The following is a 45,289-nucleotide window of genomic DNA, read 5'->3' on the forward strand; positions in this document are numbered from 1 at the left end:
GCCCACACCCTGCCCCTCAAGAAGTAGACCCCCTCTCCCCCAACGAGTTACTAGCGCGTATGACCCATCTACTGGGTCATACGCGCTAGTAACTCCGAGGGGTGCGGGTCAGGGAGTGAAGGGGAGGCCGGTGTAGTTCTCGGCGAGGCTGGTGGCGGCGGCGTCCGAGCTGGTCACGTAGCGCAGCTGGGAGAGCTGGAGCTGGTCGTCGAACGGGTCCGCGCCCGGGCTCCGGTGCAGCATCGACGTCATCCACCACGAGAAGTGGGTGGCCCGCCAGACCCGGCGGGTGGCGGTGTCGGAGTAGGCGTCGAGCAGGTCGGTGCGCTGCTCCTTGGCGAACGCCGTGATCGCTTCGGCGAGGACCTTGACGTCGGCCACGGCGAGGTTGAGGCCCTTGGCGCCGGTCGGGGGCACGATGTGCGCGGCGTCCCCGGCGAGGAAGAGCCGGCCGTGGCGCATCGGGCCGCTGACGAAGCTGCGCATCGGGGTGATGCTCTTCTCCGTGACGGGCCCGGTCTTCAGGCTCCAGCCGGGCAGCGCCATCCGGGTCGCGAGGGCGTCCCAGACCCGGTCGTCGGACCAGTCCTCGACCTTCTCGCTCGGGTCGACCTGCACGTAGAGCCGGCTCACCGTCGGCGATCGCATGCTGTGCAGGGCGAAGCCGTCGGGGTGCCAGGCGTAGATCAGCTCGTCGGTCGACGGCTCGACGTCCGCGAGGATCCCGAGCCAGGCGAACGGGTAGACCCGCTCGAAGGTCGCGCGCAGCGCCTCCGGGATCGCCTGCCGGCTCACGCCGTGGAAGCCGTCGCAGCCCGCGACGACGTCGCACTCGAGGACGCGGGCGACACCGTCCGCGTCGGTGAACGTCACCTTGGGCCGGTCGGTCTCGACGTCGACCACCGCGGTGTCGCTGATGTCGAAGAAGAGCGGCCCGTCCGCGAGCCGGGCGTTGACGAGGTCCTTGACGACCTCGGTCTGGCCGTAGACCCAGACCGAGCGGTCGCACAGCGCGGGGAAGTCGATGCGGTGCCGCTCGCCGGGCCACTGCAGGTAGATGCCGTCGTGGCGCAGGCCCTGGCGGTGCAGCCGGTCGCCGACACCGGCCTCGGTGAGCAGGTCGACGGTCTGCTGCTCGAGCACGCCGGCGCGGATGCGCGCCTCGACGTACTCGCGCGAGCGGTTCTCGACGACCACGCTGTCGATGCCGGCGTTCGCGAGGAGCCGGGCCAGCAGGAGCCCGGCGGGGCCGGCGCCGATGATGCCGACCTGGGTGCGGATGACGTCGCTCATGGAGCAAGGCAAGCCTGCCCTGGCCGGAAGGGCCAGACCTGGCTTCCGCTGAGCGGAAGGCTTCTCGCTCAGTGGAAGTCCGCCAGCGCGAGGTGGAGTCCGTAGCCCGGGTCGCCCACGTGGTACTGCCACTCGTCCGGCTCGATCCCGTCGAGGAACCGCTGCCAGGCGAGCGCGGCATGCAGCATCGCCAGCGGCCGCGCGACCTCCACCGCACCGAGCACGTCGACGTCCGGTCCCCACACCGCGGCGGCGGCGTCGAGGACGGCCCGCCGGCCCGCCGGGTCGAGGTCCCCGTCCGCCATGACGAGGTCGACGGCCGGCCGCGCCACGAAGCTGTCCCCCCAGTCGAGGACGCACCACCGGCCCGGGACTCCGCGGACGTTCCCGGGGTGGAAGTCCCCGTGCACCAGCGTCTCCGGGACACCGCACGCCGCCTCCCGGGCGAGCAGGGCGGGCAGCGCGTCGACGAGCCGGCGGGCCTTGTCGATCTCCGCCCCGGTCAGGGTGCCCGTACCTCCCTCGCCGGCCTGCACGAGGTCGATGAGCCGGGTCAGCCCCGCGACCAGGGGACCCGGCCCGCGACGGTCCGGCACGCCGGCCGCGACGAGGTCGTCGACGCGCGCAGCGCAACCGACCTGGATCCGGGCGAGGAGCGCCGCGAACCCGGCGACCCGCTCGGCCGGCGCGTCGTAGCAGTCCTCCCCCGGGACGTCGTCCAGCAGCACCCGTCCGCTGCCGTCCGGCCCGGCGGCCCGGGCGAGCAGGACGGGGACGGCGTCCGCGCCCTGCAGCTGCTCGAGGACCAGGCCCTCGTGGGCGAGGAACCGCGGCGTGACCTTGAGCCAGGCGTCCGCGGCCCGGCCGTCACCGTCGGCCGCCGGCAGCCGCCACAGCGAGGAGAGGTTCCAGGTGCGCACCTGCACGGGCGGCCCGGCCGCCGTCCGCCCGGCCGCGGCGAGGGCCGTGAGTGCCCAGGCGACGTCCCCCGCCGGGCCGCCGGGCCGGGCCCACGGCATCCGCAGCGGGTGGTCGGCGAGCGGGTCGGGACCTGGCCACGGGCCGACGAGCGCCGCGGCGCGGCGGACGTCGGCAGGGTCGACCTCGGCGAGGTAGGTGAGCTCGGGGAGCCCGGGCCCCGGCCGGGCAGCGCCCGACGGCTGCACGACGTTGCGCAGGATCCTCAGCACGGTGACGTGCAGCCCGTACCGGGCCAGCGCCCCGGCGACGACGCCGTCCGCCTCCTGCCAGTGCGGGCGCGCGGCCTCGAACGGCGGCAGGGCCCCGAGCACACCCTCCTCGCCGGTGCAGAGCACGAGGGTGACCGACCGGCCTGACGTCATGGGCCCACCCTGCACCCCGGCACCGCAGGGCCGCGAACGAGTTCCGGCGGGCGTCGGTCAGGTCGGCGTCCACCCCGGCGGCAGCTCGCGGCCGATGCCGTTCGCCGCGACCTGCAGCACCGGCACGAGCCGGACGAGGTCGCGGCGCGGCGAGGCGACGACGATGCCCAGTGAGGCGACCACCCCGCCGCCGGGCAGCGCGATCGGCACCGCGACCGACCAGGCGCCCGGGGTCATCTCCTCGGCGGTCCGGGCGAAGCCGCGCCGCCGGACCTCGGCGACCTCGCGGTGCAGCCGGCCCGGCTCGGTGATCGTGTGCGGCGTGACCCGGACCGGGTCGGTGAGGGCGGCGCGGACGACGTCCCCCGGCGCCTGCGCGAGGAGCACCTTGCCGACGGCGGTCGCATGGAGCGGCAGCCGGGCGCCGGCCCGGCTGAGCACCTGGGCCGTCGTCCGGTCGACGAGGCGGTCGACGTACAGCGCGTGCAGCCCGTCGCGGACGGCGAGGTGCACGGTCTCGCGCGTCGTCCGGTGCACGTCCTGGAGGAACGGCGACGCGACGTCGCGCAGGTCACGCTCGACCCGGGCGAGGGTGCCGACGTCCCAGAGCCGACGGCCGATCCCGTACGCGCCGTCGTCCGACCGGGTCAGGCCGCCCCAGCGCTCGAGCTCGGCGACGAGCCGGTGCGCGGTCGCGAGCGGCTGGCCGCTGCGGCGGGCGATCTCGGAGAGGGTCAGCCGGTCGTGCGCGGCGTCGAACGCCCCGAGGACGGCGAGCACCCGGGACGCCACCGAGACGCCTGGCTCCCGCGCATTGCCCGCCATCCGGCCAACCTGCCACGAACTTCCACTGAGCGGAAGAGGCTGGTTGGAGGTCCCGACCGCGGTCCCTAGCGTGGACACCATGACGACCGACCACCCGGCGCAGGCCGCCCCCGGACCGGCGAGCGGGCTCGTGCTCCCGCAGTACGAACGTCCGGCAGGGGTGCACCCGCCGCTGGACTCCCCCGACTACCGGAGCACCGGGCTGCGGCACCCGAAGGAGCCGCTCGTGCTCCTGCCGCACCTGCTCACCGAGGTCACCGGGCCGGTCCTCGGCGACGGTCGGGTCACCAAGGACGACGCCGACCTCACCCAGTGGGACGGCGGCGAGGCCCTCGGGCAGCGGATCGTCGTGCGCGGCCGGGTCCTCGACAGCGACGGCCGGGCCGTGCCCGACACCCTCGTCGAGATCTGGCAGGCCAACGCGGGCGGCCGCTACCGGCACCTGCGCGACCAGTGGCCCGCTCCGCTCGACCCGCACTTCAACGGGGTCGGCCGGGTCGTCAGCGACTCGCTCGGCCGCTACGAGTTCACGACGATCAAGCCCGGCGCCTACCCGTGGAAGAACCACCACAACGCCTGGCGGCCGGCGCACATCCACTTCTCGCTCTTCGGCCGGGCGTTCACCCAGCGCCTCGTCACGCAGATGTACTTCGAGGACGACCCGCTCTTCTTCCAGGACCCGATCTTCAACTCCATCCCGGACGAGAAGGCCCGCCAGGGGCTGATCTCCCGGTTCGACTACGAGGCGACGCAGCCCGAGTGGGCCCTCGCGTTCAGCTGGGACATCGTGCTCCGCGGCAGCGGCGCCACCTACTTCGAGACGGAGGACGTCGATGCCGACGACGAGTGACGGGCGGCCCGGCCTCACGGCCTCGCAGACCGTGGGCCCCTATCTCGCCATCGGTCTGACGTGGGAGCACGGCGAGGAGGCCGTCGACCCCGGCACACCGGGCGCGGTCACGGTCTCCGGCACGCTCTACGACGGCGAGGGGGTGCCGATCCCGGACGGCATGGTCGAGATCTGGCAGGCCCACCCGGACGGCCGGTTCCACCACCCCGACGACCCCCGCGGCGTCGCCGAGGCCCCGCCCGGGTTCCGCGGGTTCGCCCGCGCCCAGACCGTGGACGGCGGCCGCTGGTCGGTGCTGACCCTCGTGCCGGGTGCGGTCCCCGGCCCGGACGGGACGACGCAGGCGCCGCACCTCGACCTCTCGGTCTTCGCCCGCGGCCTGCTCGACCGGGTCGTCACCCGGGTCTACTTCCCCGAGCACGCGGGCGTCGCCGGCCCGGGCGGCCACGCGGAGGACCGCGTGCTCGCCGCGGTGCCGGCGCACCGCAGGCATACCCTCGTGGCGCAGCAGGTCGACGGCGGCTACCGCTTCGACATCCGGCTCCAGGGGGAGAACGAGACTGTCTTCTTCGACATCTGACGGCGCACCGGACGGCGGGCAGGACGGCGGGCACGGCGGCACGTCGTCGTTCCGGCTCTTCGGCGCCGCGGCGACGACGCCCGTCGCCGACGCCCTGACGGACGACGCCGCCTGGGCGCGCGCCATGCTCGCCTTCGAGGGCGCGCTGGCCCGCGCCGCCGGGGACGTCGGGCTCGTCGACGCCGCCTCGGCGACCGTGGTCGCCGACGCGTGCGCGAAGGCCGCGCAGGACGTCGGCGCGCGCCTCGACCTCGAGGCGCTCGCCACCGGGACGGCGACCCAGGCCACGCCGGTCGTCGAGCTCGTGCGGCAGCTCAGGGCGCTCGTGCCCGCGGACGCGCGGCACGCCGTCCATGTCGCGGCGACGAGCCAGGACGTCGTCGACACCGCGGCGATGCTCGTCGCGAAGGACGCGACAGCCGCCGCCCTCGACACGGCGCACGATGTCCAGCAGCTCCTGCAAGGGCTGGCCCGCGCGCACCGCGGCACCGCGATGGTCGGCAGAACCCTTCTCCAGCACGGTGAACCGACGACGTTCGGTGCGCTCGCCGCCGTCCGGGCGGTCGGCGTCCGGGAGGCTGCGCAGCGGCTCGCCGAGGTCCGGGTGACCCGGCTCGCCGTCCAGCTCGGCGGCGCCGTCGGCACCCTCGCGCCGGCGGGCCGGCACGCGGATGCACTCGTCGCCGGGGTGGCCGAGCAGCTCGGGCTCGCCGTCCCCGTCGCGCCGTGGCACGCGACGCGCGGCCGGGTCGCCGACCTCGCCGGCGCACTGGGAGCCCTCACCGGCGAGCTCGCCGGCGTCGCCCAGGACGTCGTCCTGCTCGCCTCGACCGACATCGCCGAGGTCTCCGTCGCCGCCCCCGGTGGCTCGTCCGCCATGCCGCACAAGCAGAACCCGTCGCGCGCCGTCCTCGCGCTCGCGTGCGCGTACCGGGTGCCCGGGCTCGTCGCGACGCTGCTCGCCGGCATGCCCGGCGAGCTGCAGCGCGCGGCCGGCGGCTGGCAGGCCGAGGCGCCCGTCCTCGTCGACCTGCTCCGGCTGGTCGACGCGACGGCGGCGCATGTGCGGGCGTCGCTCGACGGGCTCGTCGTGCACCCGGACCGGATGCGCGCCGCGGTCGACGCGCTGCTCGCGCGCACCGGCGGCACGCTGGACACCTCGGCCGCCGAGGCGGCCGTCGACCGGGCCCTCGGCGGCCCCCACGAGGAGGACCACGCATGACGGCAGGGCTCGGTCACGACGTCCACGGCCCGGAGGGCGCCCCCGTGGTCGTCCTCGGCAGCTCGCTCGGCACCGACCGGCGGATGTGGGACCCGCAGCTCGAGGCGCTCGCGCAGCGGTACCGCGTCGTCCGGTACGACCACCGGGGGCACGGCGCCTCGGAGGTGCCGGCGGGCCCGTACGGCCTCGCCGACCTCGCGCAGGACGTCCTCGCGCTGCTCGACTCCCTCGGCGTCGAGCGGTTCACCGCCGGCGGCCTGTCGCTCGGCGGGATGGTCTCGATGTGGCTCGCGGCGCACGTGCCGGACCGCGTCGAGAAGCTCGCGCTCTTCTGCACCTCGGCCTACCTGCCGCCGCTGGAGGGCTGGCTCGACCGGGCGGCCACCGTGCGGGCGGACGGCACCGGCGCGATCGCGGACGCCGTCGTCGCCCGGTGGTTCACGCCCGGCTTCGCGGCTGCCCGACCGGAGGTCGTCGCCGCGCACCGCGCGATGGTCGTCGGGACGCCGGCCGAGGGCTACGCCGGCTGCTGCGAGGCGATCGCGGCGATGGACCTGCGCGACGCCCTGGCCAAGGTCACGGCGCCGGCGCTCGTCGTCGCGACGGCGGACGACCCGGCGACCCCGCAGGAGCACGCGCGCACGATCGCGGCGTACCTGCCGGACGACGTCCCGACCCGGGTCGAGGTCGTCCCCGGGGCGCACCTGGGCACCGTCGAGAGCGCGGACGTGTGCACGCGACTGCTCCTGGAGCACCTCGCGGGGTGAGCCGCGGGCCCGATCGCCATCACCGAGAGCGACCGAGAAGGCACTGTCCGCATCGTGAGATGGGGCCGCGTGTCCGTCGCGAACTCCCTACACTCAACGGAGTCGGGTGGTTACGCGGCGTCCTCGTCCGATGTGCTGGTCCGGAAGAACCACGGCGGGTCGGCGGCGACGAGGCGCGGACGTTCGTGGCAGCTGCCGCAGCGACCGATGCGCGTGTACAGCAGGACGGCCCACAGGCGGCAACACTTGGCCGTGCCGATCATCGAGTCCATTCGAGCGGGAACCTCATCGTTCCTCGGCCACCTCGCTCCCGTTCCTCGCCCCGTACCGTGACAACCTTGCCTGCACAGGCTGGCACGTCCCGCCTGCGCCGCGTGGCGAAAGACCAAAAGGTGTGTTGCGCGGGCGTGGCGTGAACGGTCACGTCGTCCCTTCGGTCCCGTTTCCCAGCGCGGCCCGGCGGCCCCGGAGGAATCGCTGCTCCGCCCCGTTCGTCGCCAGGGCGAGCGCCCGGTCGTACGCGGCTCGGGCGTCCCGGTCCCGACCGAGCCGGGCGAGCACGTCGGCCCGGGTGGCGTGGAACAGGTGCAGCCGTTCGAGCGGGAGACCGTCGAGCACCTCGAGCGCCGCCTGCGGACCCTCGACGTGGAGGACGGCGACCGCCCGGTTCAGCGCCACCACCGGGGTCGGGGCCATGCGCGCCAGCAGGTCGTAGAGGTCGAGCACCTGCTGCCAGTCCGTCTCGGCACCGGACGGCGCGTCGCTGTGGACGGCCGCGATCGCCGCCTGCACCTGGTACGGCCCGGGTGCACCACGGCGCAGGCAGGCCCGCACGAGCGCCTGCCCCTCGGCGACGAGCGAGCGGTCCCAGCGGGAGCGGTCCTGCTCCGGCAGCAGGACCGGCGTGCCGCCGTCCGCCACCCGGGCGCCCGCCCGGGCCTGGGTGAGCAGCATGAGCGCGAGCAGCCCGAGCACCTCGGGCTCGTCGGGCATCAGGTCGGCGAGGAGCCGGCCGAGCCGGAGCGCCTCGGCGCACAGGTCGGGGCGCAGCAGGTCGTCGCCGGTGGTCGCCGTGTACCCCTCGGTGAACGTCAGGTACACCGCGGCGAGCACCGGCGGCAGCCGTTCGGGCAGCTCGGCGTCCCCGGGGACCCGGTACGGGATCCGGGCTGCGGCGATCTTCTTCTTCGCCCGGACGATCCGCTGCGCGACGGTCGCCTCGGGCACGAGGAACGCCCGGGCGATCTCGGGCGTCGTCAGCCCGCAGAGCAGCCGGAGGGTCAGCGCGACCTGGGCCGGCTGGGCGAGCGCCGGGTGGCAGCACGTGAAGACGAGCCGGAGCCGGTCGTCGCGCACGGGACCGACCTCCTCCGGTTCGTCGGGGGCGTGCAGCAGCAGGGCCTGGCGGTGCCGGTCGCCGCGGGTGGCCTCGCGGCGCAACCGGTCGACGGCCCGGTTGCGTGCCGTCGTCGTGATCCAGCCACCCGGGTTCGGCGGGACGCCGCGCTCCGGCCAGGTCGCCGCCGCAACGGCGAACGCCTCCTGGACCGCCTCCTCGGCGAGGTCGATGTCGCCGAGGAGACGGACCAGGGTCGCGACGCAGCGACCGCGCTCGCCGCGGTAGACCCGCTCGAGGTCGGCGGCGGTCATCAGTCCTGGAATCAGTCCTGGAACGGGCGGACCTCGACCGGCGCCCCGCAGGCGAGCGTGCCCTTGCGGGCCCAGGCGAGCGCGGCGTCGAGGTCCGCCGCCTCGATGATCCAGAACCCGCCGATGACCTCCTTGGCCTCGGCGTACGGGCCGTCGGTCGTCACGACCTCGCCGTCGACGGCCCGCACGACGGTCGCCGTGCTCGACGGGTGCAGCCCACCGGCGAACACCCAGGACCCGGCCGCCTTGACCTCCTCGTTGAACGTGCCGACCTGGGCGTACATCCGCTCGGTCACCTCGGCCGGCGGCGTGACGGTCTCGTCGTGCAAGACGGACAGCAGGTACTGGGTCATCTCGGATCTCCTCGTCCGGGGCACCCCTGCGGTGCTCCCACCCTGGCTACGAACCGGCCGGGCCGGATTCGACACCCTCGCAGAAGATTTCTCTCCCGAGCCGTCAGCCCCGCCCGGCCCGCCTCGCCCGGAACGCCGCGACGTTCGTCCGGTTCGCGCACGTCGTGTCGCAGAACCGCCGGGACCGGTTCTTCGACAGGTCGACCATGACGTCGGTGCAGTCGTCCGCCGCGCACACCCGCAGCCGGTCGAGCTCCTTGCTGCGGATGACGTCGACCATCGCCATCGCGGCCTCGACGGCCATCCGCTCGGCGAGCGGGGCCTCGGGGGACGTCGCGTGCATGTGGTAGTCCCAGCCGTCGTGCCGGACCAGCTGGGGCAGCGCGTTGGCCTTGCTCAGCAGGTCGTTGACGAGCAGGACGGTGCCGTCCTCGTCGAGGGTCCAGAGCTGCTCGAGGCGGCCGCGCAGGGCCCGGACGGCGGCCAGCTCGGCGTCGTCCCGGACCCGGCTGCCGGTCCAGCGCCAGGTGCTGGCGTAGGCGTCGAGGTCGGCCAGGGAGGCAAGGCCCTCGACGCGGCCGCGACCGGTGTTGACGAGTGCGGCGAGGGCCGACAGCGACATCTCGGTGTCATGGGCAAAAAGCAACTTGACCCCTTTCAGACGCCATCCTAGGGTGGAGCCTGTCACAGCTGCACAACGCTTTTGACTCTTACGTCGTTCCTGCGACCGGGTCGATGATCGCCGGAGGGCACCCATGGCCGCCACCTCGTCCACCCCGGCCCCCGCGATCGGCACCCCCGGTGCGCGACCGGACGGCGCCACGCGCGCCGCCGGACGCCGGCCGACAGGGCTCGGCGTCCTGCTGTCGCTGGTCTCGTTCGCGACGTTCGGCACCTCGGGGGTCTTCGCCTCGACCCTCCTCGCCGCGGGCTGGTCGTCCGCGGGGGCGGTCACCGCCCGGGTCGGGGTCGCGGCGCTCGTGCTCACGGTGCCGGCCCTTGTCGCGCTCCGCGGCAAGGTGCACGTGCTGCGCCGGTCGTGGCGCCCGGTGGTCGCCTACGGCGTCGTCGCGGTGGCGGCCTGCCAGGTGGCGTACTTCAACGCGGTCTCGCACCTCGACGTCGCCGTCGCACTGCTGCTGGAGTACCTCGGCACGATCCTCGTCGTCGGCTGGATGTGGCTGCGGCACGGGCACCGCCCGTCGTGGCTCACGGCCTTGGGTGCGGCGCTGTCGGTGTCCGGCCTCGTGCTCGTGCTGGACGTCCTCGGCGCGGTCCGGGTGGACGTCGTCGGCGTGCTCTGGGGGCTCGGAGCCGCGGCCGGTCTGGCGGCGTTCTTCGTGCTGTCGGCGCACTCGGACGACGAGCTGCCGCCGATCGCCATGGCCTGGGGCGGGCTCGCAGTGGGGACCGTGTGCCTGCTGCTCGCCGGCGCGGCCGGCATCGTTGCGCTCGACGCGCCGCGGGTCGACGTCGAGTTCGCCGGTCGCACGACGAGCTGGGTCTGGCCGGTGCTGGGCCTGTCGCTCGTCGCGGCCGTCGTCGCCTACGTCGCCGGCATCACCGGCACGCGGATCCTCGGCGCCCGCTTCTCGTCCTTCCTGGGCCTCACCGAGGTGCTCTTCGCGGTGCTCTTCGCCTGGCTGCTCCTCGACCAGTCGCTCACCGCGCTGCAGCTCGTCGGCGGCGTCGTCATCCTCGCCGGGGTCGGCGTCGTCAAGTACGCCGAGAACGCCTGAGCCGCACGAACACCTGGGCCGCACGACCGTGCCGGCCTGCCGGATCAGCCGCCCTCGCGCAGCCGGCGCGGGCGGCCCTGCCGGTGCCCGGCGTCCGCGGACCGCGCACCGGCCATCTCGGCGGCGATGCCCTCCTGCTTCTCCCACGAGCCGTAGACCCCGCCGCGGGTCGTCAGCGTCGCGAGCGCGCGCCGGGTCGGGGCGTCGAGGCGACCGGGCGGCTCGTTGCGCCACGGGGTCCCCGGCAGCGGCATGAAGGTGTGCGCGTGGATCCGCGCACCGAGCGCCGTGAGCCGGTCCATGAGGGCGACGGTCTCCAGGGCCTGCGGCCCGCCCTCGCCGGGCATCCCGAAGATGACGTCGACGTTCGGCCGGAACCCCTCCTGCACGCACAGCCGGACGGCGTCCTCGACGACGGCGGCGCCGTGGCCGCGCCCCGACAGCGCGAGGACGTCGTCCGAGCCTGACTGCGCCCCGACGATGACGTCGCGGTTGTGGACGTGCTTCTTGAGCATCCGCAACGCCTCGACGCTCACGTGCTCGGGCCGCAGCTCGCTCGGGAACGATCCGAAGAAGACCCGCCCGCCGGGGCCGATCTCCTCGCGGCACGCGGCGAGCAGCTCCTCGACGGCACCGAGGTCCGGCTCTTCGCCGTCCGAGCCGTACGACAGCGAGGTCGGCGTGACGAACCGGACGTCGCGCAGCGCGCGCCCGCGCATGACCCGCACGCTCTCGCGCACCGACCCGACGCTGCGGTGCCGGAACCTCGCCGAGAACATGAACGGGGTCTGGCAGAACTTGCACGCGTACACACATCCGCGGGTGATCTCGATGGGGCTCGTGAGGTTGCGGGTGTGCGGGAACGCCGGGTAGTGGTCGAGCGGACGGCGTTGCGCGGCAGGGCCTTTGACGAGGCGGCCTGCCGGATCGTCGGCGCGGTCGAGGTGCGCGGTGCCGGCCAGACCTCGGTGCTCGGCGCCGGTCGCGACCGCCTCGACGAGGGTCACGAACGTGCGCTCGCCCTCGCCGACGGCGACGACGTCCCAGCCGGACCGCAACGTCACCAACGGTTCGGCCGTCGCGTGGACGCCGCCCGCGACGTGCACGACACCGCCGTCCGGGCCCTCCGGCACCGCCGCGCAGACCTGTGCGAGCTCGGCCGCGGCCGGCGGGAAGTCCGGCGAGTAGAACGACCACACCGTGAGCACCCGGCGCCCGGCCGCGACGCCCGCGCGGACGACGTCCGTGAGCTCCTCGACACTGCGCGCCAGGTGCAGCTCGTACGGCACCGACGGCGGTTCCACCTCGAGCGCTGCGAGCAGCGCGTGCACGCCGTACGTCTGCCCCTTGCGGTAGCGGACGACGAGATCGAGAACCTGCTCAGGCACCGGCACAGGTTACGTCGCCCGGACGGCGTGCCGGACTGCCCCACAGCCTCGAGCGGATCTCCGCGGTGATCACTGGACGATCTGCGGGATAGAGATGGGACGATTCGCGCGATGATCTTTGGACGATTTGCTCGCTAGAGATGGGACGATCTGCACGGTGGAGGATATGCTGAGTGGGTGAGAATAGCTCTGACCAGGCACGTTGCGCGGGATGCCCGCAGGGTCCTGGATGCTCTGTTGATGGATGAGCCTGCCGTCCTGTTGGAAGGCCCTCGCGGGTCCGGGAAGTCGACTCTGCTCCGCGAGATCGCCGATATCCACTCGGCGAAGGTGATCGATCTCGACGACGACGCCGCGCTCAGCGTCATCAGGGAGGACCCCTTCACGGCACTGCAGTCGGAAGGGCTCGTGGTGATCGACGAGTTCCAGCGGGCCCCGTCAGTACTCTCGGTCGTCAAGCGCGTCGTCGACCGCACCAGCGAGCCGGGACGATTCCTGCTGGCAGGATCCGTGGGCGCGCGATTGCTCCCGACCGGGTCAGAGACGCTGACGGGCAGGGTTCACCGCCTGCACCTACCCCCCCTGGCCGTTGGTGAGGTGCTCGGGGGGCCAGCGCGCCTGCTTCCACTGCTGCTGCGATCAGACCCCCCGACTGTGGTCAGCTCCCTGTCGCGTGCCGACTACTTCGATCTCATCGTGGCCGGCGGCTATCCCGCGGCACTGCGCCGGGCGACCGCCAACCTCCGCAGCCGTTGGTTCGCCAGCTACCTCTCCTCCGTTGCCGAACGCGATCTCCCGCAACTGTCCGACATTCGCCACCCTGGCGCCCTGGCCCGCCTGTACCGGCTCGTGGCACAGCAGACCTCCGGAGTCCTCAATCGCAGCGCCGTCGCGGAGCAACTGGCGATGGGGCGCACTGCCACATCGGCCTACCTCGACCTGCTGCATCACGTGCACCTGATCACCGAGCTTCCCGGCTGGACCATCGGGGTCTCGGTGAAGGAGGGCCGACGGCCGAAGGTTCATGTCTGCGATACCGGGCTTGCGGCAGCAGGTATCGGCATGGACGCCGGCCGCCTGGCCTCCGGAGGCATGGCCGGGTCGTTCATGGAGAGCTTCGTCCTCGCCGAAGTCTCCAAGCAACTGTCGCTCGTCGACGAACCACTGACCCTGGCTCACTTCCGGGACCGCTCCGGCGTCGAGGTGGACCTAGTGGTCGAACGTGCCGACGGCCGGGTCATCGGCGTCGAGGTGAAGTCCGCGACGTCCGTGAACGCGGCGGACGCCAAGGGTCTGAAGTTCCTGCGCGACCGCCTGGGTGACCGGTTCCAGGCCGGTCTCGTGCTGCACACGGGCCCCCTGACCGGTCGTCTCGGTGACCGGATCTGGGCCAGCCCGGTGTCGGCGTTGTGGGGCGGCGATCCTAGGGTTGGTGAGTGACTCCAACAGTGCTCGACGCCCTTGCGGCCAGGCCCTACCCCGGTCGAGCATGCCTCGCCGGCCGCGCCGGCGACGGAACGCCATTCTGGGCGTACGCGCTGACCGGGCGGACCACGGCTTCCCGAGCACGGATACTCGTGGAGTCGCCTCACGGTGACGTCGAGGTGCGAGATGTGCGTGACGACGGCGAGCCGGATGCGTTGCGGCACTATGTGGCGCTGGCCCGTCGCGGGGACTGGCTCCTCGTCGGCAACGGCGACCATGTCGTCCCCCTGTGCAACGACCTCGCCGCCGGAACAGACATCGGCGACGCCTTCGCCGTGCCGACCTTCGAGCCCGATCCGCCGATCTACACGCCACGCATCTGGCTGGGCGTCCGCACCGGTTCCGACGCGACCTACCTCGGGTGGGCGCGCCGCGCCGCAGACGGCCACGCACATCGAGGGTTGGTGTCCGCCGCGGAGTTCGACCCCGGATTCGGTGTCCTGCTCACCACCTACGAGGGATCGGCTGTCGACGTACGGACCTCCGCCGCACCGATGGACATTCGCGTGAAGGCGCATGACATCGGAGCGCTGGAGCGCGAGCTGTGGGATGCCCTCCCCGCTGACCTGCGCGTCGGGGGCCTCGTCGTCTCGCCGAAGAGGCTCCGCCTGCTGAGCGGCCCCGCGCAACCCACCGCGACCTGACCCGACCTGACCCGGGCGCAGCGCTCCGGGCACAGCGCTGCGGGGAGACCACGTCGGCAGGATGCCGCCGGATGGTCCCCGCAAGCGAAGTTGTCCCTCGCCTGCGGTGAGCGGACGACGTCAGGTCGGCTCGACGAGCGCCTGCGCGTAGCGGGCCAGGGACCGCTGGTAGCGCGGCAGGTGCGGTGCGAGCGCCATGAGCGCGACCCGGACCGCCTCGCGCTCCCGGCCGACGTCGACGAGGGCGAGCGCGAGGAACGCCGCGACGGCGTCGTCGAGGCCGTCGGAGCCGTTGTCCTTCTCCGCGAGCAGCAGTGCCAGGGCCTCGTCCGAACGGTGCAGGTTGCGCAGCGAGCTCGCGAGCTGGATGACGGCCCGCCGCCGGCGCAGACCGGCCAGGCCCGCCGCGAGCGCCTCGCGGTAGAGCGGCACGGCCCGGTCGCTGCGCCCCGTCGAGTCGAAGGCGCAGGCCCGCTCGAAGGCGGCGACGCCGTCCGGCACGGTGCGCTCCGCGACGATCGCGTCGATCCGCGCCCGGAAGGCCTCCTCACCCGTCGGGTCGTCGTCCGCGATGTCGTCCAGCGAGGCCCAGGCCGCCGCCAGCCGGGCCTCCCACACCGCCTGCGCGACCCAGGCCCGCGGGTCGAGCTCGAAGAGGATCTCGAGCCCGTCCTCCTCGTCCCACTGCTCGCCGACCTGCGTGAACCCGAAGGACCGCGTGAGGGCGTTCGACGCCACGTTGTCCGGGCTGATCGAGGCGCGGACGACGGTCACGGCGGGCTCGGCGGCGGCCCGCCGGACGAGCGCCTCCAGCACGGCACGGGCGTACCCGCGGCGTCGCAGCGCCGGGTCGACCTCGTAGCCGACCTCGACCATGCCGCGCTCGTCGGGCGGCCCGTGGAACCCGGCCTGGCCGACGACGACGCCCGTCCGCTCGTCGACGACGACCGCCGTGACCCACGCGGCGTCGTCCGGGGTCTTCGCGACCTGCTCGCTGCGGACCGCCCAGATCTGCCGCCAACCGGGGTCGAGGCAGATCGGGGAGAGCGGGACCGGGCTCGCGGCGTTCGCCGCCTCCAGGTCACCGAGGGCGAGGGCGTCGAGCGCGGCGGGCGGCAGGTGGACGACGCGGACCTGCTGGCTGGGGGACGGCACCCGGGGATTGTGCCAGCCGCGGTTCGGCCGTCACGAGACGTTGCACGTCGGGACGACGCTCACTCGAAGCGGCTGACGTCCCCCGCGCCGACCCGGACGACCTCGACGCCGTCGGAGAGGTCGACGACCGTCGTCGGCTCGGTGCCGCAGTCCCCGGAGTCGAGGACGATGTCGACGACGTGGTCGAGCTCCTCCTTGATCGTCCAGCCGTCGGTGAGCGGCTCCTCCTGGTCGGGGAGCAGCAGGGTGCTGGACAGGAGGGGCTCGCCGAGCTCGGAGAGCAGCGCCTGGACGACGGTGTGCTTGGGGATCCGGACGCCGACCGTGTGCTTCTTGGCGTGGAGCAGCCGGCGCGGGACCTCCTTCGTCGCCGGGAGGATGAACGTGTAGGGCCCGGGGGTGCACGACTTCACGAGCCGGAACGCGGCGTTGCCGATGTTCACGAGCTGGCCGAGCTGGGCGAAGTCGGCGCACACGAGGGTGAAGTGGTGCCGATGGTCGAGCTTGCGGATCTCCCGGATCCGTTCCAGCGCCCGCTGCTCGCCCATCATCGCGCCGAGCGCGAAGCACGAGTCGGTCGGGTAGACGATGAGCCCGCCCGAGCGCAGCACGCGGACCGCCTCGGCGATCGCACGCGGCTGCGGGTTGACGGGGTGGACGTCCAGGTACTTGGCCACACGGTGATTCTGCTCCTGCGCGCGAGGCCCGCTTGTCGGACCCTCGTCCTAGGGTCGCCGCATGACGACGCAGACCTCAGGCACGGACGGCGTGACGACCTCGGGCGCACCCCTCACCGGCGAGCGGGCAGACCTGCTCGACACCCTGCGCAAGCACCGCTTCTTCCTCACCTTCCCGGCGCGCGACCTCACCGACGAGCAGGCCGCGGCCACCCCGACGGTGAGCGCCCTGTGCATCGGCGGGCTGGTCAAGCACGTCGCCCGCACCGAGGCGTCGTGGGCCGCGTTCATGCAGGGCGACGCCTCCGCCCTCGGCGGCGGTGACGACGAGGCCGGCTACACCGATCACGAGAACAGCTTCCGGATGCTCGAGGGCGAGACCCTCGCGGGCCTGCTCGCCGAGTACGCGCGGGTGGCCGCCGCGACGGACGCGCTCGTCGCGACGATCGACCTCGACGCGAGCACCCCGCTGCCGCCGGCGCCGTGGTTCGAGCCCGGCGCCCGCTGGACGGCGCGCCGGGTCCTGCTCCACGTCGTCGCCGAGACCGCCCAGCACGCCGGGCACGCCGACATCCTCCGGGAGGCGATCGACGGGGCGAAGAGCATGGGCTGAACCGCGGCGCGGGGTACCTCGGCTACCCCGTCGCGAGGTACCGGTCGGCGGCGGCGAGGACGAACCGGGTGAGGTCCGCCCGGTCGTCGACGTCGCCGGCCTTCGCCCCGGCCGCCTCTCGGTAGGGCAGCGCCGTGAAGCCGCTGCGCACGAGCAGGGCACCGGCGTACGTCGCGGCGACCTCGGTGTCCTCGATCGGCGTCCCGACGCTCCGCACACCGTCGGCGTACGCCGGGAGCACCGCACGCTCGACGTCCGGCAGCGCCGACGCAGGGAGCAGCCCGGCGTGCGCGAGACCCACGACGAGCTGGGAGAGATCGAACCCGAGCGGGGCCGGCGTCTGGAAGCCGATGTCGATGACGACGAACGCGGCCGGGTCAGCGGCCGGGACGAGCAGGTTCTGCGGGCTCGCGTCGCCGTGCGGCATGCCGTGCCGCAGCGTCGCGAACCGGGCCAGCACCCCGGGGACGAGCGGGCGCGCCGCCCGGAGCCGGGCCCGGACGTCGTGGTGCCGGGCGAAGGCCGGCAGCGACCAGACGCCGTCGTCCTCGAGCGCCGCGAAACCCTGCGACTCCAGGGCGTTCTCGGCCCACATCCGCAGACCGTAGTCCGGTTCGAAAGCCGTCGTCGCGAGCACCTCCGGCTCGCACATGCGGGCGTTGAAGGCCCCGAGCAGCCGCGCCGCCCGGGCGTAGCGGTCGACGTCCCATGCGACGTCGGCGACGTCGACGTCCTCCATCCAGACCGCGACCCGGTCGTCACCGAGGTCGACGACCTCGTAGAGCTGCGGCACCCGCAACCCCGCGGGCAGCCGGTCGACGAAGTGCGGCCGCCAGGCCGCGAGCTCCTCGGACCACGGGAAGAACGCGGCGAAGTGCGCCGCCTCCGCCGGCGGCAGGAAGCGCAGGTAGGGCCAGTGCCGGACGTGCTGGAGCACCTTGACGAAGACGTGGGCTCCCCCGCCGCGCAGCCGGAGCAGCCCGCCCGTGGCAGGGGACCCGGCAGCGTACGGGACGGCCTCGAGAGCGACCGCCGCCTCGTCGACGTCGTGCCCCAGGACGTCGGCGAGGCGACGGCCCGCAAGGAGGTCGGCGAGGGTCCAGCCGCCCGTGGTGGTCGTGGTCATGGTCCCGCCCTCCAGGATGACCGAGGCCGTCGATCAAGTACTAAGGTAACCTTGGCATCATCGAAAGTAAGGGAACCTTATGAACTCCGTCAAGGGCCCCGACGACGACCACGTGTTCGCCCTGCTGGACCACGCGCTGCGCCGGCTCCGGGCGGACGTGCAGGCGCACATGACCCGGGCAGCCGCGTCCGGCAGGCCGGACCTGCCCGACCTGACGACCCTGCGCACCTCGCAGCTGAGGCTGCTCACGCTGACACCGGACGACGGCCTGCGGGTCGGCGACCTGGCCGCACGGGCCGGAATGACCGCGCAGGCGCTCGGCGAGTTCGTCCGGAGCCTGGTCCGCGACGGGTTGCTCACCGTCGAGCCGGACCCGCGTGACCGGCGGGCGCGCGTCGTCCGCCGGACGGCGTCCGGCCGGGCCGTCGCGCAGGCGGCGGAGGACGGCATCCGGGCCATGGAGCTCGACTGGGCCGAGCGGCTCGGCGCCGACCGCTGGGACGCCATGCGAGCAGTGCTGGGCGACGTCGCGAGGGGCTGATCTGCGGCCGGCTACCGAGGCCCGCGGCGCAGCCGCACCAGCCGTGTCCGCAGCCGCCCGGGGAGCACCTCGGCCAGCACCCGACGGGCCGTGCGCCTCCCCAGCCAGGTGACTGCCGGCTCGTCGTCCTGGGTGAGGTTCCAGTAGGGCGAGCGCTCGACCGTGCTCGCGTCCGGCTTGTAGTAGGGCCTGGCGAGCGACAGGTGCGGTCGCTCCCAGGCGATGTCGCGGCGGACGACGCGCGCCGGGACGCCGGCGACGATGCAGTTGTTGGGGAACCGGCCCTTGACGACCGCGTGCATGCCGACCACCGAGCCGTCCCCGATCGTCGTCCCGGCGAGGAGCACCGAACCCCAGCCGACCCAGACGTGGTCGCCGACGGTGATCGGCCGGGAGGGGTTGGCCCGCCGGCCGGTCCGGACGTCGAAGATCGGGTGCCCGTCGTCCGCCCGCAGCTGGATGTCGCTGGCGAACATCACGTCGTCGCCGACGCTGACCGTCGTCCCCTCGACCGCGGAGAACCCGACCAGCGAGGTCGCGGACACGTTGCGCCCCAGCACGATCCGCGCGTCCTGACCGACGCGCATGTTGGCCCGCAGAGCCGGGACACCCGCGCTCGACCCGATCTCCACGACGCCGTCGTCGCAGTCGAACTGGATGCTCAGGTCTGCCAGCCGCATCGGCAGCGTGAGCACGAGCCGGTTGCCCCGGCCGCTGAACAGCACCCTGAACCGCGCCCCCGCGGAGGCGGCGAGCGCCGCGTCGTCCGGAGGGGGTGCCACCGAGCCGTCGGCGGAGCGGAACTCGATCCTGTTGCCGGCGTCGTCCGCGTAGGGCCCGAGCACCGTCACCGTGGTCGCCATCGTTCGCAAACTAGACTCGCGCGGGTGACCCGCCACTCGACGTACGACATCTGCGTGGTCACCGCGGTGCACGACGTGGCGCGCTACCTCCCGGACTTCATCGCCTCCCTCGAGGGCCAGCGCGGCGTCCCGCTCGACCGGATCCAGGTCGTCGCGGTCGACGACGGCTCGAACGACGACTCGCTCGCCGTCCTCGAACGGTGGGCCGCGCGCAGCGCCCTCGGCGTCACCGTGCTCACCAAGCCGAACGGCGGCCAGGCGAGCGCCCGCAACCTGGGCCTGGAGCACGCGGCGGGCGAGTGGGTGACGTTCACCGACCCCGACGACACCCTGGCCCCCGACTGGTGCGCCCGCGTCCTGGCCTTCGCAGGCGCCCACCCCGGTCTCGAGCTCGTCGCGACGCCGTACTGGATCCTCGACGACGCCACCGGCCGGGTGACGAACACGCACCCGACCCGGCGCCGGTTCGCAGGGCCGGACCGGGTCGAGGACCTCGACGAGACCGGCACGTTCTTCGGGTCGGCGAACGCCGGCCTCTTCCGGCGGGACCGGCTCGTCGAGCAGGGGCTGCGCTTCGACGAGCGGATCCGGCCGAACTTCGAGGACGGCCACTTCACCGCGCTCTACCTGCTCGGCTGCCCGACCCGCCGGGTCGGGTTCGTCGGCTCGGCGCACTACCGCTACCGCCGCCGGTCGGACGGCACGTCGACGCTCCAGCAGAGCCTCGTCCAGCCGGCGCGGTACACGACCGTCCCGCGGCTGGGGCTGCTGCCCACCCTCGAGGCGGGCGCCGCGGCGACCGGCGGCCGGCCGCCCGCCTGGGTGCAGAACATCGTGCTCTACGAGCTCTCCTGGTACTTCACGTTCGAGTCCCAGGACGGCCGCCCGAGCGCCGCCGTCGGCGAGGTCGGGGAGGAGTTCGTCGGGCTGCTCCGGCAGATCCGGACCCTGCTCGACGACGACGTCATCGCCCGCTGGGACGCCCGCGAGCTGTGGCCGCAGTGGCGCCAGATCCTGCGCCACGGGCTGCTCGACGAGCCCTGGCACAGCCCGAACGCGGTCGTCGAGCAGGCGGACTGCGAGCAAGGGCTCGTCAAGGTCGTCACCCGGTTCACCGGGGCGGAGCCGCAGACGTCGTACCTCGCCGGCGGCGCACAGCTCACCCCCGTGCACACGAAGCTGCGCACGCACGTGTACTTCGGGGCGACGCTCCTGCGCGAGCGGATCTCATGGCTGCCGCAGCGGGCCGGGCTCACCGTGCGCGTCGCCGGGGTCGAGGCCGAACCTGCGCGCGCCTGGGAAGGGCCGCCGCCGCGGCGCCCGGCACGGTCCAGCGGGCCGCGTGGCGCCCTTCGCCGCCTCGGCTCCGTCGCCGGGACGCTCCACGCCGAGCCGCGGCGGGTGCTCGGCGCCGTCCGCGCCAGGGTGCGGGGCGCTGTCCTCACCCGGCTCGTGCGAACGGCGCCCGTGCGGGCCCGGTACGCGGACGCCTGGGTGCTCATGGACCGGTTACGCAACGCCGACGACAACGCGGAGCGGCTCTTCGAGTACCTGCGCGAGAACCGGCCGGACGTCAACGCGTGGTTCGTGCTCGACCCGGGCAGCCACGACTGGGCCCGGATGCGCACGGCCCACGGCGAGCGGGTGGTCGCCTACGGGTCCCGCCGGTGGCAGCTGCTCATGTTCAGCTGCCGGCACCTGATCTCCTCGCACGTCGACGTCCCGATCCACCGCCCGCGGAAGATCATGTGGGCGCTCGGGGGCCGGGAGCCGCAATGGCGGTTCACGTTCCTCCAGCACGGCGTCATCAAGGACGACGTCTCCGCCTGGCTCAACCCCAAGGCGATGGACCTGTTCGTCACGAGCACCCAGCCCGAGCAGGACTCGATCGCCGGCGACCGGACGCCCTACGTCTTCACGACCCGGGAGGCCCGGCTCACCGGCCTGCCCCGGTTCGACCGGCTCCGCGCGATCGCCGCCTCGCTGACCCCGGCCGACCGTGACCTCGTGCTCGTCGCGCCGACCTGGCGCTCGGGCCTCATGGGCCCGTTCGCACCGGTCACCGGGGACCGGAAGGTCCGCGCCGACTTCCTCGACACCGAGTACGCGAAGGCCTGGCTCGGCGTCCTGCGCTCGCCCGACCTCGCGGCCCTCGCCCGCGAGCACGGGCTGCGCATCGGCTTCCTCCCGCACCCGCAGCTCCAGCAGGTCCTCCCCACCCTGGACCTGCCGCCGTACGTCGAGCCGCTCACCTTCGCCGGCGGCGGCGCGCAGCGCCTGTTCGCCTCGGCCGCCGCGCTCGTCACCGACTACTCCTCGATGGCCTTCAACGCCGCCTACGTCGACCGGCCCGTCGTCTACTTCCAGTTCGACCGCGACCTCGTCCGGGCCGGCGGTCACCTCGGCCGGGCGGGCTACTTCGACTACGAGCGGGACGGGTTCGGCCCGGTCACGCTGACCGTCGACCAGACCGTCGCCGCGGTCGCCGAGATCGCGGCCCGTGGCTGCACGCCGTCCGAGGAGTACCTCAAGCGCATCGAGGAGACCTTCGTGCTGCGCGACGGCCGCTGCTGCGAGCGCGTCACCACGGCGATCGAGGCCCTCACCCGCCCCGCCTGCTGACCGCCGACCCGGCCGGTGCCCGCAGGTCATCTCCGTAGACTGAAGGTGTGGAACACCCCGTACCGGACATCTCGATCGTCACCGCGGTCTACGACGTGGCCCGCTACCTGCCGGACTTCTTCGACTCGCTCGAGCGGCAGCAGGGGGTCGACCTCTCGCGCGTCGAGATCGTCGCGGTCGACGACGGGTCCACGGACGACTCGCTCGCCGTCCTCCACCGGTACGCAGCGGACTTCGCGGCGCACGGCATCTTGCCGATGACGGTGCTGACCCAGGCCAACGCCGGTCAGGGCGCCGCCCGCAACCACGGCATGGAGCACGCCACCGGCACCTGGCTCACCTTCACCGACCCCGACGACACCCTCGAACCCGACTACCTCGCCCACGTCCTGCGCTTCGTCACCGACCACCCCGACACCGAGATGGTCGCCACCCACCGCGTCTTCCACGACGACGCCACCGGAGCCATCTCCGACACCCACATGCTCCGCAGGATGTTCGAACCCGGCGACCGCCTCGTCGACCTCGACCACACCCCCGACCACTTCCACGGCAGCGCCCCCGCCGCCTTCGTCCGCCGCGACCGCCTCCACACCTCCGGCGTCCGCTTCGACCACCGCGTCCGCCCCAACTTCGAGGACGGACACTTCTGCACCAAGTACCTGCTCGCCTGCGACCGACCCCTCGTCGGCTTCCTGAGATCAGCCGTCTACTACTACCGCAAGCGCTCCGACGGCACCTCCACCCTCCAGAACGCCACCCTGCGCCCCGAGCGCTACACCCACGTCCCCCGCTACGGCTACCTCGACGTCCTCACCGCCGGCGCCCACCGCACCGCACGCCACGGCGGCACGGACGGGGGCACGGACGGGGGCACGGTCCCCGAGTGGGTCCAGAGCTACGTGCTCTACGAGATCTCCTGGTACTTCAGCGCCGAGGACTCCCCCGGGGGCTCCGCGACCGCCGCCACCGGTGAGGTCGCGGAGCAGTTCCTGGACCTGCTCGCACAGATCGGCGCGCTCCTCGACGAGGACGTCGTCCGCTCGTTCCGGCTGCGCTGGCTCAACCCGGTCTGGCGGCAGATCCTCCTGCACGGGCTGTCCGGCGAACCCTGGCACAGCACGACGGCCGTCGCGGACGTCTACGACCCCGAGCAGCAGCTGCTGCGCGTCGTGCACCGCTTCACCGGGCCGGAGCCGACCGTCGAGTACCTCTGCGACGGGACGGTGACCACCCCGGTCCACACGAAGCTGCGCCGGCACGTGTACTTCGACCGGACCCTGCTGTGGGAGCGCATCTCCTGGCTGCCCACGCCCGGCAGCACCGTCCGGCTGCGGCTCGACGGGCGCCCGGTCGAGTTCCGCCGGTGGTGGGCGGGCGCCCTGCCGACGACGCTCGAGCTCGACGAGACCCTGCGCCGGCCGACGCGGCCAGGGCAGGAGACGCGCAAGGGCGGCGCCGTCCGTGGCGTCGCGGTCGCGGCCGCACGTCGTGCCGCGCAGTCGTTCGCGCACAGCGGGCCCGCGAACCGCCGGTTCCACGACGCCTGGGTGCTCATGGACCGGATCCACGACGCGGACGACAGCGGCGAGCACCTGTTCACCTGGCTGCGGGAGAACCGCCCGGACATCAACGCCTGGTTCACCGTCGAGGCCGGCACCCCCGACCACGACCGGCTGACGGCGGGACCGTACGCGGACAGGGTCGTCGCCCACGGCTCCCGCACGTGGGAGCTGCTCATGCTCGACTGCGTCCACCTCGTGTCGTCGCACGTGGACGTGCCGGTGCAGAGGCCGCCGCAGATCATGAAGCTGCTCGGCACGGACGTCGTCCCGTGGCGTTTCACGTTCCTCCAGCACGGCGTCATCAAGGACGACCTGTCCCGCTGGCTCAACCCCAAGACCATCGACGTCTTCGTCACGAGCACCGCGGCGGAACACGCCTCGATCGCCGGCGACCGGACGCCGTACGTGCTGGGCACCCGCGAGGTGAGGCTCACGGGGCTGCCCCGGTTCGACCGGCTGCGGGCCGCGGCGCTGTCCGTCCGGGACGACGAGCGCGACCTGCTGCTCGTCGCGCCGACCTGGCGCCAGTGGCTGCTGCCCCCGCTGCGGGCCGGCTCGCAGCGCCGCACCGTGCGCGACGACTTCCTCGAGACCGAGTACGCCCGGTCCTGGCGGGCCCTCATCACCTCGCCCGAGCTCGCCCGGGTCGCAGCGGACCACGGCCTGCGCGTCGGGCTGCTGCCGCACCCGAACATGACCCAGGCACTCCCGCTGCTCGGCCTGCCGCCGCACGTCGAGCTGCTCTCCTTCGAGGGCGGCGACGCCCAGCGGCTGTTCGCCCGGGCCGCGGTCCTCGTCACGGACTACTCCTCGATGGCCTTCAACGCCGCCTACGTCGACCGCCCCGTCGTCTACTTCCAGTTCGACGCCGAGGCCGTCATGGCCGGCGGCCACGTCGGCCGGGCCGGGTACTTCCGGTACGAGCGGGACGGGTTCGGCCCGGTGACGCAGACCGTCGACCGCACCGTGGCCGAGGTCCACGACATCGTCGCCCGCGGTTGCACCCCGGCACCGGACTACGCCCGGCGGATCGAGGAGACGTTCGTGCTGCGCGACGGGCGCTGCTGCGAGCGCGTCACCGCGGCGATCGAGGCCCTCACCCGGCCGTCCCGCGGCCCGTCCGCGCTCCCTCCGGCGCAGCGGTCGGCGTCCGACCTCCCGTACGTCGGCCTCCCGGAGGCGGAGCAGATCCGGGAAGCGCACCCTGCCTGACCTGGACTGATGACACTGCGATCATCACTAGTCACACACGAAGTCACTCTAGATACTCGAACAGACACGCTGAGTGAGATTCATCAGTAGAGTCTCGACCGTGACCTCCGCCGCGCCCTACGACGTCTCGATCGTCACCGCCGTCCACGACGTGGCCCGCTACCTGCCGGACTTCTTCGACTCGCTCGAGGCCCAGCGCGACGTCGACCTGGGCCGCGTCGAGATCGTCGCCGTCGACGACGGCTCGAACGACGACTCGCTCGCCGTCCTCGAGCGGTACCGGGGCAGGTTCGCGGAGCGCGGCATCCTCCCGATGCAGGTCATCCACCAGGAGAACGCCGGCCAGGGACCCGCCCGCAACAACGGGATCGACCACGCCGGCGGCGAGTGGCTCACCTTCACCGACCCGGACGACATGCTGGACCCCGGGTACCTCGCGAGCGTGCTCCGGTTCGTCGCGGCGCACCCCGAGGTGGAGATGGTCGCGACGAACCGCGTCGTCTACCTCGAGGTCACCGGCGAGACCACCGACACCCACGCGCTGCGCGGCATGTTCGCCGGGCCCGACCGGGTCGTCGACCTCGACGGGGCGCCGACGTACTTCCACGGGCACGTGGGGGCCGGCTTCGTCCGGCGCGACCGGCTCGCCGCGCTCGGGCTGCGGTTCGACGGCCGGGTCCGGCCCAACTTCGAGGACGGCCACTTCTGCACGAAGTACCTCCTCGGCTGCCCGGCGCCCACCCTCGGCCTCGTCGGCTCGGCGAAGTACGTCTACCGCCAGCGGGCCGACGGCTCCTCGACGATGCAGCGCAGCTTCATGCAGCCCGAGCGCTACGTCGTCGTCCCGCGCCGGGGGTACCTCGACGTCCTCGAGCACGCCCGCGCCGTCCACGGCCACGTGCCCGAGTGGGTGCAGAACTTCGTGCTGTACGAGCTGTCCTGGCTCTTCAGCGCCGAGGCCGGCCACGGCGGGACGGCGACCGCCGCGGTCGGTGACGTCGGCCGGGAGTTCGTCGGGCTGCTCCGCGAGATCCGCGGCCTGCTCGACCCGCACGTCATCGACGGGTTCCGGGTGCGGTGGCTCGACGCCGCCTGGCGGCAGATCCTCCTGCACGGTCTCGGGGAGGAGCCGTGGCGTGCCGCCTACGCGGTGGCCGACGAGGTCGACGTGCGGCAGAACCTCGCGCGGGTCGTCGTCCGCTGGACCGGGCCCGAACCGGCCGTCGAGTACCTGTGCGACGGCGCCGTCGTCGAGCCCACGCACACCAAGGTGCGCTCCGTCGTCTTCTTCGACCACGCCCTGCTCCACGAGCGGATCTCCTGGCTGCCGGCGGACACGACGAACCGGGTCCGGGTCGATGGTCGCTACCTCGAGCTGCGGCCGTGGTGGACCGGCGCGGCGCCCACGACCTTCGAGACCGACCCGCCGCCCCGGCGCGCACCCGACGCCCCGCCCGCCGGCCGGTCGTCCGTGTGGCACGCGACCCGGCGGCGCGCCGTCGAGGCGCGGCGCGGTCACGAGTTCGACGGCGCCTGGGTCCTCATGGACCGCGTCACCGACGCGGACGACAACGCCGAGCGGCTGTTCGAGTACCTGCGCGAGAACCGGCCCGACATCAACGCCTGGTTCACCGTCGCCGCCGGGACACCGGACCACGCCCGGCTCGCCGCCGGGCGGCACGGCGACCGGGTCGTCGCCCACGGCTCCCCGGAGTGGGAGGTGCTCATGCTGCACTGCCGGCACCTCGTGTCGTCGCACGTCGACGTCCCGGTGCACCGCCCGCCGCAGATCCTCCGGCTGCTCGGCCGAGGCGTCCCGCCGTGGCGCTTCACCTTCCTCCAGCACGGGGTCATCAAGGACGACCTGTCCGGCTGGCTGAACCCCAAGAAGGTCGACCTGTTCGTCACGAGCACGCAGGACGAGTACGACTCCGTCGCCGGCGACGGCACCTCGTACGTCTACACCGGGCGCGAGGTGCGCCTCACCGGCCTGCCCCGCTTCGACCGGCTCCGCCGGATCGCCCGCTCGGTCGCGCCGCAGGACCGCACGATGGTGCTCGTCGCCCCGACGTGGCGGCAGTGGCTGCAGAAGCCGCGCGGCTCGGACCGGACCGTGCGCGTGGTGGACGACTTCTTCACGAGCGAGTACGTCGAGCAGTGGTTCGGTCTCCTGCGCTCCCCCGAGCTCGCCGACACGCTCGGCCGGAACGGCCTCCAGCTCGGCTTCCTGCCGCACCCCAACCTGCAGCACGTGCTCCCGCAGATGGACCTGCCCGCCCACGTCACTCCCCTGACGTTCGAGGGCGCGGGCGTGCAGCGGCTCTTCGCCTCGGCGGCGGCCCTCGTCACCGACTACTCGTCGATGGCGTTCAACGCCGCCTACGTGGACCGCCCGGTGCTCTACTTCCAGTTCGACCACGACCGGGTCATGGCCGGCGGCCACCTCGGCCGGGCCGGCTACTTCACCTACCCGACGCACGGGTTCGGCCCGGTCACCCGGACGCTCCCGGACGCCGTGACGGCGCTCACCGGGATCGTCGGCGCCGGGTGCGTGCCCGCCCCGCTGTACGCCGACCGGATCAGCAGGACGTTCCCGGCCCGGGACGGCCGCTGCTGCGAGCGGGTCACGGCCGAGATCGAGCGGCTCGACCAGGCCGCCCCGCGGGCGCCTCGGCGGGCGTCCGACCGGCCCGTGGTCCCGCTGAGGCAGCGCTCGGCGGTAGAACGGACACTGCAGCCCACCCGATGAGCGCCCCGCGCCGACGTGAGAAGACTAGAGACGTGGACACCTCCCGCACCGACCCTGCCCTGACGACCGCGCACGACGTCTCGATCGTCGCCGCGGTGCACGACGTCGCGGAGCACCTGCCGCAGTTCCTCGCCTCGCTCGACGCGCAGACGGGGGTCGAGCACTCCCGTGTGCAGGTCGTGCTCGTGGACGACGGCTCCGGCGACGCGTCGCTGTCCGTGGCACGGACCTGGGAGCACCGGACGGCGTTCGACGTCACCGTCCTCACCCGGCTCGAGGGCGGCCGGGCCGCGGCCCGCACCCTCGGCCTCGCGCAGGCGACCGGCACCTGGGTGACCTTCCCCGACCCGGCGGACGTGCTCGCACCGGACTACCTCGACCGCGTGCTCTCGTTCGTCCGCGCGCACCCGGCGGTCGAGCTGGTCATGACCAACGCGGTCCTGCGCGACGCCGACGGCAGCACCCGGGACAGCCACCCGCTGCGCGGCCGGTTCACCGCGGGCGACCGCGTGCTCGACCTGGGCGGCAGCCCGGACGTCTTCTGCGCGGGGGTGCGCAGCACGTTCTTCCGGCGCGAGCGGATCGAGCGCGGCGGCGTCCGGTTCGACCCCGCCGTCCGCCCGGGGTTCGGCTCGGCGCACTTCGCCGCGGTCTACCTCATGTCCTGCCCGGAACCGGTGGCCCGTCTCGTCGCCTCGGCCCGGTACGAGGAGCGCGACCTGCGCGGCCGCTCGGTCCCGGCGGTCTACGCCGACCCCGACCAGTACCTCGTCGTGCCCCGCGCCGGGTATCTCGACCTGCTCGACCTGTCCCGCGAGCGCTACGGCGAGGTCCCGGAGTGGGTCCAGGCCCTCGTCGTCCACGAGCTGTCGGGCTTCCTCGCGGCGGCGTCCGCGGCGAGCGGCGCACCGGCGCCGGCGGAGGCCGTGGCGCGGGAGTTCCTCGAGACGCTGCGCGACATCCGCTCCCGGCTCGACGACCACGTCATCGCCGGCTACCAGGCGTCCGCGCTCGACGGCACGGCGCGGCAGGTGCTGCGCTGGGGCCTGCTCGACACCCCGTGGCGCAGCGGCTGCGCCGTCGTCGAGAAGGTGGACGACGCCCAGCGGCTCGTGCGGATCGCGACCCGGTTCACGGGCCCGGAGCCGGTGTGCGAGTACGTCGTCGACGGCGTCGCGGTGCCGCCCACCCACACCAAGCTGAGGTCGCTGCGCTACTTCGGGGCCGACCTCGTCCACGAGCGGATCGTCTGGGTCCCCTCCGGGGCGGCCGTCCGGGTGCGCTGCGAGGGCTCGCTCGTCGAGATGCGGGACAGCTGGCCGGGCGCCGCGCCGACCTTCGTCGACCCGATCACCCGGGTCCGCACGCCGAAGGCCCGCGAGACCCTCCTCGGCGTCGCGACGAAGCAGCCGCGCCGGGCCGCCGTCGCGGCCCGGCGACGCGCGCTGCGCAAGCTCGCGGCCTCGCCCGCCGTCCGGCGCCGCTACGGCAGGGCCTGGGTGCTCATGGACCGGATCCAGAACGCCGACGACAACGCCGAGCACCTGTTCACGTACCTGCGCGACAACCGCCCGGAGATCAACGCCTGGTTCACCGTCGAGGCGGGTTCGCCGGACTACAAGCGGCTGCGGTCCGGGCCGCACGGCAACCGCGTCGTCGCGCACGGGTCGACGCAGTGGCTGCTCCTCATGCTCAACTGCAAGCACCTGGTCTCGTCGCACATCGACGTGCCCGTGCACCGGCCGCCGGCCGTCCTCGAGCTGCTCAGGCCGGGCCGCCCGAAGTGGCGGTTCACGTTCCTCCAGCACGGCGTCATCAAGGACGACATCTCCGCCTGGCTCAACCCCAAGCTCGTCGACCTCTTCGTCACGAGCACGCCGGGCGAGTACGCGTCGATCGTCGGCGACGGGTCGCCGTACGTCTACACCGACAAGGAGACCGTCCTCACCGGCCTGCCCCGGTTCGACCGGCTGCAGCGCACGAGCGAGGCCCTCTCGACGCAGGACCGGAACCTCGTGCTCCTCGCGCCGACCTGGCGGGAGTGGCTCCAGGCGCCGCGGACGTCGTTCGCGGACCCCCGCCGGGAGGTCCGGGCCGACTTCCTCGAGACCGACTACGCGAAGGCCTGGCTCGGGCTGCTCCGCTCCCCCGACCTCGCGGCCCTCGCGGCGGAGCACGGGCTGCGCATCGGGTTCCTCCCGCACCCGAACCTCCAGCCGCTGCTCCCGACGCTCGACCTGCCCACGCACGTCGAGGCGCTGACCTTCGAGGGCGCGGGCGCGCAGCGGCTCTTCGCCTCGGCCGCGACGCTCGTCACCGACTACTCCTCGATGGCGTTCAACGCCGCGTACGTCGACCGGCCGGTCGTGTACTTCCAGTTCGACCGCGAGCTCGTCGCAGCGGGCGGGCACCTCGGCCGGGCCGGCTACTTCGACTACGAGCGGGACGGCTTCGGCCCGGTGACGCGCACCGTCGAGGAGACGGTCGCGACGGTCCGCGCGGACGTCGAGCGGGGGCGCACCCCGGCACCGGAGTACCTGGCCCGCACCGCCTCGACGTTCGTGCTGCGCGACGGGCGCTGCTGCGAGCGCGTCACGGCCGCGATCGAGGGGCTGCACCGGCCTGCGGACCGGCCGGCCCGCAGGGTCGATCTCGACGTCGCGGAGCAGGTCCCGACCGCCTGACGCCTGCCGCCCGGCCCGTGGGCCGGGCGGCCGGAGCGGTCAGCCCAGCGCCCGGCGGATGCGCTCGTCGAGGACCGGCGCCATCGTCGCGGCGTAGGTGGCCGTGTAGTGCGAGCCGTCGAAGAGCGTGACGACGCCCCCGACGACCGGTCGGCAGGTGCCGTCCGGGCACAGCAGGTCGTGGGTGTCCACCCAGCGCACCCGCGGGTGGTCCAGCGCCCTGGCCGCGTCGTACAGCGGGTCCATGAAGCGTGGCGCGTCCGGGTCCGTCGGTACCGGGGGCCGCGCCGGCCAGGAGCACGCGTCGACGTCGAGGTCGTTGCGGGCCAGGCACTCCGGGACCCGCCGGGTCTCGTCGTCCGGGACCACCTGGTCCTGCAGCACGACGACCGTGGCACCGGAGTCGGCCCACTGCCGCAGGTAGTCCGTGTACGCCGCCGTGGCCGCGCGGAGGGTGCCGGGCCAGTCCTGGCCGCGGACCTGTGCCGACTGCCGCTCGGAGGTCACGACGAGGTCGTACGCGGACCCGGACGTCTGCGTGAGCACCCAGTCCGCGTACCGGGCACAGTTGCGCTCCTGCTCCGCGGTCGCGAGCCGCAGGGGCACCCGGGACACGGTGCAGTAGGAGATGAGGTAGGTGGTGATCGTCCAGTCGTTCTTCTCGGCAAGGCGCTGGAGCGCCGGCAGCCACTGCCCGGCGTGCGAGTTGCCGACGAGGGCGACCTTCACGGGGCCGTCTCCGTACGTGCAGGTCGCGCGACCGTCGTAGGGCGCTCCGGTGAAGCAGCCGTCCGGGTAGGCGTCCGACCGGTCCTGGGCGGCGAGCCCGAGCTCGGGGACGAGCTGCCGGTCACCGGCGGGCGGGCAGTCCTGCGGCGCGCGCACGGCCGCCGCGGCGCCGAAGCAGGACCCGCCCCCGGCCAGCGCCGCCGCGACCTCGCCGCGTGCGGCGGCGTCGCGCAGGCGCGTCTCGAGCAGCTGTGCCCCGCCGACGAGGACGACGACCGCCATCCCCGCCGCAGCGAGGCGGTAGCTCGCGGCGAGCGGTGCTGCCGGCGGCAGGCCCCGGAACCGGTCCTCGACGTGGGTCTTCGTGAGCGCGGAGAGCACCAGCGTCGCGGCGACGACCGCGACGGCGCCGACCGGCCCGAGGGCCGCGCCGGTGGCCGCCGGCACCAGGACGACGAGCGGCCAGTGCCACAGGTAGATCGAGTACGACGCGTCCCCGCTCCAGCGGACGCCGGGCAGCCGCCAGAGCCGGTCCGGCGACCCGGGCCCGTCGGCGCGCGCGGCGATGACGAGGGCCGTGCCGAGGACCGGGAGCAGCGCCGCCGTCCCCGGGAAGGGGGTCGCGCCGGTGTAGAGCAGGCCCGCGCCGAGCACCGCTGCCAGACCGGCCCACGCGAGGGCGGCCCGCACGCCGTGCGGCACCGAGGTCGACCGGTCCGCGCGCCCGGCGACGACGACCGCGAGCAGGCCGCCGACGGCGAACTCCCACACCCGGGTCGGGGTGACGAAGTACGCCCTGGCCGGGTCCGTCGCGGTCAGGTGCACGGAGGTCGCCAGCGAGGCCGCGAGGACGACCACCATGACCGAGCCGAGCAGGCCGCGGAAGCCGAGAGGCAGGCGGCGTCGGACGGCGTCCCGCCGCGAGAGCCACAGCATGGCGCCGACGAGCAGCGGCCACCCGAGGTAGAACTGCTCCTCGACCGAGAGCGACCAGAAGTGCTGGACCGCGGTCGGCTGGGCGTCCGCCGCGAGGTAGTCGACGGCGCTCTGCGCGAGGACCCAGTTCTCGACGTAGAGCGCGGACGCCACGGCCTCGCGGGCCGTCGCGGCCCACGTGAGCGCCGGGGCGACGAGCCGCGACGCGACGAGCGTCACGAGGAGCACGAGCAGCGCGACCGGCAGCAGCCGGCGCAGCCGCCGGGCCCAGAAGGCCCCGAGGTCACGGGCGCACCGGGGCGGCCGCGTGACGAGGTGGGAGGTGATGAGGAACCCGGAGATCACGAAGAAGACGTCGACCCCGACGTAGCCGCCGCGGACGGCGGACGGGGAGACGTGGAACGCGACGACGAGGCCCACCGCCAGCGCCCGCAACCCCTGGATGTCGGGCCGCAGCCCGTCCTGGCGCGCGGGGCGGGCAGCCGTGTCCGGGGGCGGCCGGGTGCCGAGATCAAGCGCCATGTCCTCCGGACGGTAACAGTGGTTTTCGTCGGCCTCATGTTGATATGGGGGTAAACGTGCCCAGCGTCACAGGGGGGCCGCGCCGATCGGACGGGACTTAGGTCTGGTACCCCTGGGGGTATCCTCGAAGCATGGCTGATCGGATCAGGAAGGTCGTCGTCGTCGGCGGCGTCGCAGGCGGTATGAGCTTCGCGGCCCGGGCCCGGCGGCTGTCGGAGGAGGCGGAGATCGTCGTCCTCGAGCGGGACGAGTACGTCTCGTTCGCCAACTGCGGCCTGCCCTACTACCTCGCCGGCGAGATCCCGGACCGTGCGTCGCTGCTCCTGCACACCCCTGCCTCGCTTGCCGCCAGCCTCGCGCTCGACGTCCGCACCGGGCACGAGGTGGTGTCCGTCGACACCGCGGCCCGGTCGGTCCGGGTGCGCCGCCGCGCCGACGGCACCGAGTACGACGAGGCGTACGACGCGCTCGTGCTCTCGACGGGTGCCACCCCGCTCGTCCCGCCGATCCCGGGCGTCGACCTGCCGCAGGTCCGCGTGCTGCGGACCGTCCCGGACGTCGACGCCCTCCGCGGCCTCGTCGAGGCAGGCGCCCGGCGTGCGGTCGTCGCCGGCGCGGGCTTCATCGGGCTCGAGGTCGCCGAGGCGCTGCGCCACCGGGGGCTCGAGGTCGCGGTCGTCGACCTCGCCGACCAGGTGCTCCCGCCGCTCGACCCGGAGATGGCGGCCGCCGTCGAGCGGGCCCTCGTCGGGGCCGGCGTCGACGTCCGGACGAGCACGTCCGTCACGGCGGTCGAGCCGGACGACGGCACGCCCGCGGACGGCGCGGCGGGCGACGGCCCGCGGGGCGCCGTCCGGGTGCGCCTGTCCGACGGCTCGGTGCTGCCGGCCGACCTCGTGCTCCTGTCGGTCGGGGTCCGCCCCGAGACGACCCTCGCCCGGGCGGCCGGGCTCACGCTCGGCGAGCGCGGCACGGTCCACGTCGACGAGCACCTGCGCACGTCCGACCCGCACGTCTACGCCGTCGGCGACGCCGTCGAGGTCGTCGACGCCGTGACCGGCGCCCCGGCCGCCGTCCCGCTCGCCGGGCCGGCGAACCGGCAGGGCCGCGCCGCCGCCAACCACCTCTTCGGCCGCCGGGGCGGGCGCACCCCCGTCCTCGGAACGGCGATCGTCCGCGTCTTCGACACCGTCGCCGCCTCGACCGGCCGCAGCGAGAAGGCGCTGCGGCAGGCCGGGATCGCGCACCACGTCGTCCACCTGCACCCCGGGCACCACGCCGGCTACTACCCGGGCGCCCGGGCGCTGCACCTCAAGCTCGTGTTCGCCCCCGACGGGCGGGTCCTCGGCGCGCAGGCGACCGGCAGCGAGGGCGTCGACAAGCGGATCGACGTCGTCGCGACGGCGATCCGCGCCGGCATGACCGTCGAGGACCTCGCCGAGCTCGAGCTCGCCTACGCACCACCGTTCGGCTCCGCGAAGGACCCGGTGAACATGGCCGGCTTCACGGCGTCCAACGTGCTCGCCGGCGACCTCACGCTCTGGCGCGGCCGCGACCTCGGCGCGCTGCCCGAGGACACCGTCCTGCTCGACGCCCGCTCCGCGAAGGAGTTCACGGCCGGGCACCTGCCCGGTGCCCTGAACATCCCGCACACCGACCTGCGGGCCCGGCTCGCGGAGGTGCCCGCCGGCGTGCCGGTCCGGGTGTACTGCGCGTCCGGCTTCCGCTCCTACCTCGCGCTGCGCGTGCTGCGCCAGAGCGGCTGGGACGACGTCGCGTCGCTCTCCGGCGGTCTGGCGACCTTCCGCCTCGAACGCCCCGACGTCGCCCTCGAGACCGGCGCCCCGACCCGTCCTCTGGTGGGTTCTGCACCCCAGCCGGGCTGAGAAGCGTCGCTCTCCCGCCAGAGGACGCCCAGCGGTCGGACGGGTCCGCACGACCTCGACGCGGCCTGGGACGATCGTCGTGATGCTCAAGCCTGCGCCCGGGCCGCTCGACCCGGCCCACCGACGTGCCCTCGTGCTCGTCCTCGGGGCGCTCGCCGCGCTCGCGCCGCTGTGCACCGACCTGTACCTGCCCGTGCTGCCGCAGCTCGCCAAGGACCTCACCGCCCCGACGTCCCAGGCCCAGCTGACGATCACCGCGGTCCTGCTCGGGCTGGCGACCGGGCAGCTCGTCGCCGGGCCGCTCAGCGACCGGTTCGGACGGCGTCCGCTCCTGCTCGGCGGCCTGCTCGCGTTCGTCGTCGGGAACCTCGTGAGCGCCGTCGTGGACGACGTGACGCTGCTCGTCGTCGTCCGGCTGCTCGCCGGGCTCGCGGCGTCCGCGACGGTCGTGACGACGCGCGCGGTCATCGCGGACGCGTTTCCGGCCGCCGAGGCCGCGCGCGGCTACGCGGCGCTCGCCGCGGTCATGGGCATCGCCCCCATCGCGGCACCGCTGGCGGGCGGGCTGCTCACCTACGTCACGGGGTGGCGCGGGATGTTCGTCGTCCTCGCCGGGATCGGCGCGCTGCTCGCGGTCGTCGCGCACGTGCGGATCCCGGAGACGCTCGCCGTCGGTGACCGGCGGCCGGCCCGGCCGCGGGACGTCGCCGAAGGACTCGTCGACTGCCTGCGCTCCCGGCGGTTCGTCGCCTACATGGCCGCGATCGGGTTCTCGGGCGGCCTGCTCTTCACGTACATCGCATCGTCCTCGTTCGTCCTGCAGGACCTGCACGGTCTCTCGGCGCGGCAGTACAGCCTCGACTTCGCGGCCAACGCGACAGGGATCCTCGCCCTCGTCTTCCTCGGCCGCCACCTCGTGGCCCGCACCGGACCGGGCCCGCTGCTGCGCGCGGGGCAGGCCCTCGCGGCCACCGGGGCGCTCGTGCTTCTCACGAGCGAACTGCTCGGCGGCAGCCTCGCCGGCGTCCTCGTCGGGTTCTTCCTCGCCGTCTCGAGCGTCGGCCTCATCCACCCCAACGCCACGGCGCTCGGGATGGCCGAGGCGCCCGGCGGGGCCGGCGCGGCGTCGGGGATGCTCGGCATCATGGGCTTCGCCGTCGGCTCGCTCGTCGCACCGCTCGGCGGGCTCGGGCACTCCGGCCTCGCGATGGCGGTCGTCATGGCCGCGTGCGGCGTCCTCGCACCGACCGTGACGACCGCGCTCCTGCGCCGGCCCGCCTGATCAGCGCAGCCCGAGCGCCCGGATCGCGTTCTCCTTGAGGATCAGCGGCCGCACGTCGTCCTTGATCTGCAACGTCTCGAAGTCGGCGAGCCAGCGGTCCGGGGTGACCACCGGGAAGTCCGACCCGAAGAGCACCTTGTGCTTGAGCAGACTGTTGGCGTACTGCACGAGCTGCGGCGGGAAGTACTTCGGCGACCAGCCCGACAGGTCGATGTAGACGTTCGCCTTGTGCGTCGCGACCGAGAGCGCCTCGTCCTGCCAGGGGAACGACGGATGGGCGATGATGACGGTCATCCCCGGGAAGTCGGCGGCGACGTCGTCGAGGCACAGCGGGTTGGAGTACTTGAGCCGGATCCCGCCGCCCCCAGGGGTTCCCGCGCCGATGCCGGTCTGACCGCTGTGGAAGAGCGCGGGCACGCCGAGCTCCTCGATCGCCTCGTAGAGCGGGTACGCCAGACGGTCGTCCGGGAAGAACCCCTGCAGGCTCGGGTGGAACTTGAACCCGCGGGCACCGTGCTCCTCGACGAGCCGGCGCGCCGCCCGGACCCCGGCGGCGCCGCGGTGCGGGTCGATGCTCGCGAACGGGACGAGCACGTCGGGGTGCCGGGCCGCGGCCGCCGCGACGTCCTCGTTGGCGATCGGCGGGTGCCCGAGCACGGACTCCGCGTCGACGGTGAAGACGACGGCCGCCATCCGCCGCTCGCGGTAATAGGCCGCGAGGTCGTCGACCGACGGCGCGCGGCCGTCGGCCATCGCCCCCTTGAAGTACTTCGCGGACGCCGCCATGAGCTCCGGCGGCAGGCTCTCGTGGCCGTGGTCGTCGACCTCCGCGTGGGTGTGGACGTCGATCGCCACGAGGGCGTCGAGGTCCAGGGTGGTGGGGGTCACGGGAGTCCCTTCTCGGAGTCCTTCGCGGCGAGCAGGCCGACGACGAGCCGGTCCCGGGCCGCTGCCACGTCGGCGTCGTCCCGCCCGGCGAGCTCGGCCTCGACGCCGGCGACGAGCAGGTCGACGAGCGCCGGCGTCAGCTCGGGGGTGCCGAGGTCGTCCCACAGTCTCGCGGTGCCGGGGCCGAGGTGGCGCAGCACGTGGCCGAGCCCGCCCGCGCCGATCCCGGAGAGGTGCTGGTTGACGAACGGCCCGAGCACCGCCCAGCGCAGCCCGGGGCCGTTGGACAGCGCCACGTCGACGTCGGTGACGGAGGCGACGCCGCTCTCCACGAGCGAGTAGGCCTCCCGCCACAGCGCCGCCTGGAGCCGGTTCGCGAGATGCCCGGGCACCTCGCGGCGGACGTGCACGGGCCGCTTGCCGAGCTGCTCGTACCAGGCCATCGCGGTGTCGACCGCGGCCGCCGACGTCCGCCCCCCGGGGACGACCTCGACGAGCGGCACGACGTGCACCGGGTTGAACGGGTGCCCGACGAGCACCCGCTCCGGGTGCACCGTGCACCGCTCCTGGATGCTGCTCGGGGTGAGGTTCGACGAGCTGCTCGCGAGGACGGCGTGCGCCGGGGCGGCGGCGTCGAGATCGGCGAAGAGCCGCTGCTTGAGCGCGAGGTCCTCGGGGCCGTTCTCCTGCACGAGGTCCGCGCCGTCGACGGCCTCGAGCGGGTCGGTCGTGAAGGTCAGCAGGTCGAGGTCGGGCTCGTCCGGAGCACCGAGCAGCCGCATCGTCGGCCAGTGCGCGGCGACGGCGTCGAGCAGCCGCTGCCGGGCGCCGTCCGCCGGGTCGGTGGCCGCGACCCGGACGCCGTGGGCGAGCAGCGTCGCCACCCAGCCGGCCCCGATGACCCCGGTGCCGACGACCGCCGCCCGCCGAAGCGGCGGCCCGTCCGCGGTGCCGGTCACGCGCCGGCCCGCCGGCGGTGCGCCTCGTCGACGTAGGCGGCGAGCGCGTCCGGGTCGGCGAGCGCGTCGCGGCTGGCGACCGTGTCCGGGTCGACCCCCTGGAGGATCCGCTTGACGGGCAGCTCGAGCTTCTTGCCCGTGCGGCTGCGCGGGACGGCCGCCACCCCGATGACGGAGTCCGGCACGTGCCGCGGGGACAGGTTCGTCCGCAGCGCGTCGACGACCCGGCGGCGCAGCGTGTCGTCGAGCGCCCGGCCGTCGCGGGGCACGACGAACAGCAGGAGGTCGCCGGGGCCGCCGTCCGGGTCCTCGAGGTGGACGACGAGGCTGTCGACGATCTCGGGGAGCTCCTCGACGACGGCGTAGAAGTCCGCCGTCCCGAGCCGGACGCCGCCGCGGTTGAGGGTGGCGTCCGACCGGCCGGTGATGACGCAGCTGCCGCTGCCGGTGAAGCGGATCCAGTCCCCGTGCCGCCAGACGCCGGGGATGTCCTCGAAGTACGTCGCGCGGTAGCGCGAGCCGCCGGGGTCGCCCCAGAACCCGACCGGCATGGACGGCATCGGGGCGGTGATGACGAGCTCGCCGAGCTCGCCGACGACCGGGGCGTTGTCGAGGTCGTACGCCGCGGCCGCGACGCCGAGCGCCGCGCCGGACATCTCCCCCGCGACGACCGGCTGCAGCGGCCCGCCCTGGACGATGCCGGTGCAGACGTCGGTCCCGCCGCTGCCGACGTTGAGGAGCACCTGCGGCCCGAACCCGTTCTGCAGCCAGGCGAACCCCTCCAGGGGCAGCGGCGACCCGGCGCAGCCGATCTGGCGCACCGCTGACAGGTCGACCTCGGCCCAGGGCTCGAGCCCCTCCTTGCGGCAGGCCATGACGTAGCCGGGGCTCACCCCGACGAGGGTCGCGCCCGTCTCGGCGGCCAGCCGCCACTGCGCCATGAGGTCCGGGAACAGCGGGTTGCCGTCGATCATCACCGGGACCGCCCGGGTGAGCAGCGCCGAGACCAGCGCGTTCCACATCATCCAGGCGGTCGTCGTGAACCACAGGAGCCGGTCGCCGGGGCGCAGGTCCCAGTGCAGCGCATGGTTCTTGAGGTGCTCGACGAGGATCCCGCCGTGGCCGTGGACGATCGCCTTCGGCCGGCCGGTCGTGCCGGAGGAGAAGAGCACGTAGAGCGGGTGGTCGAACGGCACCGGGTCGAAGGCGAGCGGCGCGGGCCCGTCCGGCGGCGGTGAGAGCAGGTCGTCCCAGCCGACGAGCACCGGACCCGCGGCCGCCGCACCGAGCGACGCCGCGTCGAGGGCGCCGTCCCCGTAGGGCACCTCGACGACGTGGGTGAGCGTGGGCAGGCCGGCGACGACCTCCGCGACCTCACCACGCCGGTCCACCGGCTTGGTGCCGTAGACGTACCCGGGCACGGTGAGGAGCACCGCGGGCTCCACCTGGGAGAACCGGTCGACGACGCTGCGCGGGCCGAACTCCGGCGCGCACGAGGCCCACACCGCCCCGAGGCTCGCGGTCGCGAGGAAGGCCACGAGCGTCTCCGGCACGTTCGGCAGGTAGGCGACGACCCGGTCCCCGCGGCCGACGCCGAGCCGCTGCAGCCCGGCCCGGGCCCGGGCGACCTGGTCCCGCAGGTCGCCCCAGGTGAGCCGCACCGGCTCGCGGGTCTGCGAGTAGGCGAGCAGCGCGAGCGCGTCGGCGTCCGAGGCCGGGTCGTCGAGGAGCCCGACCATGTGCTCGGCGTAGTTGAGCGTCGAGCCGGTGAACCACTGCGCACCGAAGACGCCGGTCGAGGCGAGGACGCGCTCGTACGGCGTCCGGAAGCGCACCCCGAAGTACTCGGCGACGGCGCCCCAGAAGCCCTCCAGGTCCTCGACCGACCAGCACTGGAGCGCGTCGTAGTCGCCGAACGTCAGCCCGCGGTGCTCCTCGAGCCAGGCCAGGAAGGCCCCGGCCTCGCTCGTCGACCGGGCGTCGTCCGGGACGGGGCGGAGCAGGGCGCCCTCGGCGACCGGGCCGGTCGCCGACCGGTCCTGCGAGGTCTGCGCGGTCATCGGGCGCCTCCCACGGCGGGCGTGTCGGTGACCTTCGCCGCACGGCCGGCGAGGAAGGCCTGCATGCGCTCCTTGGCCTCGTCGCTGCCCTGGGCGACGGCGGCCATGAGCGACTCGAGGAGGTAGCCCTCCTGCGGGCCGGCGTCCGCGATCCGCGGCAGCGCCTGGAGGACGGCGAACAGGGTCACCGGGGCGACGGACGCCGCCCGACGGGCCAGCTCGAGGCCGGTGGTCATCCCCTCCCCCTCGGCGACGAGGTACTGGGTGAGCCCCGCGGCGTGCCCCTCGGCGGCGTCGTAGACGCGACCGGTGAGCATGAGGTCGGTCATCCGGGCGACGCCGATGAGGCGGGGCAGCCGGACCGAGGCGCCACCGCCGACGAAGATGCCGCGCTGACCCTCGGGGAGGGCGTAGAACGCCGACGGCTCCGCGACGCGCAGATGGGTGGCGGACGCCAGCTCGAGGCCGCCGCCGATGACCGCGCCCTTGAGGACGCTGACGACGGGCAGCCGGCCGAGCTGGATCGCCTGGGTGACGCGGTGCCACATCCGCGAGTGGTGGACACCCTCGATCACCGAGGTCTCGCCGAGCGAGGACAGGTCGAGCCCGGCGCAGAAGTGGTCGCCGACGCCCGCGAGCACGGCCGCGCGGACGCCGTCCGGCGGGTCGAGGAACACCCGCTCGAGGCCGAGGATCGTCTCGTCGTCGATCGCGTTGCGCTTGTGCGGCCGGTCGACGAGGACGACGAGGACCTCGCCGTCGACCTCGACCCGCACGGAGGCGGGCAGGCCCGCGACACTGGTCATGGCTCGACGTTAGACATCGACTTGACTGCCGTCAACAGATGGTCACACGTTGGTCGTGCGCCCTACAGTGCTCGGGTGAGCGAGGTGCGGGCCGTGACCACCGAACCGGCCGGCGACGACGAGGCCGCCGAGGCCTCTGCCGCGCTGCGGCCGCAGTCGGTGCTGCTCGTGTACTTCGGCGACTTCGTGGCCGACGAAGGAGTGCTCGTCGCGAGCAGCAGCGTCGTCGACCTGCTCGACCGGGTCGGCGTCGGCGAGGCCGCCGCCCGCGCGACGCTCTCCCGGATGACCCGGCGCGGGCTGCTCCGGCGCGAGCTGCGCGGCCGGCGGGCGTACTTCGGCCTCACCGAGCACGGTCTGCGCACCGTCGTCGGCGGCCGTACCCGGGTCCGCGACGACGGGGTGGCGACGACGTCGCGCTGGGACGGCGCGTGGACCGTCGTCGCCTTCTCCATGCCGGAGACCTGGCAGCGCGAGCGGCACGACCTGCGGGCCCGGCTCGGCTGGGCCGGGTTCGGCATGGTGCAGGCCGGGCTCTGGGTCGTCCCGCGCCGGGTGGACGTGTCGGCGGTCGTGGACGGGCTCGGCCTCGACGACCACCTCCGGGTCTTCGACGGGGCCCCGGCCGGCCCGACGGACGCCGGCCGCCTCGTCGCCGAGGCGTACGACCTCGACGCGCTGGCGCAGCGCTACACCGGCTTCCTCGGACGCTGGGCGGACGGCGCGCCCGCCCATGTGGGGCCCGACCCGCTGGTCCGCCTCGTCGTCCTCGGGACGGACTGGCTGCAGGTCGTCCGGGACGACCCGAGGCTGCCGCTGGAGTTCCTCCCCGACGACTGGCCGGCCGTCCCCGCCGAGACCCTCTACCGCTCGCTGCTCGACCGCCTCGCCGGCCCGGCGCTCGACCGGTTCCGGCTCGGGACCGACGTCATCCCCGACCCGCTCCGCGCCTGACCCGCCGGGCGGTCAGGAGAGCACGACCGCGAGCGTGAGCCCGACGACGAGCACGCTCTGGGCACTGTGCACGGCGATGCCGAACCACGCGCTGCGGAACCGGCGCGACGGCAGCGCGAGGAGCACCGTGTCGGCGACCGCCGCGGGCATCGACCACGGCTGGTGCACGTGGTAGAGCGCGAAGAGCACCCCGTTGACGACCCAGTCGTTGCGCCCGAACGCACCCTCCATCCGCGGCAGCAGGAACCCGCGGAAGAGCAGCTCCTCACCGAGCACCGTGTTGAAGACGGCCAGGACGACGACCAGGGCGAACCAGTCCCAGGCGCCGCGGAAGAGCGCCTCGCCCTGCGCGCCGGACAGGAGCAGCCCGAGGTCCCGGTCGGCCGGCACGGGCAGCGAGGGCACGAGCTGGAAGAGCGCGGTCCCCGCGAGCAGCGGGAGCAGCCACCACCAGGCGCGCGGCAGCCGTCGCCCGGTCCGCTCGTCCGTCGGGCCGCGCAGCCACAGCGCGTCCCGCACGCCCGCGACGGACCCGGCCCGTCGCTCCCGCGCGACGAGCACGGCCACGAGCACGAACTGCCACACCAGACCTGCCGTCATGAGCAGCAGCAGCGACTGCGCGAGCGGGGCCGGGCCGTCGAGCCGGTCGGCGAGCCACGGCGCCGCGACCCAGGAGAGCAGCCCCATCGGGACGGCGGCCGCGGCCCACACCGCGAGCACGCCGCTGCGCGTGTACTGGGGAACCTGTTGTGCTGCAACAGCTCTGCGCAGGCCGGAGGTCGTCATCCGTCCAGTGCAGCGGACGGCGACCGGGCCGGACATCCGGCCGGCCACCGTTCGCACCGGGGGCTGGCCCTACCCTGGATGCCTATCCGTTCTTGCCCTTCTTGTCCTCGGTGGGGCTCAGCTTGTCGTCGTCGACGCGCATGTGTCGCCCGTTCTTCGTGACGACCTCTGCGGAGTGTCCCCAGAACGGTTTGGGCCGGACGTCGTGGACGACGACCTCCTTGCCCGCGTCCGGGCCCTGGTTGATCACCATCTTCTTGCCGCGTTCGGGCTTCTTGGCCATCCCCGTCGTCCCTTCCGTCCACCCCGTGCGGCAGGTGCGGGACGCACCGCCAGTCCCATGATCAGTCGGGCCGGGACGGGCGGGAAGGGCCGTACGGCGCAAGGCTGTCAACCGGTGTCAGGCGTCGCCGAGCGACCAGTACCGCGCCATGAGCTCGTGCGACCACGCCGGCTGGCGGATCTCCCCGCGCGGGGCGAACTCGCTCATGTACGGCTTGACGTCGAGCACGGGGGTGGCGTGGATGGCGTCGAGCCCCTCGACCGAGAGCCGCAGGCCGTCGACGGCGAGCAGCCGGCAGCGGGACAGGCCCAGCCGGTTGCGCCGGTTGCGGGCGCGCTGCGCGATGATCCCGACCCGCGGCCAGTCCTCGCGGCCGCGCGGGTGCCGGGAGCCGGTCTCGACGATCTCCTCGTCGACGAGGTGGAACACGAAGACGACCTCGATGTGCGAGAACTCGTCGAGGCCGAGCGTCGCGTCGGGGTCGAAGCGGGTGGCGTCGAGCTCGATCACCGCGCGCTCGCCGCCCCAGTCGTCGTCGATCGCGGCCCTGCGGCCGCCGACGACGTGGCCGACCGGGGTCATGACGAACTGCTCCTGGCTCATGCCGCCATCCTGCCGCGTGCGAGCAGCCAGGCGGCGCAGGTCGCGGCGAGAACACCCGACACGACGAGCGGCACGACCCCCTGCCCGGGCCCGAGGTCCCACAGCAGGCCCGCCCAGAGGCCGGCGACGAGGACGGCGCCGCTCGTGAGGCCCTGGAAGACGCCCTGCGCCCGGCCCCGGACGCCGTCCGGCACGAGCGAGGACACCCAGGCCTTGCCGACGCCGTCCGTGAACGCCGGGAACAGCCCGTAGACGGCGACGAGCACGAACACCCAGGGTCCGCCGTCCACGAGCCCGAGACCTGCGTAGGCGACGGCGAACGCGACGAGTCCGGCGCCGTAGACGACGGCCGGCGGCAGCATGTCCGCGAACCGGCCGGCCGGGTAGGAGCCGAGCGTGTAGACGGTGTTGAAGAGCACGTACGCAAGGACGACGTGCGTCGTCGAGACGCCCAGCTCCATGACCCGCAGCAGCACGAGCGTGTCGGGGAAGTTCACCACCGCGAACAGGACGAGCACCGTGGCGACCCGCCAGAACCGTTGCGGCAGAGCCGGTACAGGGTTGCGAGGTACGGGCGGCGCGGCGGCCTGGTCCGTGGCGGGGACGGCGGGCAGGACGGGAGCGGGGACCGGGCGCCGCTCCCTGACGAGCAGCACGAGCAGGGCCGACAGGGTCGCCGGGACGACGGCCCACCAGAGCGCGCGGTGCAGGTCGCCGTCCGTCGCCGCGAGCGCGAGCAGCCCGAGCAGCGGCCCGATGACGGCGCCGAGGCTGTCCCCCGCCCGGTGGAACCCGAACGCCCGCCCGAGCGCCTCCGGCGGCACCGAGGCCGCGATGAGCGCGTCCCGCGGCGCCGACCGGACGCCCTTGCCGAGCCGGTCGACGACCCGGCCCAGGAGCACGACCGGCCACACCGTCGCGGCCGCGACGACCGCCTTGCCGACGGCCGCGAGCCCGTAGCCGGCCCCGATGAAGACCGTGCGCCCGCGCCGGTCCGACCAGCGGCCCGCGACGTAGCGGCTGAGCCCGGCGGTGACCTCGGCCGCACCCTCGACCAGCCCGAGGACGACCGGCGGCGCGGCGAGCACGCCGGTGAGCAGCAGCGGCAGCAACGGGTAGAGCAGCTCGCTCGCCGCGTCCTGGGTCAGGGAGACGAGCGTGAGCACCACGAGGGTGCGGCTGAGCCATCGCGGTCGGCGCACCCCGCCATTGAACTCCCGGAGGCGGGGGCGGGCCCCGGACCATCCGCTGCGGGGATTTCTGCCGTCCTGGAGGTCTGACCGGCGGGGCTCCCCGGGGCACACTGACGGGGCAGGGCCACGGCCCCCGCGCGGCACACGACCGGCCCGGCGGGCCCGCGAGAAGGAGGCGAGGAGTGGACGGCGACCTCGATCGCCGGCTCGCGGCGATGGTGCAGCGGGCGCAGGTGCAGGCGCAGCAGATCCAGGACGTCCAGCGGGAGATCGGCGTCGCCACCGTGACCGGCCAGGCCGGCAACGGGATGGTCAGCGTCACCGTGCGCGGCACGGGTCAGATCACCGACATCAGCATCGACCCGGACGCGGTGCGCTACTACGACGCAGGCACCCTCGGCGCGGTCGTGCTGGAGGCGGTCAACGACGGCGTCCGTCGGGCCGTCACGCTGGCTCGCGACCGCTACGCGGAGGTCATGCCCGACACGGGACCGTTCGACCAGGTGCTCTCGCAGCTGGACGAGGGCGCGCAGCGGGAGCGGCCGACCTACGATCCCGGCGCGGACTACGGCAGCTGGTGACCCGGACCTTCGTGCCGTGACACCCGGCGGGGACCGGGTCAGTGACCGGGCGCCGGCGCGGAGGCGCCGCCCGTCGTCCTGCTGAAGGCCTTGTTGACCCGCGAGTACTCCTGCGCAGCCTCGGTGTCGGCCCAGCGGTAGCTCTTGACCGTCTCACCGAGCGTCTCGGACAGCTCCTGGAGCTCCAGGTCGGCCGCCTCCAGCTCGGTGTTGGCCGCCCCGACCCGCCGGCGGTAGGCCATGAAGGCGTCGTTGGACGCCGCCACCAGCCCGAAGACGGTGGCCGGCATGCCGTCCATCGTTCGCACCAGCTCCTGACGTGTCCGCAGGGCGTGCACGGGCAGCTCGCCGATCCGTCCCGCCAGCGTCTCCACCTGCTGGGGGTCGACGAGGAACCCTCCCCCCGCCGCGCCGGCGCCGCTACCGCTCGCCTGGCCGGCGACCGTCGGGACGGGAGGACCGAAGCTGCCGCCCGGACCGTTCCATGCGTCGGCTGCGAACGGACTCGCGCTGCGACCGACCGCGGGCTCGGCCATGGCGACCTCCAGATGGATGGGAGTGTGACGTGGAAGGACAAGGCGTGCTGCTCCGCGGGCGGGTCAGCGCCGCTGCTGCGGTTCTTCGCCGATGACGGCGGGGGTGACCATGGTCGCCTCGCCCCAGACGTCCTCGGTCTCGACCAGCCAGGCGGGCACTCGTCGGTTGCTGCCCTGCTCGCCCCCCGCACCGTGCGCACCCATGGGCATCATCGGCATCATGCCGCCGCCGTAGCCGCCGCCGCTGGTGCCGCCACCCATCGGAGCGACCCCTCCGACGCTGCCACCGGGGGCCGCACCGGCCTCGGTGAAGGCCACCGGCCTGGCCGCAGGCGGGCC

General features: G+C 74.0%; 38 protein-coding genes and 1 pseudogene. 17 read left to right on the top strand and 22 right to left on the bottom strand.

Annotated elements, in window-relative coordinates; all coding sequences use genetic code 11:
* Nucleotides 1-108 precede the first annotated feature (108 nt).
* From EDJALFJO_RS24695 to EDJALFJO_RS24705, 3 genes are all read right to left on the bottom strand, one after another.
* On the bottom strand, nt 109-1,281 hold the full coding sequence (locus EDJALFJO_RS24695) for a 4-hydroxybenzoate 3-monooxygenase (RefSeq protein WP_088289014.1): 1,173 nt from the start codon (nt 1,279-1,281) through the stop codon (nt 109-111).
* An 80-nt stretch (nt 1,282-1,361) separates the two neighbouring features.
* Entirely contained in the window at nt 1,362-2,636 is a 1,275-nt protein-coding gene (locus EDJALFJO_RS24700; RefSeq protein ID WP_088288982.1) for a phosphotransferase, read from the bottom strand.
* 57 nt (nt 2,637-2,693) lie between these two features.
* Nucleotides 2,694-3,461 (bottom strand): IclR family transcriptional regulator, encoded by a 768-nt coding sequence (locus EDJALFJO_RS24705; protein ID WP_088288983.1) that lies wholly within the window; start codon nt 3,459-3,461, stop codon nt 2,694-2,696.
* A gap of 79 nt (nt 3,462-3,540) precedes the next feature.
* Here EDJALFJO_RS24705 and pcaH point away from each other — a divergent pair, with 79 nt between their 5' ends.
* The 4 genes from pcaH to pcaD all read left to right on the top strand — a co-directional run bounded on the left by pcaH (nt 3,541) and on the right by pcaD (nt 6,880).
* Entirely contained in the window at nt 3,541-4,311 is a 771-nt protein-coding gene (pcaH, locus tag EDJALFJO_RS24710) for a protocatechuate 3,4-dioxygenase subunit beta (RefSeq protein ID WP_088289015.1), read from the top strand.
* A complete protein-coding gene (gene pcaG / locus EDJALFJO_RS24715) occupies nt 4,295-4,891 on the top strand; it encodes a protocatechuate 3,4-dioxygenase subunit alpha (protein WP_088288984.1) in 597 nt (198 codons plus the stop codon). Before pcaH ends, pcaG begins: the two co-directional genes overlap by 17 nt.
* Nucleotides 4,892-4,985: 94 nt before the next feature.
* Entirely contained in the window at nt 4,986-6,113 is a 1,128-nt protein-coding gene (locus tag EDJALFJO_RS24720; RefSeq protein WP_255392586.1) for a lyase family protein, read from the top strand.
* Nucleotides 6,110-6,880 carry a 3-oxoadipate enol-lactonase gene (gene pcaD / locus EDJALFJO_RS24725; protein WP_088288986.1) on the top strand — a complete coding sequence of 257 codons (771 nt, stop codon included), beginning with the start codon at nt 6,110-6,112 and terminating at the stop codon, nt 6,878-6,880. Before EDJALFJO_RS24720 ends, pcaD begins: the two co-directional genes overlap by 4 nt.
* A 420-nt stretch (nt 6,881-7,300) precedes the next feature.
* On the opposite strand, the gene EDJALFJO_RS24730 is transcribed toward pcaD, so the two are convergent.
* From EDJALFJO_RS24730 to EDJALFJO_RS24740, 3 genes are all read right to left on the bottom strand, one after another.
* Nucleotides 7,301-8,530 carry an RNA polymerase sigma factor gene (locus tag EDJALFJO_RS24730; RefSeq protein WP_088288987.1) on the bottom strand — a complete coding sequence of 410 codons (1,230 nt, stop codon included), beginning with the start codon at nt 8,528-8,530 and terminating at the stop codon, nt 7,301-7,303.
* A gap of 11 nt (nt 8,531-8,541) precedes the next feature.
* On the bottom strand, nt 8,542-8,883 hold the full coding sequence (locus EDJALFJO_RS24735; protein ID WP_088288988.1) for a YciI family protein: 342 nt from the start codon (nt 8,881-8,883) through the stop codon (nt 8,542-8,544).
* A 103-nt stretch (nt 8,884-8,986) separates the two neighbouring features.
* On the bottom strand, nt 8,987-9,529 hold the full coding sequence (locus EDJALFJO_RS24740) for a CGNR zinc finger domain-containing protein (protein WP_088288989.1): 543 nt from the start codon (nt 9,527-9,529) through the stop codon (nt 8,987-8,989).
* Nucleotides 9,530-9,638: 109 nt separating this feature from the next.
* On the opposite strand from EDJALFJO_RS24740, the gene EDJALFJO_RS24745 reads away from it, so the two are divergent.
* Nucleotides 9,639-10,622, top strand: coding sequence for an EamA family transporter (locus tag EDJALFJO_RS24745; protein WP_088288990.1), 984 nt, complete (start codon nt 9,639-9,641; stop codon nt 10,620-10,622).
* Nucleotides 10,623-10,666: 44 nt separating this feature from the next.
* On the opposite strand, the gene EDJALFJO_RS24750 is transcribed toward EDJALFJO_RS24745, so the two are convergent.
* Nucleotides 10,667-12,010: a TIGR04013 family B12-binding domain/radical SAM domain-containing protein gene (locus tag EDJALFJO_RS24750; RefSeq protein ID WP_198950612.1), complete on the bottom strand. Its 1,344-nt coding sequence runs from the start codon at nt 12,008-12,010 to the stop codon at nt 10,667-10,669.
* A gap of 240 nt (nt 12,011-12,250) precedes the next feature.
* Here EDJALFJO_RS24750 and EDJALFJO_RS24755 point away from each other — a divergent pair, with 240 nt between their 5' ends.
* Both EDJALFJO_RS24755 and EDJALFJO_RS24760 read left to right on the top strand, forming a co-directional pair.
* Nucleotides 12,251-13,450, top strand: coding sequence for an ATP-binding protein (locus tag EDJALFJO_RS24755; protein ID WP_143448771.1), 1,200 nt, complete (start codon nt 12,251-12,253; stop codon nt 13,448-13,450).
* Between the two features lie 8 nt (nt 13,451-13,458).
* Nucleotides 13,459-14,139, top strand: a complete 681-nt coding sequence (locus tag EDJALFJO_RS24760; protein ID WP_233150025.1) for an IMP cyclohydrolase — start codon at nt 13,459-13,461, stop codon at nt 14,137-14,139.
* 120 nt (nt 14,140-14,259) lie between these two features.
* Here EDJALFJO_RS24760 and EDJALFJO_RS35180 read toward each other — a convergent pair whose 3' ends face one another.
* Nucleotides 14,260-15,294, bottom strand: coding sequence for a tetratricopeptide repeat protein (locus EDJALFJO_RS35180; RefSeq protein WP_198950613.1), 1,035 nt, complete (start codon nt 15,292-15,294; stop codon nt 14,260-14,262).
* A 59-nt stretch (nt 15,295-15,353) separates the two neighbouring features.
* On the bottom strand, nt 15,354-15,971 hold the full coding sequence (locus tag EDJALFJO_RS24775; RefSeq protein ID WP_088288994.1) for an L-threonylcarbamoyladenylate synthase: 618 nt from the start codon (nt 15,969-15,971) through the stop codon (nt 15,354-15,356).
* A gap of 61 nt (nt 15,972-16,032) precedes the next feature.
* Here EDJALFJO_RS24775 and EDJALFJO_RS24780 point away from each other — a divergent pair, with 61 nt between their 5' ends.
* Complete coding sequence (locus EDJALFJO_RS24780) at nt 16,033-16,584, top strand: DinB family protein (protein ID WP_088288995.1); 552 nt, start codon at nt 16,033-16,035, stop codon at nt 16,582-16,584.
* 22 nt (nt 16,585-16,606) lie between these two features.
* Here the strand turns inward: EDJALFJO_RS24780 and EDJALFJO_RS24785 are convergent, their stop codons facing one another.
* Entirely contained in the window at nt 16,607-17,710 is a 1,104-nt protein-coding gene (locus EDJALFJO_RS24785) for a hypothetical protein (RefSeq protein ID WP_088288996.1), read from the bottom strand.
* 79 nt (nt 17,711-17,789) lie between these two features.
* Here EDJALFJO_RS24785 and EDJALFJO_RS24790 point away from each other — a divergent pair, with 79 nt between their 5' ends.
* Nucleotides 17,790-18,251 (top strand): MarR family winged helix-turn-helix transcriptional regulator, encoded by a 462-nt coding sequence (locus EDJALFJO_RS24790; RefSeq protein WP_088288997.1) that lies wholly within the window; start codon nt 17,790-17,792, stop codon nt 18,249-18,251.
* A gap of 11 nt (nt 18,252-18,262) precedes the next feature.
* On the opposite strand, the gene EDJALFJO_RS24795 is transcribed toward EDJALFJO_RS24790, so the two are convergent.
* Nucleotides 18,263-19,114, bottom strand: coding sequence for an acyltransferase (locus EDJALFJO_RS24795; protein ID WP_088288998.1), 852 nt, complete (start codon nt 19,112-19,114; stop codon nt 18,263-18,265).
* 24 nt (nt 19,115-19,138) lie between these two features.
* Here EDJALFJO_RS24795 and EDJALFJO_RS24800 point away from each other — a divergent pair, with 24 nt between their 5' ends.
* The 4 genes from EDJALFJO_RS24800 to EDJALFJO_RS24815 all read left to right on the top strand — a co-directional run bounded on the left by EDJALFJO_RS24800 (nt 19,139) and on the right by EDJALFJO_RS24815 (nt 29,946).
* Nucleotides 19,139-21,736 (top strand): CDP-glycerol glycerophosphotransferase family protein, encoded by a 2,598-nt coding sequence (locus tag EDJALFJO_RS24800; protein WP_088288999.1) that lies wholly within the window; start codon nt 19,139-19,141, stop codon nt 21,734-21,736.
* 47 nt (nt 21,737-21,783) lie between these two features.
* Nucleotides 21,784-24,513: a glycosyltransferase gene (locus tag EDJALFJO_RS24805; RefSeq protein WP_088289000.1), complete on the top strand. Its 2,730-nt coding sequence runs from the start codon at nt 21,784-21,786 to the stop codon at nt 24,511-24,513.
* 100 nt (nt 24,514-24,613) lie between these two features.
* Nucleotides 24,614-27,262, top strand: coding sequence for a CDP-glycerol glycerophosphotransferase family protein (locus EDJALFJO_RS24810; protein ID WP_088289001.1), 2,649 nt, complete (start codon nt 24,614-24,616; stop codon nt 27,260-27,262).
* Nucleotides 27,263-27,294: 32 nt separating this feature from the next.
* Entirely contained in the window at nt 27,295-29,946 is a 2,652-nt protein-coding gene (locus EDJALFJO_RS24815) for a CDP-glycerol glycerophosphotransferase family protein (protein ID WP_158220556.1), read from the top strand.
* Nucleotides 29,947-29,985: 39 nt separating this feature from the next.
* On the opposite strand, the gene EDJALFJO_RS24820 is transcribed toward EDJALFJO_RS24815, so the two are convergent.
* Nucleotides 29,986-32,133, bottom strand: coding sequence for an acyltransferase family protein (locus EDJALFJO_RS24820; protein WP_088289003.1), 2,148 nt, complete (start codon nt 32,131-32,133; stop codon nt 29,986-29,988).
* A gap of 131 nt (nt 32,134-32,264) precedes the next feature.
* Here EDJALFJO_RS24820 and EDJALFJO_RS24825 point away from each other — a divergent pair, with 131 nt between their 5' ends.
* Both EDJALFJO_RS24825 and EDJALFJO_RS24830 read left to right on the top strand, forming a co-directional pair.
* Nucleotides 32,265-34,019, top strand: coding sequence for an FAD-dependent oxidoreductase (locus tag EDJALFJO_RS24825; protein ID WP_088289004.1), 1,755 nt, complete (start codon nt 32,265-32,267; stop codon nt 34,017-34,019).
* Between the two features lie 82 nt (nt 34,020-34,101).
* The gene (locus tag EDJALFJO_RS24830; protein WP_143448772.1) at nt 34,102-35,301 is read left to right on the top strand and encodes a Bcr/CflA family efflux MFS transporter; all 1,200 of its coding nucleotides are present in this window, start codon (nt 34,102-34,104) and stop codon (nt 35,299-35,301) included.
* Here EDJALFJO_RS24830 and EDJALFJO_RS24835 read toward each other — a convergent pair whose 3' ends face one another.
* Genes EDJALFJO_RS24835 through EDJALFJO_RS24850 form a run of 4 tightly spaced genes read right to left on the bottom strand, consistent with a single transcriptional unit; the run spans nt 35,302 to nt 40,014 of the window.
* Entirely contained in the window at nt 35,302-36,174 is an 873-nt protein-coding gene (locus EDJALFJO_RS24835; protein WP_088289017.1) for an amidohydrolase family protein, read from the bottom strand.
* An 11-nt stretch (nt 36,175-36,185) separates the two neighbouring features.
* Nucleotides 36,186-37,148, bottom strand: a complete 963-nt coding sequence (locus tag EDJALFJO_RS24840) for a 3-hydroxyacyl-CoA dehydrogenase NAD-binding domain-containing protein (RefSeq protein WP_088289006.1) — start codon at nt 37,146-37,148, stop codon at nt 36,186-36,188.
* Nucleotides 37,145-39,208 carry an acetoacetate--CoA ligase gene (locus EDJALFJO_RS24845; protein WP_088289007.1) on the bottom strand — a complete coding sequence of 688 codons (2,064 nt, stop codon included), beginning with the start codon at nt 39,206-39,208 and terminating at the stop codon, nt 37,145-37,147. Before EDJALFJO_RS24845 ends, EDJALFJO_RS24840 begins: the two co-directional genes overlap by 4 nt.
* Nucleotides 39,205-40,014: a crotonase/enoyl-CoA hydratase family protein gene (locus EDJALFJO_RS24850; RefSeq protein ID WP_088289008.1), complete on the bottom strand. Its 810-nt coding sequence runs from the start codon at nt 40,012-40,014 to the stop codon at nt 39,205-39,207. Before EDJALFJO_RS24850 ends, EDJALFJO_RS24845 begins: the two co-directional genes overlap by 4 nt.
* A 75-nt stretch (nt 40,015-40,089) precedes the next feature.
* Here EDJALFJO_RS24850 and EDJALFJO_RS33705 point away from each other — a divergent pair, with 75 nt between their 5' ends.
* Nucleotides 40,090-40,968: a PaaX family transcriptional regulator C-terminal domain-containing protein gene (locus EDJALFJO_RS33705; RefSeq protein WP_158220557.1), complete on the top strand. Its 879-nt coding sequence runs from the start codon at nt 40,090-40,092 to the stop codon at nt 40,966-40,968.
* Nucleotides 40,969-40,980: 12 nt separating this feature from the next.
* Here EDJALFJO_RS33705 and EDJALFJO_RS24860 read toward each other — a convergent pair whose 3' ends face one another.
* The 4 genes from EDJALFJO_RS24860 to EDJALFJO_RS24875 all read right to left on the bottom strand — a co-directional run bounded on the left by EDJALFJO_RS24860 (nt 40,981) and on the right by EDJALFJO_RS24875 (nt 43,842).
* Complete coding sequence (locus EDJALFJO_RS24860) at nt 40,981-41,754, bottom strand: CPBP family intramembrane glutamic endopeptidase (RefSeq protein ID WP_198950614.1); 774 nt, start codon at nt 41,752-41,754, stop codon at nt 40,981-40,983.
* 82 nt (nt 41,755-41,836) lie between these two features.
* Nucleotides 41,837-42,037, bottom strand: a complete 201-nt coding sequence (locus EDJALFJO_RS24865) for a hypothetical protein (RefSeq protein ID WP_088289009.1) — start codon at nt 42,035-42,037, stop codon at nt 41,837-41,839.
* Between the two features lie 117 nt (nt 42,038-42,154).
* A complete protein-coding gene (locus EDJALFJO_RS24870; RefSeq protein WP_198950615.1) occupies nt 42,155-42,640 on the bottom strand; it encodes a TrmO family methyltransferase in 486 nt (161 codons plus the stop codon).
* Nucleotides 42,637-43,842: an MFS transporter gene (locus EDJALFJO_RS24875; protein ID WP_088289010.1), complete on the bottom strand. Its 1,206-nt coding sequence runs from the start codon at nt 43,840-43,842 to the stop codon at nt 42,637-42,639. The genes EDJALFJO_RS24870 and EDJALFJO_RS24875 overlap by 4 nt, the downstream gene beginning before the upstream one ends.
* A 173-nt stretch (nt 43,843-44,015) precedes the next feature.
* Here EDJALFJO_RS24875 and EDJALFJO_RS24880 point away from each other — a divergent pair, with 173 nt between their 5' ends.
* On the top strand, nt 44,016-44,414 hold the full coding sequence (locus tag EDJALFJO_RS24880; RefSeq protein ID WP_088289011.1) for a YbaB/EbfC family nucleoid-associated protein: 399 nt from the start codon (nt 44,016-44,018) through the stop codon (nt 44,412-44,414).
* 38 nt (nt 44,415-44,452) lie between these two features.
* Here EDJALFJO_RS24880 and EDJALFJO_RS24885 read toward each other — a convergent pair whose 3' ends face one another.
* Nucleotides 44,453-44,950: a hypothetical protein gene (locus EDJALFJO_RS24885; RefSeq protein ID WP_088289012.1), complete on the bottom strand. Its 498-nt coding sequence runs from the start codon at nt 44,948-44,950 to the stop codon at nt 44,453-44,455.
* Nucleotides 44,951-45,013: 63 nt separating this feature from the next.
* A pseudogene (locus EDJALFJO_RS33710) lies at nt 45,014-45,289 on the bottom strand (WXG100 family type VII secretion target); the annotation flags it as partial.

The sequence above is a fragment of the Kineosporia sp. A_224 genome (assembly GCF_002198655.1).
In the GTDB taxonomy this organism is placed as follows: Bacteria; Actinomycetota; Actinomycetes; order Actinomycetales; family Kineosporiaceae; genus R-H-3.

What these genes read in the sequence shown, in the direction of transcription:
- EDJALFJO_RS24865 (WP_088289009.1), bottom strand. Translation starts at nt 42,037, where the DNA reads ATGGCCAAGAAGCCCGAACGCGGCAAGAAGATGGTGATCAACCAGGGC.
- EDJALFJO_RS24790 (WP_088288997.1), top strand. Translation starts at nt 17,790, where the DNA reads ATGAACTCCGTCAAGGGCCCCGACGACGACCACGTGTTCGCCCTGCTG.
- EDJALFJO_RS24745 (WP_088288990.1), top strand. Translation starts at nt 9,639, where the DNA reads ATGGCCGCCACCTCGTCCACCCCGGCCCCCGCGATCGGCACCCCCGGT.
- EDJALFJO_RS24870 (WP_198950615.1), bottom strand. Translation starts at nt 42,640, where the DNA reads ATGAGCCAGGAGCAGTTCGTCATGACCCCGGTCGGCCACGTCGTCGGC.
- EDJALFJO_RS24820 (WP_088289003.1), bottom strand. Translation starts at nt 32,133, where the DNA reads ATGGCGCTTGATCTCGGCACCCGGCCGCCCCCGGACACGGCTGCCCGC.
- EDJALFJO_RS24785 (WP_088288996.1), bottom strand. Translation starts at nt 17,710, where the DNA reads ATGACCACGACCACCACGGGCGGCTGGACCCTCGCCGACCTCCTTGCG.
- EDJALFJO_RS24885 (WP_088289012.1), bottom strand. Translation starts at nt 44,950, where the DNA reads ATGGCCGAGCCCGCGGTCGGTCGCAGCGCGAGTCCGTTCGCAGCCGAC.
- pcaH (WP_088289015.1), top strand. Translation starts at nt 3,541, where the DNA reads ATGACGACCGACCACCCGGCGCAGGCCGCCCCCGGACCGGCGAGCGGG.
- EDJALFJO_RS24755 (WP_143448771.1), top strand. Translation starts at nt 12,251, where the DNA reads ATGGATGAGCCTGCCGTCCTGTTGGAAGGCCCTCGCGGGTCCGGGAAG.
- EDJALFJO_RS24825 (WP_088289004.1), top strand. Translation starts at nt 32,265, where the DNA reads ATGGCTGATCGGATCAGGAAGGTCGTCGTCGTCGGCGGCGTCGCAGGC.
- pcaD (WP_088288986.1), top strand. Translation starts at nt 6,110, where the DNA reads ATGACGGCAGGGCTCGGTCACGACGTCCACGGCCCGGAGGGCGCCCCC.
- EDJALFJO_RS24735 (WP_088288988.1), bottom strand. Translation starts at nt 8,883, where the DNA reads ATGACCCAGTACCTGCTGTCCGTCTTGCACGACGAGACCGTCACGCCG.
- EDJALFJO_RS24830 (WP_143448772.1), top strand. Translation starts at nt 34,102, where the DNA reads ATGCTCAAGCCTGCGCCCGGGCCGCTCGACCCGGCCCACCGACGTGCC.
- EDJALFJO_RS24860 (WP_198950614.1), bottom strand. Translation starts at nt 41,754, where the DNA reads ATGACGACCTCCGGCCTGCGCAGAGCTGTTGCAGCACAACAGGTTCCC.
- EDJALFJO_RS24845 (WP_088289007.1), bottom strand. Translation starts at nt 39,208, where the DNA reads ATGACCGCGCAGACCTCGCAGGACCGGTCGGCGACCGGCCCGGTCGCC.
- EDJALFJO_RS24705 (WP_088288983.1), bottom strand. Translation starts at nt 3,461, where the DNA reads ATGGCGGGCAATGCGCGGGAGCCAGGCGTCTCGGTGGCGTCCCGGGTG.
- EDJALFJO_RS24850 (WP_088289008.1), bottom strand. Translation starts at nt 40,014, where the DNA reads ATGACCAGTGTCGCGGGCCTGCCCGCCTCCGTGCGGGTCGAGGTCGAC.
- EDJALFJO_RS24795 (WP_088288998.1), bottom strand. Translation starts at nt 19,114, where the DNA reads ATGGCGACCACGGTGACGGTGCTCGGGCCCTACGCGGACGACGCCGGC.
- EDJALFJO_RS24700 (WP_088288982.1), bottom strand. Translation starts at nt 2,636, where the DNA reads ATGACGTCAGGCCGGTCGGTCACCCTCGTGCTCTGCACCGGCGAGGAG.
- EDJALFJO_RS24730 (WP_088288987.1), bottom strand. Translation starts at nt 8,530, where the DNA reads ATGACCGCCGCCGACCTCGAGCGGGTCTACCGCGGCGAGCGCGGTCGC.
- EDJALFJO_RS24780 (WP_088288995.1), top strand. Translation starts at nt 16,033, where the DNA reads ATGACGACGCAGACCTCAGGCACGGACGGCGTGACGACCTCGGGCGCA.
- pcaG (WP_088288984.1), top strand. Translation starts at nt 4,295, where the DNA reads ATGCCGACGACGAGTGACGGGCGGCCCGGCCTCACGGCCTCGCAGACC.